The sequence below is a fragment of the Burkholderiales bacterium genome (genome assembly GCA_035560005.1).
Taxonomy (GTDB): Bacteria; Pseudomonadota; Gammaproteobacteria; order Burkholderiales; family Eutrophovitaceae; genus DASRFY01.
The window spans coordinates 1-56841 of record DATMAN010000029.1; the positions used below are offsets into that span (position 1 = coordinate 1).

The 56841-nt window shown below is 66.9% G+C and carries 53 protein-coding genes and 1 tRNA gene (1 of these 54 only partly in view); 9 read left to right on the forward strand and 45 right to left on the reverse strand.

Going from position 1 to position 56841, the window contains the following annotated elements; translation table 11 throughout:
• Positions 1-54 precede the first annotated feature (54 nt).
• From bamA to rnr, 11 genes are all read right to left on the reverse strand, one after another.
• Complete coding sequence (bamA, locus tag VNM24_03335; protein ID HWQ37632.1) at positions 55-2325, reverse strand: outer membrane protein assembly factor BamA; 2271 nt, start codon at positions 2323-2325, stop codon at positions 55-57.
• 6 nt (positions 2326-2331) lie between these two features.
• Positions 2332-3690 carry an RIP metalloprotease RseP gene (gene rseP, locus VNM24_03340; protein ID HWQ37633.1) on the reverse strand — a complete coding sequence of 453 codons (1359 nt, stop codon included), beginning with the start codon at positions 3688-3690 and terminating at the stop codon, positions 2332-2334.
• A gap of 28 nt (positions 3691-3718) precedes the next feature.
• Positions 3719-4909 carry a 1-deoxy-D-xylulose-5-phosphate reductoisomerase gene (gene ispC, locus VNM24_03345; GenBank protein HWQ37634.1) on the reverse strand — a complete coding sequence of 397 codons (1191 nt, stop codon included), beginning with the start codon at positions 4907-4909 and terminating at the stop codon, positions 3719-3721.
• Positions 4906-5727 (reverse strand): phosphatidate cytidylyltransferase, encoded by an 822-nt coding sequence (locus tag VNM24_03350; protein ID HWQ37635.1) that lies wholly within the window; start codon positions 5725-5727, stop codon positions 4906-4908. The genes ispC and VNM24_03350 overlap by 4 nt, the downstream gene beginning before the upstream one ends.
• A 38-nt stretch (positions 5728-5765) precedes the next feature.
• Positions 5766-6554, reverse strand: a complete 789-nt coding sequence (gene uppS, locus VNM24_03355; protein ID HWQ37636.1) for a polyprenyl diphosphate synthase — start codon at positions 6552-6554, stop codon at positions 5766-5768.
• A gap of 89 nt (positions 6555-6643) precedes the next feature.
• Positions 6644-7204: a ribosome recycling factor gene (gene frr / locus VNM24_03360; protein ID HWQ37637.1), complete on the reverse strand. Its 561-nt coding sequence runs from the start codon at positions 7202-7204 to the stop codon at positions 6644-6646.
• Positions 7205-7226: 22 nt separating this feature from the next.
• Complete coding sequence (pyrH, locus tag VNM24_03365) at positions 7227-7940, reverse strand: UMP kinase (protein HWQ37638.1); 714 nt, start codon at positions 7938-7940, stop codon at positions 7227-7229.
• A gap of 26 nt (positions 7941-7966) precedes the next feature.
• On the reverse strand, positions 7967-8851 hold the full coding sequence (tsf, locus tag VNM24_03370) for a translation elongation factor Ts (protein ID HWQ37639.1): 885 nt from the start codon (positions 8849-8851) through the stop codon (positions 7967-7969).
• A gap of 118 nt (positions 8852-8969) precedes the next feature.
• Entirely contained in the window at positions 8970-9716 is a 747-nt protein-coding gene (rpsB, locus tag VNM24_03375; GenBank protein HWQ37640.1) for a 30S ribosomal protein S2, read from the reverse strand.
• Positions 9717-9884: 168 nt separating this feature from the next.
• Positions 9885-10634 (reverse strand): 23S rRNA (guanosine(2251)-2'-O)-methyltransferase RlmB, encoded by a 750-nt coding sequence (rlmB, locus tag VNM24_03380; protein ID HWQ37641.1) that lies wholly within the window; start codon positions 10632-10634, stop codon positions 9885-9887.
• Between the two features lie 6 nt (positions 10635-10640).
• Complete coding sequence (gene rnr / locus VNM24_03385; protein ID HWQ37642.1) at positions 10641-12842, reverse strand: ribonuclease R; 2202 nt, start codon at positions 12840-12842, stop codon at positions 10641-10643.
• A 78-nt stretch (positions 12843-12920) separates the two neighbouring features.
• Between rnr and VNM24_03390 the strand changes: the two genes are divergently transcribed.
• Positions 12921-13007: transfer RNA gene (locus tag VNM24_03390), tRNA-Leu, on the forward strand.
• Positions 13008-13078: 71 nt separating this feature from the next.
• Here VNM24_03390 and VNM24_03395 read toward each other — a convergent pair.
• From VNM24_03395 to VNM24_03540, 30 genes are all read right to left on the reverse strand, one after another.
• Positions 13079-14377, reverse strand: coding sequence for an adenylosuccinate synthase (locus VNM24_03395; protein ID HWQ37643.1), 1299 nt, complete (start codon positions 14375-14377; stop codon positions 13079-13081).
• Between the two features lie 49 nt (positions 14378-14426).
• On the reverse strand, positions 14427-15590 hold the full coding sequence (locus tag VNM24_03400; GenBank protein ID HWQ37644.1) for an ATP phosphoribosyltransferase regulatory subunit: 1164 nt from the start codon (positions 15588-15590) through the stop codon (positions 14427-14429).
• Positions 15591-15640: 50 nt separating this feature from the next.
• Positions 15641-15835 carry a DUF2065 domain-containing protein gene (locus VNM24_03405; GenBank protein ID HWQ37645.1) on the reverse strand — a complete coding sequence of 65 codons (195 nt, stop codon included), beginning with the start codon at positions 15833-15835 and terminating at the stop codon, positions 15641-15643.
• A 49-nt stretch (positions 15836-15884) separates the two neighbouring features.
• Positions 15885-16757: a protease modulator HflC gene (gene hflC, locus VNM24_03410; protein HWQ37646.1), complete on the reverse strand. Its 873-nt coding sequence runs from the start codon at positions 16755-16757 to the stop codon at positions 15885-15887.
• Positions 16754-17926 carry an FtsH protease activity modulator HflK gene (hflK, locus tag VNM24_03415; GenBank protein ID HWQ37647.1) on the reverse strand — a complete coding sequence of 391 codons (1173 nt, stop codon included), beginning with the start codon at positions 17924-17926 and terminating at the stop codon, positions 16754-16756. Before hflK ends, hflC begins: the two co-directional genes overlap by 4 nt.
• Positions 17927-17969: 43 nt before the next feature.
• A complete protein-coding gene (gene hflX, locus VNM24_03420; GenBank protein ID HWQ37648.1) occupies positions 17970-19088 on the reverse strand; it encodes a GTPase HflX in 1119 nt (372 codons plus the stop codon).
• A gap of 92 nt (positions 19089-19180) precedes the next feature.
• The gene (gene hfq, locus VNM24_03425; GenBank protein ID HWQ37649.1) at positions 19181-19420 is read right to left on the reverse strand and encodes an RNA chaperone Hfq; all 240 of its coding nucleotides are present in this window, start codon (positions 19418-19420) and stop codon (positions 19181-19183) included.
• Between the two features lie 89 nt (positions 19421-19509).
• Positions 19510-20835 carry a ribosome biogenesis GTPase Der gene (der, locus tag VNM24_03430; GenBank protein ID HWQ37650.1) on the reverse strand — a complete coding sequence of 442 codons (1326 nt, stop codon included), beginning with the start codon at positions 20833-20835 and terminating at the stop codon, positions 19510-19512.
• Between the two features lie 81 nt (positions 20836-20916).
• A complete protein-coding gene (gene bamB, locus VNM24_03435) occupies positions 20917-22092 on the reverse strand; it encodes an outer membrane protein assembly factor BamB (GenBank protein ID HWQ37651.1) in 1176 nt (391 codons plus the stop codon).
• Positions 22089-22721, reverse strand: coding sequence for a tetratricopeptide repeat protein (locus VNM24_03440; GenBank protein ID HWQ37652.1), 633 nt, complete (start codon positions 22719-22721; stop codon positions 22089-22091). Before VNM24_03440 ends, bamB begins: the two co-directional genes overlap by 4 nt.
• 25 nt (positions 22722-22746) lie before the next feature.
• Positions 22747-24012, reverse strand: coding sequence for a histidine--tRNA ligase (gene hisS, locus VNM24_03445; GenBank protein HWQ37653.1), 1266 nt, complete (start codon positions 24010-24012; stop codon positions 22747-22749).
• Between the two features lie 26 nt (positions 24013-24038).
• Positions 24039-25307 carry a flavodoxin-dependent (E)-4-hydroxy-3-methylbut-2-enyl-diphosphate synthase gene (ispG, locus tag VNM24_03450; GenBank protein HWQ37654.1) on the reverse strand — a complete coding sequence of 423 codons (1269 nt, stop codon included), beginning with the start codon at positions 25305-25307 and terminating at the stop codon, positions 24039-24041.
• Positions 25308-25336: 29 nt separating this feature from the next.
• Positions 25337-26110 (reverse strand): helix-turn-helix domain-containing protein, encoded by a 774-nt coding sequence (locus VNM24_03455; GenBank protein HWQ37655.1) that lies wholly within the window; start codon positions 26108-26110, stop codon positions 25337-25339.
• Entirely contained in the window at positions 26107-26868 is a 762-nt protein-coding gene (pilW, locus tag VNM24_03460) for a type IV pilus biogenesis/stability protein PilW (protein HWQ37656.1), read from the reverse strand. The genes VNM24_03455 and pilW overlap by 4 nt, the downstream gene beginning before the upstream one ends.
• A complete protein-coding gene (gene rlmN, locus VNM24_03465; protein HWQ37657.1) occupies positions 26865-28025 on the reverse strand; it encodes a 23S rRNA (adenine(2503)-C(2))-methyltransferase RlmN in 1161 nt (386 codons plus the stop codon). Before rlmN ends, pilW begins: the two co-directional genes overlap by 4 nt.
• Entirely contained in the window at positions 28025-28450 is a 426-nt protein-coding gene (ndk, locus tag VNM24_03470; GenBank protein ID HWQ37658.1) for a nucleoside-diphosphate kinase, read from the reverse strand. Before ndk ends, rlmN begins: the two co-directional genes overlap by 1 nt.
• A gap of 96 nt (positions 28451-28546) precedes the next feature.
• Positions 28547-29839, reverse strand: a complete 1293-nt coding sequence (locus VNM24_03475; GenBank protein ID HWQ37659.1) for a TRAP transporter large permease subunit — start codon at positions 29837-29839, stop codon at positions 28547-28549.
• Positions 29836-30384 (reverse strand): TRAP transporter small permease, encoded by a 549-nt coding sequence (locus VNM24_03480; protein ID HWQ37660.1) that lies wholly within the window; start codon positions 30382-30384, stop codon positions 29836-29838. The genes VNM24_03475 and VNM24_03480 overlap by 4 nt, the downstream gene beginning before the upstream one ends.
• A 10-nt stretch (positions 30385-30394) precedes the next feature.
• A complete protein-coding gene (locus VNM24_03485) occupies positions 30395-31417 on the reverse strand; it encodes a TRAP transporter substrate-binding protein (GenBank protein HWQ37661.1) in 1023 nt (340 codons plus the stop codon).
• Between the two features lie 23 nt (positions 31418-31440).
• On the reverse strand, positions 31441-32787 hold the full coding sequence (gene tilS, locus VNM24_03490) for a tRNA lysidine(34) synthetase TilS (GenBank protein HWQ37662.1): 1347 nt from the start codon (positions 32785-32787) through the stop codon (positions 31441-31443).
• A gap of 71 nt (positions 32788-32858) precedes the next feature.
• On the reverse strand, positions 32859-33824 hold the full coding sequence (locus VNM24_03495; GenBank protein HWQ37663.1) for an acetyl-CoA carboxylase carboxyltransferase subunit alpha: 966 nt from the start codon (positions 33822-33824) through the stop codon (positions 32859-32861).
• Between the two features lie 24 nt (positions 33825-33848).
• On the reverse strand, positions 33849-34127 hold the full coding sequence (locus VNM24_03500; GenBank protein ID HWQ37664.1) for a cytochrome c: 279 nt from the start codon (positions 34125-34127) through the stop codon (positions 33849-33851).
• 21 nt (positions 34128-34148) lie between these two features.
• Positions 34149-35378 carry a molybdopterin-dependent oxidoreductase gene (locus VNM24_03505; protein HWQ37665.1) on the reverse strand — a complete coding sequence of 410 codons (1230 nt, stop codon included), beginning with the start codon at positions 35376-35378 and terminating at the stop codon, positions 34149-34151.
• Positions 35379-35421: 43 nt separating this feature from the next.
• Entirely contained in the window at positions 35422-37116 is a 1695-nt protein-coding gene (ggt, locus tag VNM24_03510) for a gamma-glutamyltransferase (GenBank protein HWQ37666.1), read from the reverse strand.
• Positions 37117-37180: 64 nt separating this feature from the next.
• Positions 37181-38251 (reverse strand): AI-2E family transporter, encoded by a 1071-nt coding sequence (locus tag VNM24_03515; GenBank protein HWQ37667.1) that lies wholly within the window; start codon positions 38249-38251, stop codon positions 37181-37183.
• A 33-nt stretch (positions 38252-38284) separates the two neighbouring features.
• On the reverse strand, positions 38285-41431 hold the full coding sequence (locus VNM24_03520) for an efflux RND transporter permease subunit (GenBank protein HWQ37668.1): 3147 nt from the start codon (positions 41429-41431) through the stop codon (positions 38285-38287).
• Positions 41428-42540, reverse strand: a complete 1113-nt coding sequence (locus tag VNM24_03525; GenBank protein HWQ37669.1) for an efflux RND transporter periplasmic adaptor subunit — start codon at positions 42538-42540, stop codon at positions 41428-41430. Before VNM24_03525 ends, VNM24_03520 begins: the two co-directional genes overlap by 4 nt.
• Before the next feature lie 45 nt (positions 42541-42585).
• On the reverse strand, positions 42586-43305 hold the full coding sequence (locus VNM24_03530; GenBank protein ID HWQ37670.1) for an HlyD family efflux transporter periplasmic adaptor subunit: 720 nt from the start codon (positions 43303-43305) through the stop codon (positions 42586-42588).
• Positions 43305-44636 (reverse strand): TolC family outer membrane protein, encoded by a 1332-nt coding sequence (locus tag VNM24_03535; GenBank protein ID HWQ37671.1) that lies wholly within the window; start codon positions 44634-44636, stop codon positions 43305-43307. The genes VNM24_03530 and VNM24_03535 overlap by 1 nt, the downstream gene beginning before the upstream one ends.
• Positions 44633-45334: a TetR/AcrR family transcriptional regulator gene (locus VNM24_03540; GenBank protein ID HWQ37672.1), complete on the reverse strand. Its 702-nt coding sequence runs from the start codon at positions 45332-45334 to the stop codon at positions 44633-44635. The genes VNM24_03535 and VNM24_03540 overlap by 4 nt, the downstream gene beginning before the upstream one ends.
• A gap of 139 nt (positions 45335-45473) precedes the next feature.
• On the opposite strand from VNM24_03540, the gene amrB reads away from it, so the two are divergent.
• From amrB to VNM24_03560, 4 genes are read left to right on the forward strand one after another with little or no spacing between them, the layout of a single operon-like run.
• Positions 45474-46277: an AmmeMemoRadiSam system protein B gene (gene amrB, locus VNM24_03545; GenBank protein ID HWQ37673.1), complete on the forward strand. Its 804-nt coding sequence runs from the start codon at positions 45474-45476 to the stop codon at positions 46275-46277.
• Complete coding sequence (gene amrA, locus VNM24_03550) at positions 46258-46815, forward strand: AmmeMemoRadiSam system protein A (GenBank protein ID HWQ37674.1); 558 nt, start codon at positions 46258-46260, stop codon at positions 46813-46815. Before amrB ends, amrA begins: the two co-directional genes overlap by 20 nt.
• Positions 46812-47885, forward strand: coding sequence for an AmmeMemoRadiSam system radical SAM enzyme (gene amrS / locus VNM24_03555; GenBank protein HWQ37675.1), 1074 nt, complete (start codon positions 46812-46814; stop codon positions 47883-47885). The genes amrA and amrS overlap by 4 nt, the downstream gene beginning before the upstream one ends.
• Positions 47886-47887: 2 nt before the next feature.
• Positions 47888-48547: an alpha/beta hydrolase gene (locus VNM24_03560; protein ID HWQ37676.1), complete on the forward strand. Its 660-nt coding sequence runs from the start codon at positions 47888-47890 to the stop codon at positions 48545-48547.
• 35 nt (positions 48548-48582) lie between these two features.
• Here the strand turns inward: VNM24_03560 and VNM24_03565 are convergent, their stop codons facing one another.
• The 4 genes from VNM24_03565 to VNM24_03580 form a co-directional block, all read right to left on the reverse strand.
• Positions 48583-49242, reverse strand: a complete 660-nt coding sequence (locus tag VNM24_03565) for a phosphoribosyltransferase family protein (GenBank protein HWQ37677.1) — start codon at positions 49240-49242, stop codon at positions 48583-48585.
• A gap of 10 nt (positions 49243-49252) precedes the next feature.
• On the reverse strand, positions 49253-50152 hold the full coding sequence (gene folD / locus VNM24_03570; GenBank protein HWQ37678.1) for a bifunctional methylenetetrahydrofolate dehydrogenase/methenyltetrahydrofolate cyclohydrolase FolD: 900 nt from the start codon (positions 50150-50152) through the stop codon (positions 49253-49255).
• A 91-nt stretch (positions 50153-50243) separates the two neighbouring features.
• Positions 50244-52379, reverse strand: coding sequence for a molybdopterin-dependent oxidoreductase (locus VNM24_03575; protein HWQ37679.1), 2136 nt, complete (start codon positions 52377-52379; stop codon positions 50244-50246).
• Positions 52380-52410: 31 nt separating this feature from the next.
• Positions 52411-53220, reverse strand: coding sequence for an IclR family transcriptional regulator (locus VNM24_03580; protein HWQ37680.1), 810 nt, complete (start codon positions 53218-53220; stop codon positions 52411-52413).
• Positions 53221-53321: 101 nt separating this feature from the next.
• On the opposite strand from VNM24_03580, the gene VNM24_03585 reads away from it, so the two are divergent.
• The 4 genes from VNM24_03585 to VNM24_03600 all read left to right on the forward strand — a co-directional run.
• Positions 53322-54272 (forward strand): MBL fold metallo-hydrolase, encoded by a 951-nt coding sequence (locus tag VNM24_03585; GenBank protein HWQ37681.1) that lies wholly within the window; start codon positions 53322-53324, stop codon positions 54270-54272.
• A gap of 44 nt (positions 54273-54316) precedes the next feature.
• Complete coding sequence (locus tag VNM24_03590) at positions 54317-55987, forward strand: FAD-dependent oxidoreductase (protein HWQ37682.1); 1671 nt, start codon at positions 54317-54319, stop codon at positions 55985-55987.
• Positions 55984-56178: a DUF2783 domain-containing protein gene (locus VNM24_03595; GenBank protein ID HWQ37683.1), complete on the forward strand. Its 195-nt coding sequence runs from the start codon at positions 55984-55986 to the stop codon at positions 56176-56178. The genes VNM24_03590 and VNM24_03595 overlap by 4 nt, the downstream gene beginning before the upstream one ends.
• A gap of 124 nt (positions 56179-56302) precedes the next feature.
• Positions 56303-56841, forward strand: partial view of a homogentisate 1,2-dioxygenase gene (locus VNM24_03600; GenBank protein HWQ37684.1) — the start only. The gene runs 598 nt beyond the window's last position; only the first 539 of its 1137 coding nucleotides appear in the window; its start codon is at positions 56303-56305; its stop codon lies beyond the right edge, outside the window.

A 56841-nucleotide genomic window follows, 5' to 3' on the forward strand; every position in this document is an offset into this window, starting at 1 on the left:
ATCTTCTTCACGTGCTGTCTCCTCACCTATTGCAACGGACGATGTCGCTGCGACTCAGAACAGCGTCCCGAGCGTGAACTGCACTCGTTCCTGCTTGTCATCCGGTTTGGGGTTGATCGGCCGCCCGAAGCTTAGCTTCAGCGGTCCGACGGGTGAATACCAGCTGAAGGCAAGACCCGTCGAGTAGCGCAACTCGTTGGTGTCGTACTTCTCCCCGGCGAGGCCGGCATCGACGAACGCGGACAGCCGGACCGATTTGTCCTTCTCCAACCCGGGAAAGGGAAACAGCAATTCGAAATTGCCGATCAGCTGCCGCTTGCCGCCGATCGCATCCCCGTTGCTGTCCTTCGGTCCGATGGTCGCCGTTGCGTAGCCGCGCACCGAATGCACTCCACCTGCGTAGAAATTCTTGAAGAACGGAAGCGGCTTGTCGTCGTAACCTTCGGCGTAACCGATCTGGCCGTTCAGCAAGAGCGTCAGGTTTTGCGTGAGCGGATAATACCACTGATGCTGATAAGTCAGACGGTAGTAGGTCAGGTCTGCGCCGGGCAGACCGACCTCGGCCTGAAGGCGCTGATAGCGGCCGCGCGTGGTGTAGATGATGCTGTCGCGCTGATCGCGCGCCCAGCCGGCCGTGCCGAGGTAGTTGTCGGTTGTCTCCCCGAATGTGTTGACGAAGTCGACGAAGCGCTGAGGCGTGTCCTCCAGGATGCCGATCTTCGTCTGCTCGTAGGCCAGCCCGTAGTTGATGGTGTCGTACTCGGTCACCGGCACTCCGAATCGCAGTCCCAACCCCAGGGTGGAGGTGTTGTAGCTGGAGATTGAAAGGCTGGAAACGTCGGTGTCGCGGCGATAGACGTCGAAGCCGCGGCTCACGCCGTCGTCGGTGAAATAGGGATTGGTGTAGGAAAGCGCGTAGGTCTGGTTGATGCTCCCGGTATTGATCTGCAGGGACAGCGCGTTGCCGGTGCCGAAGATGTTCTGCTGCGAGATGCCCGCGGAAAGCACCACCTTCTCCGCCGTGGAATAGCCCACGCCCAGCGTCAGATTGCCGGTGGCCCGTTCGGTAACCTTGATGTTGACGTCGACCTGGTCCGCGACTCCGGGTACGGCCGGCGTTTCGATCTGGACGTCGGAAAAGAATCCCAGCTTGTCGACCCGCTGGCGCGAGCGGTTCAGCTTCTCCGTGGAATACCACGCGCTTTCCATCTGGCGCAGCTCGCGCCGGATCACTTCGTCCCGGGTATTGGTGTTGCCGGAGATGTTGATCCGCCGGACGTAAATCCGGCGGCCGGGGTCGACGTAGAGCGTGAAGGACGCCTCGCCCTTTTCGCGGTTGATCTCGGGCACCGCGTTGACTTGGGCGAAGGCGTAGCCTTCGTTGCCCAGCCGGTCCCCGATGAGCTTGGTCGTTTCGGTCAGTCTCTCCCGCGAAAAGACTTCCCCCTTCCTGAGCCGGACCAGGCGGCGCAGTTCCTCTTCCGCAACGATCAGCTCGCCCGCCAGCTTCACGTCGGCCACGCGGTACTTGCCGCCCTCGGTGAGATTGATGGTGATGAAGATGTCCTGCTTGTCCGGCGAGATCGACACCTGGGTGGAATCGATCGAGAACTCCAGATATCCCTGGTTGAGGTAGAACGAGCGCAGCGTCTCGAGATCCGCCTGCAGTTTCGGCTTGGAGTACTGATCGTTCTTGCTGTACCACGTGAGCAGCCCGGGCGTGCGCAAGGTCAGTTGCTTGCGCAGCGTGCGGTCGCTGAACACTTCGTTGCCGACGAACCGGATCTGGCGGATCTTGGCGACCCGGCCTTCGGAAATGGTGAAGCTGAGCGCCACACGGTTGCGCTCGAGCGGCGTGACGGTGGTGGTGATCTGCACGCCGTACTTGCCGCGCGCGATATACTGGTTCTTCAGCTCCTGCTCCGCGCGATCCAGCAGCGCGCGGTCGAAGATGCGCGACTCGGCGAGCCCGATCTGCTTGAGCGCCTCCTTCAGCTTGTCCTTGTCGAATTCCTTGGAGCCGATCACGTCGATCTGCGCGATCGCGGGCCGCTCTTCCACGATCACGACCAACACGTCGCCGTCGGCCTCCAGCCGCACGTCCTTGAAGAAGCCGGTGGCGAACAGCGCCTTCACCGCGGCGGAAGCCCGTTCCGGCGTGACCTTGTCGCCGACCTTGATGGGCAGATAGCTGAACACCGTGCCCGCTTCGGTGCGCTGAATGCCCTCGACGCGGATGTCGCGCACTTCGAAAGGTTCGAATCCGAGAGCGGTGGAGCAGTAGAAAAGGGCGATGAGCGCGAGCGGCAGTGGCCTTATTGTCATCTGCGTTCAGCCGCCGAGCAGGCGATTTATGTCGTTATAGAGCGCGAACGCCATCAAGCCGAAGAGCAGAACGATGCCCACCTGCTGGCCGACTTCCAGTGCCCGCTGCGACACCGGGCTGCCTTTGATGATCTCGACCAGATAGTACATGAGGTGCCCCCCGTCGAGGACCGGAACCGGCAGCAGGTTGAGCACGCCGAGGCTGATGCTGATGAGCGCCAGGAAATTAAGGTACGCGAGCCAGCCCAGTTGCGCGGACTGCCCGGCATAGTCCGCGATCGTGATCGGACCGGAGAGGTTCTTCAGCGAGACGTCTCCCACGATCATGCGGCCCAGCATCTTCAGGGTGAAAAGCGACACCTCGCCCATGCGTGCCACCGCCTTCCGCGCAGCCTCGAGCGGTCCGTACCGGACTTCGGTCAGCAGCCACTCGAACTCCTTCTCGTCGATGCGCGGCGCGGCTCCGATGCGGCCGATCGTGGCCTGTCCTTCGACGGCGAGGTCGGGCGTGACGCGGATGTCGAGCGCGCGGCCGTCGCGCTCCACCGTCAGCCGCAGCGGCCGGCCGGGCGCGCCGCGCACCGCGGCCACCACCTCCTCCCACTGCCCGACCGCGCGACCATCGATTTCCAGCACGCGGTCTCCTTCCCGCAGTCCGTCGCGCCGCGCCGCGCCGTCCTGTGTCAGGCGGCCCAGCACCGGCTGGATCGGCGGATTGAAGCGCGTGAGCCCGATCGCCTCCAGCAGATCGGAGTCGATGTCCTCCGCGCCGATGCCCGCCAGATCGAGGCGCGCAAAGCGGATGTGGCCATCTGCGCGATGGACTTCCAGCGGGACCGTCGCCCGCCGTAACGCATGATCCAGAAGCTCCCAGCGCAGGTCCTGCCAGGTTGCGACCGGCCGATCGCCGACCTTGGCGATCAGATCTCCTGGCTGCAGTCGGGCGCTCGCCGCCGGCGTACCGGGCAGAGGCTCGCCGACCACCGGTTTGACACCCGGAACGCCGTGCAGAAACAGCGCCCAGTACAGGAACACCGCGAGAAGAAAGTTGGCCAGCGGGCCGGCGGCGACGATCGCCACGCGCTTGGCCACCGGCTGGACGTTGAACGCCCGATGGCGCTCCTCGGCAGCCACCGGGCCCTCGCGCTCGTCGAGCATCTTCACGTAGCCGCCAAGCGGAAAGGCGGCGATGACCCATTCCGTGCGGTCCGCGCCGAACCTTCTCGACCACAGCGGCGTGCCAAACCCGATGGAGAAGCGCAGGACCCTGACGCCGCAGAGCCGGGCGATCAGGTAGTGGCCCAGCTCGTGAAAGACGATAAGCACCCCGAGGGCGACGAGGAAGGCGGCAATGGTCGAAAGCATTTGCATCGGTCGGCGAGCCGGCGAGACGTCAGTGGATCAAGGCTTCGAGCCGCTGCCCGGCGGCCTCGCGTGCCCTCGAATCGGCCCGGAGGACCGCATCGAGATCGGATAGGGGCTCGTTGGGCAGCGCGCTCAGCACCTCTTGCACCAGACGGGGAATGTGCTGATACGGCAGGCGCCGTTCCAGAAAGTTCTCCACGGCGATCTCGTTGGCGGCGTTCAGATACACCGGCGCCGCGCCGCCGGCGCGCAGCGCCTCGTAGGCCAGACGCAGACAAGGAAAGCGCGCCGTGTCCGGTTGCTCGAAATGCAGCGCCGCGATCGCGCAAAGATCGAGTGGCCGCACGCCGTTGTCGATACGCTCGGGATAGGCCAGCGCATGTGCGATTGGCGTGCGCATGTCCGGATTGCCGAGCTGCGCGATGACCGAGCCGTCGACGTATTCGACCAGGGAGTGCACCACGCTCTCCGGGTGGATGAGCACTTCGATCTGCTCGGGTTGCGCGTCGAACAGATAGTGCGCCTCGATCACTTCCAGTCCCTTGTTCATCAGCGTGGCAGAGTCCACGGAAATCTTCCGCCCCATGATCCACTTCGGGTGCGCGCAGGCCTGCTCGGGCGTGACCGAGGCGAGCTGCGCGACGGGAGTCAGGCGAAACGGGCCTCCCGAAGCCGTGAGCAGCAAGCGCCGCACGCCGTGGGCTTGCGGATCGCCCGAATAGCCGGCAGGCAGCGCCTGGAAGATTGCGTTGTGCTCGCTGTCGATGGGCAGCAGCAGGGCTTTGCTCGTGCGCGCCGCGCCGATCAGCAGCCGCCCCGCCATGACCAGCGCCTCTTTGTTTGCCAGCAGCAGCTTCTTTCCGGCCCGCGCCGCCGCCAGCGTCGGGCGCAGGCCGATCGCGCCGACGATGGCGGCCATCACGGTGTCGATGCGGGGATGCGCCGCAAGCGTCTCGATCGCCTGCGGGCCGTCCATCACCTCGCAAGACAGGCCGGCAGCGCTCACGCGCTCGCGCAATCGGCGCGCCGCGCCGGCGTCGGCCAGGGCCGCAAACGCAGGCTCGAACTGCACGCATTGCGCGAACAGGCGCTCCACGTCGCGATTGGCGGCCAGCGCGAAAACGCGGAAGCGGTCCGGATGGCGCGACACCACGTCGAGCGTGCTCATGCCCACGCTGCCCGTCGACCCTAGAATGGCCAGATTCTGCCGCTCGCTCATGGCCTGGCGTGCAGCAGGTACAGCGCTGCGAAGGGCATCGCGGCGGTCACGCTGTCGATGCGATCGAGCACGCCGCCATGGCCGGGAAGCAGATGGCCGCTGTCTTTTGCGCCGGCCTGGCGCTTGATCCACGACTCGAACAGGTCACCGGCGACCGAAAGCGTGGTAAGCACCATGGCGAAGACGACCAGGGCCGCCTTCTCTCCAAGCGGCGCGCCGGCCAGCGGAAAAATCGCGATCAGCATGACATAGAGGAGGACCGCGGCATAGGCGCCGACCAAGCCTTCGATCGTCTTGCCGGGGCTGATTGCAGGCGCGAGTTTACGGCGTCCGAAGCGCCGGCCGACGAAGTAGGCCGCCGTGTCGGCGAGCCAGATCACGCACAGGGTGAGGAAGAGCACCAGCGGCGTCTTCTGCATGGCGCTGGTGGCGAGCCAGGCCGGAACCAGCACCATCCACCCGGCCAGCAGCAGCAGCGCGCGCTGCCGGATGCGCCAGCCGAAGTACAGCCAGCAGGGAACCGCCGCCGCCCAGAACACGACCGCGAGTCCCAGCACCGCTTGCCAGGCAGTGTGGCTCGCCCCGCGCCACGCGGGAAGCGCGCCGGCGACGAACAGCGCCGTCCCACTGATCGCCACGAGCGCCGCGAACAGCGCCTGGCCGATCCCGGGCAGCGCGCACAGCCGCGCCCATTCCACGGCAGCGAGCACGACCGCAACGCCGATGGCTGCGGTCCAGACCGGGTTGGGCGCGAAGAACATCAGGCCCAGCAGCAGGGGCAGGAGCACTGCGACCGTGATGAGGCGTTCCCTCAACATACGGGCATGGGGCGGGAGGCGCCTTGTGGCCGCCGCCCTCAAGCCAAGCGCGGCTGCGCGGAGCCTTGCGCCGCCTCCTGGGCGCTCGCCAGCTGTTCGCTGGTCCGGCCGAACCGACGCTCGCGCTGGCGGTACGACTCGATCGCCCGCGCCAGCGATTTGGCATCGAAGTCGGGCCAGAGCTCATCGGTGAAGTAAAACTCGGTGTAGGCGAGCTGCCACAAGAGGAAATTGCTCACGCGCTGCTCGCCGCCGGTGCGGATGAACAGGTCCGGTTCTGGGGCATAACTCATCGACAGGAACGGCGCAAGGTCGGCCTCCCGGTAACCACCGGTGCGTTCCGGCAGCTTGCGTACCATGCGGTTGACTGCCTGCAGGATATCCCAGCGCCCGCCATAGTTGGCGGCGATGGTCAGAGTCAAGCCGCTGTTGCCCGCGGTCAAGGCTTCCGCCTGGCGGATCAGACGCACGAGGCGCGGCTCGAAGCTGCCCAAGTCGCCGACGATCCGCAGCCGGATGTTGTTCTCGTGCAGCTTGGCGACCTCCTGCTCCAGGGCCATGACGAACAGGTCCATCAGAAAGGACACTTCTTCCTTCGGCCGGCGCCAGTTTTCGCTGGAGAACGCGAACAGTGTCAGGAACCCGACGCCGCGTTCGACGCAGGCGCGGGTGATGACCCGCACCGCCTCCAGCCCGCGGCGATGACCGGCCGCGCGCGGCAGAAACCGCTGCCTAGCCCAGCGCCCGTTGCCGTCCATGATGATGGCGATGTGACGCGGCACCGGCCCGGCCTGCGGAACGGAAATGGTTGAGGATTCGAAGTTCATGCTGGGTCCCCTGGGTTCATTCGCGGCCGGGCCGCACCGGGCGCCATGGCGATGCGGCAGTTGCGCCGCAACAGTGTGCCTGGCCGACGCTACACCGCCATCAGGTCCTTTTCCTTGGCCGCCAGCGTCTTGTCCACCTCGGCGACATAGCGGTCGGTCAGTTTCTGGATCTCCTCCTGGGCTCGGCGCTCTTCGTCTTCGGAAACCTGCTTGGCCTTCAGCATTTCCTTCAACTGATGAATGGCGTCGCGCCTGACGTTGCGCACCGCCACCCGTGCGTTCTCGGCCTCGTGCCTGACGACCTTGATCAATTCCTTGCGCCGCTCTTCGGTCAAGGGCGGCATCGGCACGCGCACCGCCTCGCCCATTGTGGACGGATTCAGGCCGAGATCGGAATCGCGGATCGCCTTCTCGATGACCGGCAACATCTTCTTCTCCCACGGCTGCACGCTCAGCGTGCGCGCGTCCATGACGCTGACCGCCGCCACCTGGTTCAGCGGCGTGGGCGTGCCGTAATAGTCGACCTGGATGTGATCGAGCAGGCCGGCATGGGCGCGCCCGGTGCGCACCTTGCCCAGATCGGCCTTCAGCGCCTCCAGGCTCTTCTGCATCTTCTGTTCCGCCGATTTCTTCACCTCCGAGAGCGTCATGCTTAGTCCTCCTTCGATACGCTCAGCTATGGACCAGTGTGCCTTCGTCCTCGCCCTGGACGACGCGTTTGAGCGCACCCGCCTTGAAGATGCTGAAGACGCAGACCGGCAGCTTCTGGTCGCGGCACAGCGTGAGCGCGGTTGCGTCCATGACCTTGAGCTTCTTGACGATGGCCTCGTCGAATGTCAGCCGTTTGTAGCGCATGGCGTCGGGATGGGTCTTGGGATCGTCGGTGTAGACTCCGTCCACCTTGGTCGCCTTGATCACGACATCGACGTTCATCTCCATCCCGCGCAACGCCGCCGCGGTGTCGGTGGTGAAGAACGGATTGCCGGTGCCGGCCGCGAAGATGACCACCCGGCCTTCTTCCAGGTAGCGCATCGCCTTGCCGCGGATGTAGGGTTCGGCGACCTGTTCGATGTTGAGCGCCGACTGCACCCGGCTCCTCAAACCGACCCGCCGCATCGCATCCTGTAGCGCCAGGGCGTTCATGACCGTGGCGAGCATGCCGATGTAATCGGCAGTCGCGCGGTCCATCCCGGCCGCCGCGGGCGCCACGCCGCGAAAGATGTTGCCGCCGCCGATCACCACGCCCACTTCGACTCCCAGCTCGACCACCTCCTTGATCTCGCCGACGATGCGATCGATGGTCTCCCTGTTGATTCCGTAGGCATCGCCGCCCATGAGGGCCTCGCCCGAGAGCTTGAGCAGGATGCGCTTGTAGGCGGGCTTCATCGCGCAAGTAAGCCGCAGGCGGCAAGTCAGCGCGCCTGCGCCGCCTGGGCCTGAACCTCGGCGGCGAAATCGGTCTGCTTCTTCTCGATGCCCTCGCCGACGACGAACAGGGAAAAGCCGTGCACCTTTGCCCCCTTTGCGGCGAGCAGTTTGTCGATCGTGATCTTGTCGTCCTTGACGAAGGGCTGGCCCAGCAACGTGACCTCCGCCAGGTACTTCTGAACGCTGCCCTCCACGATCTTGTCGACGATATTGGCCGGCTTGCCCGACTCCCGCGCCCGCGCCGCGGCGATCTCGCGCTCGCGCGCGACGTTTTCGGCGGGAACCTGATCCCGGGATACCGCGATGGGCCTGGAGGCCGCGATATGCATCGCGAGGTCCTTGCCCAGCGCCTCGTCTCCGCCGCTGAAGTCCACCAGCACGCCGATCCGGTTGCCGTGCAGATAATGGGCCAGCCTGCCCTGCGCGCGCTGCAAGGCGACCCGGCGCACGCTGATGTTCTCGCCGAGCTTCATGATGAGCGCACGCCGCGCTTCCTCGACCGTCTCGCCCGAGGCGAGTTTTTGCTGTGCCAGCACCTCGACCGTGCCGGCGTTCGTCGCGGCCGCGGTCCGGGCGACCGCGGCGGCGAACGCGGAGAAGCTCGCGTCCTTGGCCACAAAGTCGGTTTCGCAGTTCACTTCGACCAGCGCCCCGCTGCTGCCGTCGGCCGCGACGAACGCCGCCACCGCGCCTTCGGCCGCGATGCGCCCCGCCACCTTGCTCGCCTTGGCACCGCTGCGGATGCGCAGCAGGTCTTCGGCCTTCTTCAGGTCGCCGCCCGCCTCTTCCAGCGCCTTCTTACACTCCATCATGCCAAGCCCCGTGCGCTCGCGGAGTTCCTTCACCATGCTCGCGCTGATTTCCGCCATAGGTCGTTTCCTGCTCCTTTGTCTATCGGTTCATCTACCGCGTCGGCTGCCTCGCGCCGGTCGGCCCCCCGGTTAAAAAAAAGGGGCCGAGGCCCCTTTTTTCGCTCCGCCCGGTCGCTCAGGCCTGTGCCTGCTCTTCCGAGCTGTCCACCTCCACGAATTCATCACCCGAGATCTCGCGGATCACCTGCGAGCGGCCTTCCAGAATCGCATCCGCGATTCCGCGGGCGTAGAGCCGGACGGCGCGGCTCGCGTCGTCGTTGCCCGGAATCACATAGTCCACGCCCTCGGGCGAGTGATTGGTGTCGACCACGCCCACCACCGGAATGCCGAGCTTGTTGGCCTCGGTCACCGCGATCCGGTGATAGCCCACGTCGACCACGAACATCGCGTCGGGCAGGCTGTTCATTTCCTTGATGCCGCCCAGGCTGCGCTCGAGCTTGGCCAGCTCGCGCTGGAAGGTCAATGCTTCCTTCTTCGACATCTTTTCCAGCGAGCCGTCCTGCACCATCTGGTCCATGTCGCGCAGCCGCTTGATCGACTGCTTCACGGTCTTGAAGTTGGTGAGCATCCCGCCCAGCCAGCGGTAGTCGACATAGGGCGAGCTGCAGCGCTGTGCTTCCTCGCGGATGATGTCGCGCGCCTGGCGTTTGGTCCCCACGAAGAGCACCGTTCCCTTGTTCGAAGCCAGCTGACGGACGAACTTCACCGCCTCCAGGTACTGCGCGAGGGTCTTTTCGAGGTTGATGATGTGAATCTTGTTGCGATGGCCGAAGATGTACGGGGCCATCCTGGGGTTCCAGTAGCGGGTTTGATGCCCGAAATGCACCCCGGCTTCGAGCATCTGACGCATCGTGATGGACATCTGGTCTCCAGTTCGGGTTAGAGCCTCCCCCCGCGCGAGACCCGAATCTTTCCGGGCACCCAAAGCTGTTGCGGAGGTGCGAGTTTGTCGCCGTGGGGCAGCACCCCTTGAGCGAGGCGCGCAGTCTAGCACGCGGAACCCCGTCGGCTCAAGCATTCTGTCGGCTGCTCAAGGGCTTACCGATCTCCCGGCGCGCTGGCGCCGCGCCTCGTAGAGGCAGATGCCGGCCGCGACCGAAACGTTGAGGCTCTCCACCGTACCCATCATCGGAATGGCCGCCAGCTCGTCGCAGCACTCGGCGGTGAGCCGGCGCAGTCCCGCGCCTTCGGCACCGAGCACCAGCGCGCAGGCGCGGGTCAGGTCGCAGGCGGCGAGCGGCGCGTCCGCTTGCTGCGCGGCACCGACCACCCACAGTCCACGCTCCTGCAATTCCCGCAGCGTGCGCGCCAGATTGGTGACCGTGATGTAGGGCACGCTCTGAGCCGCTCCCGAGGCGACCTTCTCCACTGTCGGCGTGAGGCCGACCGTCCGATCCCTCGGGACCACCAGCGCCTGCGCGCCCATCGCGTCCGCCACGCGAAGGCAGGCACCCAGATTGTGCGGGTCTTGCACCCCGTCCAGCACGAGCAGCAGCGCGGGCTCGCGCGCCGAGGCCAGCACCGATTCGAGCGAAGCGCCGCTGTCGATTTGCTCGACGAATGCCACCACGCCCTGATGCGGGGCACCGCCGACCAGTTCGGTCAGCCGGCGCCCCGCAACCTTCCGGACGCCGACGCCGGCCGCGCTTGCCGCCTCCAGCAGCTTGCGCACCCGCGCATCGTGCCGCTGCGCGTCGATCAGGATCTCCTTCACGGTGCCGGCGCGCTGACGCAGCCGCGCGCTAACCGCGTGGAAGCCGAACACGATCGCCTTGCTCACGCGCCTTCAGCGCCTCACCCGTGCCTGATCGAGCACGAAATCGATCCGGCTTTGCTCCAGGTCGACCCGCACGAGCCTCACCCGCACCCGGTCTCCGAGCCTGAAACGGCTGCCGTGACGCTCGCCCTGCAGGAGATGGCGCGCGGGGTCGAAGTGAAAGTAGTCGTCTCCTAGCTCGGAGACATGAACCAGCCCCTCCACGTACACGGCGTCGAGCGCGACGAAAATCCCGAACGGTGCCACTGCGCTCACCGTGCCGTCAAACGACTCGCCCACGCGGTCCTGCATGTAGTAGCACTTCAGCCACGCCTCCACGTCGCGGGTGGCTTCGTCGGCGCGGCGTTCGGTCTCCGAGCAATGCCGACCCAGTTCGCGCCAGTCGCCCGGATCGTAGCGCTCGCCCGCGAGCACCGCCTTGATGGCGCGGTGAATGAGCAAGTCCGGATAGCGCCGGATGGGGGAGGTGAAGTGGGTATAGGACTCGTAGGCCAGGCCGAAGTGGCCTACGTTTTCCGGACTGTAGACCGCCTGTTGCAGCGACCTGAGCATCACGGTTTGCAGCAGTTGCGCGTCCGGACGCGACTTCACCTTCTCCAGCAGCCGGGCATAGTCCTTGGCCCGCGGCGCGTCGCCGCCGGTCAGGTGAAGACCGAACTCGGCGAGAAACTCGCGCAGCGCCGCGAGCTTCTCGGGCGTCGGTCCCTCGTGAATCCGGTACAGGGCCGGATGATCGTGTGCGCGCAGGAAATCCGAGGCGCACACATTGGCCGCAAGCATGCATTCCTCGATGATACGGTGGGCGTCGTTGCGCTCGCTCGCGACAATGCGCTCGATCTTGCCGTGCGCGTCGAAGAACATCTGAGTCTCGATCGTCTCGAAGTCGATCGCGCCCCGGCGGCTTCTCGCGCTGGAGAACGCCTGGAACAGGTCATGCAGATCGCGCAGCATCGGCAGCAGGCTGTCCAGCCGCCCCGCCGCCCCGCTATCCGGGTCGGCAAGCGCCTGGGCCACCTCCGTGTAGGTGAGCCGGGCGCGTGAATGCATCACCGCCGGATAGAAGCGGAAGTGCGCGATTTCACCGCGCGCGCCCACGTCGAGTTCGCAGACCAGGCACAACCGGTCCACCCCCGGCTTGAGCGAGCACAGTTCGTTGGACAGCACCTCGGGCAGCATGGGGATCACGCGCCGCGGGAAATAGACGGAGTTGCCACGCTCCCGGGCTTCGCGGTCGATCGGATCGCCGTGCTTGACATAGTGGCTCACGTCGGCGATCGCCACCCAGAGCTTGAAACCCCTGCCGCGCCGCTCGCAGTACACCGCGTCGTCGAAATCCTTTGCTGTTTCTCCGTCGATCGTCACCAGCGAAAGGTGCCGCAAGTCCTGCCTGCCCTCGAGTTCCCGGCTGGTGACTGCAGCGGGAAACCTCTCGCACAGCTTCTGCACTTCGCCGGAAAACACATAAGGCAGGCGGTGCTTGCGCAGCGCGATCTCGATCTCCATGCCCGGGGCGTCGAAGTTGCCGAGCACTTCGGTGATCCGTCCGATCGGCTGAGCATGGCGCGTGGGCTGTTCGACGATCTCCGCCACCACGACCTGGCCTTCGCCAGCCCCACGGGTAGCCTCGGCCGGAATCAGGATGTCCTGGCTGATGCGCTTGTCCTCCGGCACCACGAAGCCGATGCCGTGCTCGCGCAGGTAGCGCCCGACCACCAGCTTGTTCGCACGCTCCAGCACTTCCACGACGACGGCCTCGGCCTTGCCGCGCGCGCTGACCCCGGAGGGGCGCGCGAGCACGCGGTCGCCGTGCAGCACGCGCGACATCTCGCCCGGATTGAGGAACAGATCCGGCCCGCCTGCGTCCGGAACCAGGAAGCCGTAGCCATCCGGATGTCCCTGAACGGTACCGGCAACCAGATCGAGCTTGCCCACGACGCAGATCGCGTTCTTGCGGTTGCGGATGATTTGCCCGTCGCGCTCCATCGCGGCCAGCCGCCGCGCGAACAGCTCTTCCTCTTCGGGCCGGATGCCGAGCATGCGCACGAGCTTCTGCTGGCTCACGGGCACGCCTTGCTCCTCGAGCAGCTGCAGGATGAATTCGCGGCTGGGCAGAGGGTGCTCGTAGCGGCTCGCCTCGCGCTCCAGATGCGGGTCGCGCGCGCGCAGCGCGGAAGCCGAATCGGAACTGCGCCGTTTTCTGGTGGTCTTCATGTGCAGGGAGGTGCCAGTGTCGCGGCGCGCGTTTCGTTGACAACCCCATAGCGGGCCGCTAAATTGTGCGCCCTCCGTGCCGAGATGGCGGAATTGGTAGACGCACCAGGTTCAGGTCCTGGCGGTGGCAACACTGTGGAGGTTCGAGTCCTCTTCTCGGCACCAGTCACCTTCGCTCTCCTCGTCACCCCACGCTTCGCGCCTGCGCACCAAAGCCGTTGCCCGGCGACAGCGCTTCAGCGCGCTCCGAAGGGATGGCGCAGCACAATGGTTTCCTCGCGCTCAGGGCCGGTGGAGATCATGTCCACCGGTACGCCGCAGATCTGCTCGATGCGCTCGAGATAGGCGCGCGCGTTGCGCGGAAGATCTCGGTAGCACTTGATGCCGACCGTGCACTGCTTCCAACCCGGCACTTCCTCGTACACCGGCTCGCATTGCGCCAGCGTCTCCGCGCCGGCGGGCAGGATGTCGATCTGCTCCGCGCCGATCCGGTAGCCTACCCCGATGCGAAGCCGCTCCACGCCGTCGAGCACGTCGAGCTTGGTGACGCAGAAGCCGGAAACGCCGTTGATCTGAATCGAGCGTTTCAGCGCCGCCGCGTCGAACCATCCGCAGCGCCGCGGCCGTCCGGTGGTCGCACCGAATTCATTGCCACGGCGCGCGAGGTGACGCCCGATGTCGTCATCGAGTTCGGTCGGAAACGGTCCTCCGCCCACTCGGGTGGTGTAGGCCTTGGTGATGCCCAGCACGTAATGCAGTGTCTGCGGCCCCACGCCGCTGCCTGCGGCGGCAGCGCCGGCCACGCAGTTGCTCGATGTCACGTAGGGATAGGTTCCATGGTCGACGTCGAGCAGCGTCCCCTGCGCCCCTTCGAACAGAAGGTTGTCGCCGCGACCGGAAGCCTCGAACAGCATGCGCGGCACGTCGCCGACCATGGGCCGCAACCGCTCCGCCAGTGCCAGCGTAGAATCCAGCGTCTCCTGGAAATCCACCGTCTGCGCGCCGAAAAAGTTCTTGAGCACGAAATTGTGGTAGTCCAGCACCTCGCCCAGCTTCGCGGCGAAGCGCTCACGATGGAAAAGATCCTGCATCCGAATCGCCCTCCGCGCGACCTTGTCCTCGTAGGCCGGGCCGATGCCGCGACCGGTGGTGCCGATCTTGCCCTCGCCCTTGGCGTTCTCGCGCGCACGGTCCAGCGCGACGTGGTAGGAAAGGATCAGCGGACAGGCTTCGCTGATCGTCAGCCGGCCCTGCACCGCCACCCCTGCCCGCTCCAGCGTGTCGAGTTCATCGAGCAGCGCGTGGGGCGAGACCACCACCCCGTTGCCGATGTAGCAACGCACGTCCGGGTGCAGGATGCCTGAAGGAATCAGATGCAGGACCGTCTTGCGGCCGCCGATCACCAGGGTGTGGCCGGCGTTGTGCCCGCCCTGAAAACGCACCACGCCCTGGGCATGCTCGGTGAGCCAGTCGACCACCTTGCCTTTGCCTTCGTCGCCCCACTGCGTGCCGACCACCACTACGTTTCTTGCCATCGATCGAGTTTCCGTCCGCTGTGTTCCGAACGTTCCCGGAAGGATTTCATCAGCCACCGCACCGTACTACCGTCCATCGTCCCTCTTTTTGCGCGAGTTCGGCGTCGCACTCCAGCTCCTCGCGAGCCTCGGCGTGCCCGGGGAGGTCGATGACGACCGTCGTGCCCGACTGGCGCAGCCGCAAGATCTCGGCCTGCAGCGCGGCGTCCTGCGGCGCATAAGGCGCGAGCACACGGCTGGCCGCACCGTCCACGCGGGAAAGGGCCGCCAGGTCGCGCAGGTCGATGCTGAAACCTGTGGCGGGGCGCGCCCGGCCGAACGCCCTGCCCACTTCGTCGTAGCGGCCGCCGCGGGCGATCGCTTCGGTCCTGCCGCGCGCGTAAGCGGCGAAGACCACCCCGCTGTGATAGTGATAACCGCGCAGCTCGGCCAGATCGAAGCACAGCTCGCCCGCTTCCCCTGAAACCCGCGAGGCGATCTGCTCGAGCAGATCCAGGCAAGGCGCGACGTCCGGATAGTCCGTCAGACGCTTCCTGGCTTGCGCCAGCACTTCCGCGCCGCCATACAGTTCGGGCAACAACGACAAGGCCTCGCGCGTGCGCTGATCGAGGCCGGCCGTGAGCTCGCGCAGCGCGGGCCGGTCCTTGGCCTGCAAAACCTGGAACAGTTCAGCTTCGCGATCCGCGGGTACTGCGCCACGGCGCACGATGGTGCGGAACACCGCGACGTGCCCAAGGTCGAGATGCACGCCCGACACCCCTGCCGCGGCCAGCGCCCGCAGCATCAAGGTCTGAATCTCGATATCGCTTTCCACGCCGGCATGACCGTACAGTTCGGCCCCGATCTGCAGCGGCTCGCGGCTGTGCAGCAAGCCCGAGGGCAGCGCATGAAGCACGCTGCCGGCGTAGCACAGGCGGGTGACCCCGCGGCGATTGAGCAGGTGCGCGTCGATGCGCGCCACCTGGGGCGTGATGTCCGCCCGCAATCCGAGCAGCCGCCCGGAAAGCTGGTCGACGAGTTTGAACGTCCGCAGATCCAGGTCGTGTCCGGTACCTGTCAGCAACGAATCGAGATACTCGATCAGGGGCGGCATGACCAGCTCGTAGCCGTGCACGGCGAACAGGTCGAGCAGACGGCGGCGCAGCGCCTCCACCCTGCGCGCCTCCGCCGGCAGGACGTCATCGATGTATTCGGGCAGCAGCCACTTCTGCATGACAGGCTCGCACCGCCGAAAGGCGGTGCCGGAAACTCAGTTAAGGCGGGTTATCTCGACAGCAACAGCAGGAGGAGGCCGGCAATCATCGAACTCAAGCCGATGAAGCGAACCTGACCATCGGTCATCTCCGTCAGCCGGCGAAACGTCTCGCGCCAGCCGCGGGGGGACAGAAAGGGCAGAATTCCCTCCAGCACGAGCATCAGCCCCACCGCGGTCAACAGGCTTCCCCAGTAGCCTTCCATCCTTCCCCTTTCGCTCGAACGGGGAGCGAGCCAAAGTCTTGCTCCCTTCTTATCTTGCCCGCGGATTGCGCAGGTACTTGAAGAAGTCGGACTCCGGTTCGAGGATGAGCAGATCGCTCTTGTTGCGGAAGCTCTGGCGGTAGGCTTCGAGGCTCCGGTAGAAGGCATAGAACTCCGGATCGGCCTCGAAGGCCCGCGCGTAGATCGCCGCGGCCCTGGCGTCGCCCTCCCCCTTGATGCGCTGCGCGTTCCGGTAGGCTTCGGCGACGATGATCTCTCTTTGCTTGTCGGCGTCGGCCCGAATCTTCTCGGCCTCGGCGAAACCGGTGGAGCGCAGCTCGTTGGCCACCCGCTTGCGCTCGGCTTCCATCCTGCGGTAGACGGACTCGCTGACTTCCTGCGTGAGATCGACCCGCTTGAGCCGAACGTCCAGTACCTGGACTCCGATCTTCGCCGCGTCGTTGTCCAGCTTCTCGCGCACCACGTCCATGATCTTGTCGCGCTCGCCGGAAACCACCTCGTGCACCGTGCGCTTGCCGAATTCGGCGCGCAGGCTGTCGTTCACCGTCTGCTGCAACCGGATGCGAGCCAGCGCCTCGTCGCCGCGAACGCTGATGTAGTACTGGCGCACGTCCTTGATCCGCCACTTGACAAAGGAGTCGACCAAGACGTTCTTCTTCTCGGACGTCAGGAAACGCTCCGGTTCTTCTGCGTCGAAGGTCAGGATGCGCACGTCGAAGTAACGCACGTTGTCGATCAGCGGGATCTTGGCGTACAGGCCGGGCTGCGTCCGGGTGGCCACGATCTCTCCGAGCCGGAACACCATCGCGTGCTGGCGCTGGTCCACGGTGTACAGGCTCAGGCTCGCCAGCACCAGTACGACCACGATGCCCACCAGCACGGAAGTGGCGGTCGGTTTCATCGCGACTCCCGATCGCGGCTGCGAAAGGCGTCGCGCGTGCGTCCGGGCGCCTCGCCCGTCGGCGCTGGCGGGGCAGTCAGCGGCTCCGGTGCGGAGGCACGCCCCGCGCCTTCCACTGCGGAGGCCGCGGCCTGCAGCAGCTTGTCGAGGGGAAGAAACAGCAGATTGCTGTTGGCACGCTGATCGATCACGATCTTGGTCGCGCTGGAGAGCACGTCCTGCATGGCGTCGAGATACAGGCGGTCACGGGTCACGCGCGGCGCCTTGCGATACTCGGCCACCACCTGACGGAAGCGCGCCGCGTCGCCCTCCGCGGCGGAGATCACGCGCTGCCGGTAGCCTTCGGCCTCCTGGACCAGGCGTGCGGCCGTGCCGCGTGCCTTGGGCACGACGTCGTTGAAGTAGGCCTGGCCTTCGTTGATCTGCCGCTCGCGGTCCTGATTGGCGCGCACCGCGTCGTCGAAGGCGGCTTGAACCTGCTCCGGCGGCTGCGCGTTCTGCATCGTCACCTTGCTGATGGCGATGCCCGTCTGGTAGCGGTCCAGGATTTGCTGCATCAGGCTCTGCGCGTTGGCCGCGATCTGCTCTCGACCTTCGTAGAGCACGTAGTCCATCTTGTTGCGGCCCACGATTTCCCGGATCGCCGACTCCGCGACCTGCATCACCGCCTGATCCGGTTCGCGGTTGTAGAAGAGATAGCTCTCCGGGTCGGCGCGCACGTACTGCACCGCGAACTGCAGATCGATAATGTTCTCGTCGTCGGTGAGCATCAGCGATTCGTTGAGCACCTTGCTGCGTACGTTGTTGCGATAGCCCACTTCCACCGTGCGCACCTCGGAAACGTTGACGACCTCCACCGACTCCATCGGCCACGGCAGGTGCCAGCGCGGGCCGGGCTGGGTCGTCTCCGAATACTTTCCGAAACGCAGCACCACTCCGCGCTGACTCGCGTCGACGATGTAGAAGCCGCTGGCCACCCACACCAGAAATGCGAGCGCCACGACCAGCCAGACGCCGCCGCCGGCGCGCCCGGGGCCCTCGGGGCGGCCCCCTCCTGCGCGCCTGCCGAAGATCGAGCCCATGCGCTGATTGAATCTGCGCCACAGCTCGTCAAGGTCGGGCGGACCGTCATTGCCGCGTCGACCCCACTGCGGATCGTTCAGTGCCATTTATTCTCGAGAAGAGTTTCTCGTTGCTCTGGGGGCCGGCAGCTCACGCGATGGCGAGCGCGAGTTCCCTGCGGCTGATGTCCTGGATTTCGCCGAGCAGCGCCTGCAACTGTTCGATGCCCTCGCCGGTGAGCGCGCTCAGACGGATCGCGCAGATCTTACCATAGGCATCGCGCTGCACTCCCGGCGACCATCCGGCGGCGTCGATCTTGTTGTAGACCAGCCACTGCGGGACGGCATCTGCGCGAATTTCGGCGAGTACTTTATTGACTTCCGCGACCTGCGCATCGCGTATCGCACTCGAGCTGTCCACCACGTGGAGCAGCAGATCCGCCTGCGCGGTCTCTTCCAGCGTCGCCCGGAAGGCGGCGACCAGTGTATGAGGCAAGTCGCGGATGAAGCCTACGGTATCCGAGATCACCACGTCGCGGCCGCTGGCCTGCGCGAGGCGTCGCGTGGTCGTGTCCAGAGTGGCGAAGAGCTGATCGGCCGCATATACGCCGCCACGGGTCAGCCGGTTGAACAGGGTGGATTTGCCGGCATTGGTGTAGCCCACGATCGACACCGAGAAGACCTTGCTGCGGCTGCGCGCGCGCCTTTGCGTCGCGCGCTGGCGCTGAACGGCTCCGAGCTTGTCGCGCAGCACCTTCACGCGCCGGGCGAGCAGCCGTCGGTCGGTTTCGAGCTGGGTTTCACCCGGTCCGCGCAACCCGATACCGCCCTTCTGTCGTTCCAGGTGGGTCCAGCCTCCCACCAGCCTGGTTGCCAGATGCTCCAGTTGCGCCAGTTCGACCTGCAACTTGCCTTCGTGACTTTTGGCGCGCTGCGCGAAGATGTCCAGGATCAGAGTGGTGCGGTCCACCACCCGGCAGCCAAGGCGCCTTTCGAGGTTGCGCTGCTGGGCGGGCGAAAGATCGTGGTTGAAGACCACCAACCCGGCAGCGACCTCACCGATCGTGCGGGCGATCTCCTCCACCTTGCCACTGCCTGCGAACGTCGCCGCATCGGGTCGTTGACGCCGGCCCCTGATCAGCGCCGCACAATCAACGCCTGCGCTTTGCGCGAGCCGACGAATCTCCTCGGTGCTTTCCGTGTAGTCCGGTTCGTTGAGATCGAGGCTTACGAGTACGGCGCGGTCACCGCCGCGCGGGCGTTCGAACATCTACGCGCAAACGTGGGCAGGAAAGAGAGGGAAAAGTCGGCGATCGGGCATGTCCGCGGGATCCGCGCCTGCAGTTCGGCAGCGGCGCGCAGTCAGTCTTCCGTGCCGTGATCCAGGTTCAAGCTGACCGGCCGGGCGGGTACCACGGTCGAGATCGCGTGCTTGTACACCATCTGGGTCACGGTGTTCTTCAGCAGCACCACATACTGATCGAAGGATTCGATTTGCCCTTGAAGCTTGATGCCGTTGACGAGATAGATCGATACCGGCACGTGCTCCTTGCGAAGCGTATTCAAGAACGGGTCTTGTAACAATTGCCCTTTGGCGCTCATGGCTGCTCCTTCTTCTACTTATTGCCGCGACTACTGTACTGGATTTCGCAGCCCAACACCATCCCGCGCACGGGCCCCGGGTCGCGCCGCTAACCTCGTTGGGCAAAAGGGTTTCTGCCTTGCTTGAAGACGATCCTCACCGGCGTGCCCCTGAGCAGAAAGGCGCTCGAGAACGCGCGCTCCAGGTAGCGCCGATAGCCGTCGCTCACCCGGTTGAGCGCATTGCCGTGAATGACGATGAGCGGCGGATTGGTTCCGCCCTGGTGCGCATAGCGCAACTTGGGCCGCACCGGACCGGCGCGCGGAGGCGCCTGTTTCTGCGTGGCTTCCTGCAGCACCCGCGTAAGCTTCGGGGTCGGCAGCTTCGCCATGGCCGCACCATAGGCCGCGTCCACGCTGCGCAGGAGCGGCGCGAGCCCGGTCGCCGCTCGCGCGCAAATGAAGTGCAGATCGGCGAAATCGAGGAACGCCAGCTTGCGGTCGTAGTCCCGTTTCACGCGCGCGCGCCGCTCGGCGTCCGCAGCATCCCATTTGTTGACGGCCACGACCAGCGCCCGCCCCGCTTCGAGAACGAAGCCAGCCAGATGCGCGTCCTGCTCGGCGATCTCCTGGGTAGCATCCAGAACGAGCACGACCACGTTGGCGTCCTCGATCGCCTGCAGCGTCTTCACCACAGAGAACTTCTCGACCGCATCCTCGATCCTGCCCCTGCGTCGCACGCCCGCCGTGTCGATCAGGGTATAGCGCTTGCCGCCGCGCTCGAAATCGACGTAGATGCTGTCGCGCGTCGTACCGGGCTGGTCGAAAGCGATCAGGCGCTCCTCGCCGAGCAGCGCGTTGACGAGCGTGGACTTGCCCACGTTCGGCCGTCCCACCACCGCGATCTTCGGATGTTGCCCCCGGACTTGTTCTTCGGCAGCTTCCGGCAGCCCCTGCACGATGCAATCGAGCAGGGCCCCCATGCCTTCTGCGTGCGCTGCGGAGATCGCGATGGGCTCGCCGAGCGCCAGTTCGTGGAAATCGGCGCAGGCCTGCGAGGCGTCCATTCCCTCGGCCTTGTTCACCGCGACCACGATCCGCTTGCCGCTCCGGCGCAGTTCTCGGGCGACGGCGCGGTCCTGCGAAGTGAGTCCCTGGCGCGCATCGACCAGAAACACCACTGCGTCGGACTCATCGATCGCCTGTCGCGTCTGGCGCGCCATCTCCCTGAACAGCGCGTCATCGCTGGCCGGTTCGAGCCCGCCGGTGTCCACCACCAGGAAAGCTTTGCCCTCATGGCGCGCATGCCCGTAGTGCCGGTCGCGCGTCAGCCCCGGCACGTCGGCCACCAGCGCGGCGCGGGAGCGGGTGAGCCGGTTGAACAGCGTGGACTTGCCCACGTTGGGCCGGCCGACCAGAACGACGGTAGGTTTCACGAGCCAGGAATCACGAATGCCAGGGCAAGAAGGAGTTACAGGACCGAAGAACGAACGGGCCGGGCGGCCGCAAGGCCGCTCTCATCTCTGATCCTTTCTCCTTGCGCCTTCGTCCTTGCTTTTCACGCTGATCGCGAACAGCCCGCCAGCGGCCGTTTGTACCAGGACCTTGCCCTCGATCGCGACCGGCTGGGCGACAATCGCGGTGCCGTCCGTGGCGATGCGCGCGGCGAACGAGCCGTCCTCCCGCGAAAGGAAATGCACGTAACCCTTGTAGTCGCCAACCACGACGTAGGAATCGAAGGGGAGCGGTGAGGAGACCTTGCGCGCGTGCAGCTTGTCCTGTTTCCACACGCTCGTCCCGCTGGTTTTGTCCAGCGCCACCACCGCGCCGTCCTCTTCGGTGTAATAGAGCACGGTCCCCGCGGCACCGAGCGTGCCGGCGCTGGAAGCGGGGCGCACCCACAGCTGCCTGCCGCGCTCCGTGTCGTAGCACCCCACGCGCCCCTGATAGGTCACCGCGCAGATGCGGTCCGATTCCACGAGCGGCGCGCCGGCGATATCGGCGATGCGCTCCAGTTCGTTGTCCCCGCGCGGCGTGGCCACGGCGGTCTCCCAGAGCACGGCGCCGGTCTGCGCACTGAGCACCAGCAGCTTGCCGCCGGGAAATCCCGCGACCACGGCGTTTTCGCCGACCAGCACGATTCCCGGTGCGGCGCGCAGGGTCAGCGGGGGTGCGGCAGCCTGGTATTCCCAGAGGCGCGCTCCATCGCGCGCATTCAACCCGAATACCTTGCTGTCGCCGCTGCGCACGATCACCACATTGGAGTTGCCGGCCGGCGCGCTCAGCACCTCGCTCGACACCTTCGAGCGCCAGAGCAGCTTGCCGTCCGGGTCATAGGCCAGCACCACGCCTTTTGCCGAGCCGACCAGGATCTGGCCAGCGCCCAGTCCCACGCCGCCCGACAGACGCGCACCGGTGTTCACGCGCCAGACCTGCCGCCCGGTCTCGACCTCGAACCTGGCCAGCTCCCCCGTGGCCCCGGCAGCGTAGACCGCACCGTCGAGCACCGCAGGGCGAAACAGATGGCGCTGCGCCTTTCCCACAGCCGCGCGCCAGACCACCTTCGTTCTCGCCTTTGGCGTGAACTCCACGAGTTCGGCGGGCTTCGGCCCGCTCGACGCACAGGCGAGCAGGACCACAGCGGTGAGCGCTGCGGCCAACGCGGCGCGCGCGCCGGGGCCTGAGCGCCTCACAGGCCGGGGCCGAGCGCGTCCAGCTTCACTTGCACCAGATTGCGCCACGGGCTGTCGCCTTCCATTTTTTCCAGGGCCTGCCGGTACTGGGCCCGTGCCTCGGCCGTCTTGCCTTGCGCGCGCAGCACGTCGCCGCGCAAATCAGCGTAGAGCGCAACGAAGGGCGCGCTCACCTTGGCGTCGAGCAGCTTCAGCGCATCCTCGTACTTTTTTTCGTCGAGCCGGATGCCCGCGAGCCGCAGACGCGCCAGCGCCGCCGTGTTGCCGTCCCGGGCGCGGTCGATCGCCCACTGCAGTTGCGCAGCCGCGGCCTGCCGCTCGCCGTGCTCGTAGTTGACTTTCGCCAGGATGAGTGCCGCCATCGGACCGTAGGCCGTGCGCGCATACTCCTCGAGCAGTTGCGCCCCGACCTTGCGGATCTCGCTCAGGTCGTTCCTGCGCTGCGCCTCCTCCAGCCTGGAGAAGAGCACCGAGGCCGCTTGCGCCTGGCTGCGGTTGTAGTACTGCCAGCCGTGGATGCCGGCCACCGAGACCGCGAAAGCAAGCGCGGCTGCAATGATCAACCGGCCGTATTCCCTCCAGAAGCGCTTCAGCGCGTCAATCTGTTCCTGTTCTTCCAGATCGTACATGTCGTGTCTCGAATCCTCGGCGTTGCTAACCCGCAGCGCGCAGCAGCGCCGCGACTTCCTCGACTTTCACCTGCACCTGCGCGCCGAGCACGCGCAGCGGCTTGACCGATACCATCTCGCGGGCGGCCTCCTCGTCGCCGATGATCGCCGCAAAGCGCGCGCCGCTCGCGTCGGCGCGTTTCATCTGCGACTTCAAGCTGCCGCCCCCGCAGTGAAAAATCACTTTGAGCCCGGCATCGCGCAGGCGTTCCGCGACCAGCCAGCCGAAGCGGCCGGCTGCCTCGCCCGCGTGGACCAGGTAGATGTCCGCCAGGCGGGCCGGCGCGCAGAATCCGCTCTCGGCGAGCAGCGCGAGCAGGCGCTCCACCCCCAGCGCGAAGCCGCAAGCCGGCGCCGGCTTGCCGCCGATCTGCTCGAACAGCCCGTCGTAACGCCCGCCGGCGCACACCGTTCCCTGCGCGCCCAGCCGGTCAGTGACCCACTCGTAGACCGCATCGTTGTAGTAGTCCAGACCGCGCACCAGGCGCGAATCGATCTCGAAGTCCACGCCGGCCTCGCGCAGCAGGCGCTGCAGGGACTCGAAGGATTTCAGCGATTCCTCGTCGAGATCGTCCAACAGGCGCGGCGCCCCAGCGACGACCGGCTGCATCGCCGGATTCTTGCTGTCGAGCACGCGCAGCGGATTGTGCTCCAGGCGCCGCCTGGAGTCTTCGTCCAGCTCGTCGAAACGGCTCCTGAGATACTTCACCAGGCGGGCGCGGTAGCGGTGGCGGGAAGCGCTGCTTCCCAGGGTATTGATCCTGAGCCGGACGTCGCTCAGGCCCAGACGCTTCCACAGGCGTTCGCCCATCACCATGTGCTCGGCGTCGACGTCCGGTCCGGAGAAGCCGAGTGCTTCGACGCCGAACTGATGGAACTGGCGGTAGCGGCCTTTCTGCGGGCGCTCATGGCGAAACATCGGGCCGCTGTAGTACAGGCGCTGCGGGCCCGCGTAGAGCAGATTGTGCTGGATCGCCGCGCGCACACAGGAAGCGGTTCCCTCGGGACGCAGTGTCAGGCTCTCGCCATTCAGCTGGTCGATGAAAGTGTACATTTCCTTCTCGACGATGTCGGTGGTCTCGCCGATCGAGCGCACGAACAGCTCGGTCTTCTCCAGGATCGGCATCCGGATGTTGCGGTAGCCATAGGCCGCGAGCCAGTCGCGCAGCGTGTCCTCGAAAAACTCCCAGGTGGCGGATTCGGCCGGCAGGATGTCGTTCATCCCGCGCACGGCCTGAATGGGCTGAGTCATGAAGGCTGCCGCACGCGCTCTTCCGGCTACTGCAAGGCCGTGGGGCGGTCGCCGCCGGGCGGCGTGCCGGTCGCTGCCTCCGACCGCACCCCGTAGCGCGTTCTGACGTACGCTTCGACGATCTGCTGAAACTGCTCGGCGATGTTCTCGCCTTTGAGGGTGACGGTCTTGACGCCGTCCACGTACACCGGCGCGACCGGCGTCTCGCCCGATCCAGGCAGGCTGATGCCGACGTTGGCGTGCTTGCTCTCGCCGGGACCGTTCACGACGCAGCCCATGACCGCCACGCGCATGTCCTCCACGCCCGGATAGCGTGCTCGCCATGCCGGCATCTGATCGCGCAGAAAACTCTGGATGCGATCGGCCAGCTCCTGGAAAAATGTGCTCGAGGTGCGCCCGCAGCCGGGACAGGCGGTCACCATCGGCGTAAAGGATCGCAACCCCAGGCTCTGGAGGATCTCCTGCGCGACCACCACTTCCCTGGTGCGGTCGCCGCCGGGTTCCGGCGTCAGAGACACCCGGATCGTGTCCCCGATGCCTTCCTGCAGCAGGATCGCCAGGGCCGCAGTCGAGGCGACGATGCCCTTGGAACCCATGCCGGCTTCGGTCAGGCCAAGATGCAAAGGAAAGTCGCTGCGCGCCGCAAGGCGGCGATACACGGTGATCAGATCCTGCACGCCGCTCACCTTGCACGACAGCACGATGCGCTCGCGCGGCAGCCCGAGGTCGATAGCGCGCTTGGCGCTGTCCAGCGCGGAAACGATCAGCGCCTCGCGCAAGACCTCGCCAGAATCGAGGGGATCGGAGCGTGCGGCGTTCGCATCCATCATGCTGGCGAGCAGCTCCTGGTCGAGGCTTCCCCAGTTCACGCCGATGCGCACCGGCTTGCCGTAGCGGCAGGCTGCCTCGATCATCGTGGCGAACTGCTGGTCGCGGCGCGACCCCTTGCCGACATTGCCCGGGTTGATCCGGTACTTGTCGAGCACGGCAGCGCAATCCGGGTACTGCGTGAGCAGCCGATGCCCGTTGAAGTGGAAATCGCCCACCAGAGGCACGCTCAAGCCCAGCTGATCGAGCCGGTTGCGGATCGCCGGCACGGCGGCGGCCGCCTCTGCGCTGTTGACGGTGATCCGGACCAGCTCGGAGCCGGCTCGCGCCAGCGCGACTACCTGCCGTGCGGTCGCCTCGACATCGGCCGTGTCGGTGTTGGTCATCGACTGCACCACGATCGGCGCACCGCCGCCGATCGCCACCGGGCCGACCCGTACTTGAAGCGTCTGACGGCGCGCGGCCATGCGCTGTCCGCCGGCTCCCGCGGATGGGTTCATTCGAGCGTCAGGCGCGCCACGTCCACGCGGGTGTGTGGCGCCAGATCGATCTCGCGATCGTTGTAGGTCAGGCGCACTCCGGCGGCATTGCCCACCACGATGGTGAGCGGCGCTTCTCCGCTGGCGCGCCGCTGGCTGCCGGCCGGATTGAGCTGCCCGAAGATCGTGTTGCCCGAGCGGTCCTTGATCTCGACCCAGGATTCCTCCTCGAACACCATGCGCACGACGCCGATCTTTACCGGCTCGGCCGTGACTGCTGGCGCCGGCGCGGAGAGGATCGCCTGGCCCGGCGGAGCACTCTCGCCGGCCGGCGCCGCGAGCGGCTCGCCCGACTCGCGGCCCTTGGACTCGGGCGGTGCGGTTGACAGCGACCTGCGCTCGTTCAGGCCGAGCACACCGAGCACCACGCCCAATACCAGCAAGACGGCGATGACTCCCAAAGTGCTTTTGCGCGCCGGGCGCGGCCGGATCACCGGCGTCTCCCCCGCATGGACCTCGGCCGGTGCCACGACCGCCAGCCGCTCGTCCACCGCGCGCAGCAACGGGTCGGGGTCCAGTCCGAGCAGCTTCGCGTAGTTGCGCACGAAGCCGTGCACGAAAACCTGACCTCCGAACTGGCCGAAGTCGTCGCGTTCCAGCGCTTCCACCTGGCGCACGGAGAGCTTGATCTGGCGGGAAACGTCGCCCAAGCTCAGATTCTGGCGCCGCCGCTCCTCGTGCAGCACCGCGCCCGGGCCTTGCGGGTTTGTGGACTCGGCTGCCTCGCTCACTCGAACTTGCCCTCGTTGAACAGGCGGGTCTGCAAAGCGTCGGGGAAGCGCCGGTTCAGTTGCGCCCCGTAAGCCGCCAGCGCGTTCTGGTCACCGAGCCTGTGCTCGATGCGCGCCGCAAGCCAGAGGCTGTCGGGACCGGGATTGACCACCCGCAGGTGTCGCATGATGAGCTCGCGCGCCTCGCGCGCGTTGCCTCTGCCCAAGTTGATGTCGGCGAGCACGAAGAGCGCCTGCGGCTGATCCGGGGCGAGCGCGCGCGCCTTGCGCATGAACTCCTCCGCACGCGCCAGGTCCCCTTGACTGCGCGCGCACAAGCCGGCGTTGACGTACGCCACTTCCGGAGTCTGGTAGAGCGGGTTGGACAGCGCCTTCTCGAAGTAACGCATCGCTTCCCGATCGCGCCCGCGGCGGCACAGCAGCATCCCGTAGTTGTTGTTCAGCGCCGAGTCGTTGGGATCGAGCCTGAGCGCCTTCTGGAACTGGGCCTGAGCCTCCCTTTCCTTGCCCAGCGCCAGATAGACCAGTCCGAGCTGGTTGAGCGCCGGCACGAACTCCGGATCCGCGGAAAGCGCCTTTTCGATCTCCTCGAGCGACACCGCGTATTGACCCGTTTGATAATAGGCCGCCGCCAGCTCGGTATGAATCTGCGCCCGCTGAAGGGTCTCGCGCTGCGTAGCCTGGCGGTCAGAGGCTCGCGGACCCTGCGCGCAGGCTGCGACCAGCAAGCAGGCGGCCAGCGCCGGCGCCCACCTCATGTCGACGCCTCCGCCGCGCGCCGCGCGTTGCGCCGCGTGCGATCCTGAACGCGTCCGGCCAGCTGACCACAGGCGCCGTCGATGTCTTCGCCGCGCGTCCTGCGCACGGTGGCGATCAGGCCCGCGGCGAGCAGCACTTCCTGGAACGCGCGCACGCGTTCGGCCGGCGAACGGGCAAATCCCGAATCCGGAAACGGATTGAATGGAATCAGGTTGAACTTGCAGGGCACCTCGGCCGCGATCGAAACCAGCTCCCGCGCGGCTGCGAGGGAGTCGTTGACACCGTCGAGCATCACATACTCGAACGTCACGAAATCACGCGGAGCGCCCGCGCGCCGCCACTTCGGTTCCGCCGCAGCCGGCTGCGACGCCGCAGCCTCTACGTAACGACGGCACGCCGCCAGCAGCTCCCGCAACGGATATTTTCTGTTGATGGGCACCAGGACATCGCGCAGCGCATCGTTGGGCGCATGCAGCGACACCGCCAGCGCCACCGGACACTGCTCGCGCAACCGCTCGATCGCGGGCACCAGCCCCGCCGTGGAGAGGGTCACCCGGCGCCGTGAAAAGCCATAGGCGTGATCGTCGAGCATGATCCGCAACGCGCGCACGACGTTGTCGAAATTGGCCAGAGGCTCGCCCATTCCCATCAGTACCACGTTGCTGACCGGACGCTCCCCCGGGGCGAGCGACCCCAGTCGCGCGTCGTGCGGCGCCTCGGCCAGTGCCCTGGTCGCCCACCACAGCTGGCCCACGATCTCGGCGGTGCTCAGGTTGCGGTTGAATCCCTGCCTGCCGGTCGAGCAGAACGCGCACGCGAGCGCGCAGCCCACCTGGGACGACACGCACAGCGTCCCGCGGTTTTCCTCGGGAATGAACACCGTCTCGATCGCATTGCCGCCGCCCACCGACAGCAGCCACTTGCGCGTGCCGTCCGCGGCGTTCGACTCGGCGAGCAGTTCGGGAAGGGCCACGCTCGCCCGCGCCTTCAGGGTGGCGCGCAGTGACTTCGACAGATCGGTCATGCGGTCGAAGTCGCACTCGCGCACCTGATGCAGCCAGCGCAGCAGCTGCCGCGCGCGGAACGGTTTCTCGCCGATCTCGGTGAAGAAATCGGCCAGCGCCGTCGCGTCGAGACCGAGCAGATTGACGGACATCAGCGGGGATAGATGTGCATCGAGGGAAAGAAGTAGGCGATCTCGAAGGCCGCCGACTCCGGCGAATCCGAGCCGTGAACGGCGTTGGCATCGATCGACTCGGCGAAATCCGCCCGGATCGTGCCCCTGGCGGCCTTCTTCGGGTCGGTGGCGCCCATCAACTCGCGATTGACCTGGATCGCATTCTCGCCCTGCAGCACCTGGATCATGACCGGACCCGAGGTCATGAACTGCACCAGATCGCGAAAGAACGGACGGTCCTTGTGAACCGCGTAGAAACCGGCCGCTTCGGCTTCCGAGAGCCGCGCCATGGTCGCCGCGACGATCTTCAGGCCCGCCTTTTCGAATCGGCTGTAGATCTGTCCGATCACGTTCTTGGCTACGGCGTCCGGTTTGATGATGGAAAGGGTGCGCTCGACTGCCATCAATAAAGCTCCGGTTTTAATGTGGGTTTTTTGTGAAATTTCATAAGGATAGCACTTTGCCTCGGGAAAAGGAACGGCGCCGCGCAAGAATCGTCCCTAAGACCCGTAGAGCAAGTTGGGCAACCACAGCGAAATGGCGGGTACGTAGGTGATCAGCAACAGGTAGAGCAACATGACCCCGAGCCAGGGCAGGCAGGCGATGGACACCTCGGTCAGGCCCATGCGCGCCAGATGGCTGGCCACAAAGAGGTTCAACCCCACCGGTGGGTGCAGCATGCCGATCTCCATGTTGACGGTCATGATCACGCCGAGGTGAATCGGATCGATGCCCAGCGATTTTGCGATCGGTACCAGCAACGGCGCCAGGATCAGTATGATCGAGCTGGGTTCCATGAACTGTCCGGCCAGCAGGAGCGTCACGTTGATCGCCAGCAGGAACATCCAGGGCGAGAGCTCCTGCGCCACGACCCACTCCGACAGCGCCTGCGGAATCTGTTCCGAGGTCAACAGAAACGAAAAGAGCACGGCGTTGGTGATGATGTAGAGCAGCATCGCGCTGGTATTCGCTGCCGAAAGCAGTACCTTGGGCACTTCGCGCAGGCGCAGGCCGCGGTCGATCCAGACCGCGACCACGAAGGCGTAGACCGCGCTCACCGCGGCCGCTTCGGTGGGCGTGAACACCCCGCCGTAGATCCCGCCCATGACGATCACAACCAGCAGCAGGCCCCAGAACGCACCCTTGAAGGACACCCATACTTCCCTCGCGCCGGCGCGCGGCAGCGTCGGGAACCCGCGGCGCCGGGCGGTCAGATACGTCACTGCCATGAGCAGCGCCGCGAGCAGCGCGCCGGGGACGATGCCGGCGACGAACAGCTTGCCCGCGCTCTCCGAGGTGCTGACCGCATAGATGATCATCACGATGGAGGGCGGAATGAGGATGCCGAGCGATCCGGAAGTGGCGATCACGCCCACCGCGAAGCGCTTCGGATAGCCGTACTTCAGCATCGCCGGCAGCATCACCGACCCGATCGCGGCCACCGTCGCCGGGCTCGACCCGGATATGGTGGCAAAGAAGGCGCAGGCCAGCACGGCCGCCATCGCCAGCCCGCCCGGCATCCAGCCCACCAGCGCCTGGGCAAAGCGGATGATGCGTGCCGCCGCGCCGCCCTCGGTCAGAAACGCGCCGGAGAGGATGAAGAAGGGTACCGCCATGATCGCGAAACTCTCCAGCCCGGTGAACAGGCGCTGCGAAATCACGTCCACCGTTTCCAGCGAAAAGGAGGAAAACAGCACCAGGAAGGTCAGCACGGTCATGCCGAGCGCGATCGAAATCGGCGTGCCGGTGAGAAGCAGCACGATCAGGATGGCGATGATGGTCACCGCGGTCATGCGCGAGATTCCCCGACGGCCTCGGGCGCATGGCGGGGCAATTCCCCGGTGCGCAGGTAACGGGTCATCACCTGCACGAAGCGGTAGCACATCAGGGCCGAACCCAGCGGGATGCAGAGGTAGACGATCCACATCGGCCATTCGAGGTCGGGCGACACCTGCCCGGTGTCGCGAATGAACAGCACCCAGCGCACGCCCACCACGGCGATGACCGCGGTGAAAAACGCGCCGAGCCCGAGCGCGACAGTGACCAGCGCGCGCCGCGCGCTCGGCCCGACGTTTTCCACCAGCACATCGACGCCGATGTGGATGCCGGTGCGCACGCCGTACGCCGCGCCGAACTTCGCCATCCAGATGAACAGGTAGATGCACAGCTCCTGCGCCCAGGAGAAGTGAATCTGGCGCGCGTAAGCCCAGAGCGCCTCCACGCGCAGCGCTTCGCGATGCAGGATCGAGGCGAAAATGACCAGAGTGGCCGCCGCCATCAGCCCGGCGATCAGCCACTCTTCGAGGTGATCGAGAAAGCGGTTCAGCCGGGAAATCAACAGCGGCGGCCTACTTCTTCTTGTTCTTGCCGGCGCGCGCCGCCAGCGATTCGGCCGCTATCGCGTACACGGCCCTCAGATTGTCGGCCCCGACCACCGCTTCGAACCTGCGGTGCACCGGCATGAGCGCCTGGCGCCAGCGCGAGCGCTCGTCTTCGGGCAGAACGTAGATCTCGGTCTTGCCGGAAGCGCGCACCGCCGCCAGCGCCGCCTCGTTTTCCTTCTCCGCGATCTCGCGCTCGTAGCGTGTGGCTTCCGCGAGCGCCTTTTCGAGCTGGGCGCGCAGCGCAGCGGGCAGCCCGTCCCAGAACTTCTTGTTGGTCACCACCGCATAGACCAGGTAGCCGTGGTCCGAGATCGTCAGGTGCTTCTGCACCTCGTGCATCTTCTGCGTATAGAGGTTGGACAGGGGGTTCTCGGTCCCGTCGACTACGCCTTGCTGAAGCGCGGTGTAGACCTCGGAGAACGCCATGACCTGAGGCAAGGCGCCCAGCTCGCGGACCATCGCTTCGAGCACCTTCGAGGACTGGATGCGCAGGCGCAGTCCTCGGAAGTCGCGCAGCGTGCGCAGCGGCCGGTTGGCCGAGAACTGCTTGAAGCCGTTGTCCCAGTACGCGAGCCCCTTGATGCCGCGCGGCTCGAGCTGCGCGAAGAGCCTGCGTCCGATCTCGCCATCGGTCACCCGATCGACCGTCGCCCGATCCGGGAACAGGTAAGGCAGGTCGAAAAGCTCGAACTCGCGCACTCCGAGCGGCCCGAACTTCGATACCGACGGCGCCAGCATCTGCACCGCGCCCCGCTGCAGCGCCTCCAGCTCTTCGCGGTCCTTGAACAGCTGGCTGTTGGGATAGACCTCGACCTTGACCGCGCCCCCGGTGTACTTCTCGGCCAGCTCACGGAAGCGCTCCGCGGCCTTGCCCTTCGGGGTATCGGGCGCAACCACGTGGCTGAACTTGATGACGACCGGCGCGGCGTGCGCCAATGGCGCCAGCGCGGCCCAGGCGATGGCGATGACAAGTCCGATTATTCTCATGCGCTCCTCCGGCCGCGAGTCTATCAGCCGTCCGCCATCGTTTCCCACTCGATGCGCACGCCGGGCTCGCCGGCCCCCGGCCGATGATCGGCTGCCACGCCGAGCCCGGGCACCCAGGCGAGCACTTCGCCGCAGAACACCAGCGGCAGCCGGCCCCGCTCCCACGCCGGCACGCCGGCTTCCTGCAGAAGTTTCTTCAGTGCCCGGCGCACACGACCCGGGTCGGGAAGAAACGTCTCGCCTCCGCGCCGCAGCCGTACCGTGACCGTCTGTCGTTCGCAACGCGCCTGCGCGATGCCCTCGCCCGTCGTGCGCACGAAGCGCAGTCGGCCGAGCCCGTCCGGCAGATCCATCGCGTCCTCGCCGCGCCACGTGTGCGACCAGTCCTTGCCGGCCGCGCGCCGGGCCACCAGCCTCACGCGACCTCGATGCCGGCGCACATCCACGGCGCCGAAGGCCACGCACACCCGCGCATCTGCAGCCGCGTCCAGACACTGGCGCAGCGCCTCCTCCAGCCGCGCGCGCGGCGGCGGGGGCAGCCCGCGATTGGCGAAGAGCACGCGCAGGACGTTCAGTGCGCGCTCGATCGGAAGCCCCCTCAGCGCCTCGACGCGCACGCCGCCTGCGTCCCCGGCCGACCGAAGATCGATCTCGCCCAACGCATCGGCGATCGCCGCCGCGTCCGCGAGATTGCGAGCGGCCCGCGCAAGGGTTTCGCGCCACGCCGGAAAGCGTTCGCCGACGAGTGGCAGCAGCCGATGCCGGAGAAAATTGCGATCGAGCACGGTATCGCGGTTCGACTCGTCTTCCACCCAGGACAGACCCCGCAGCCGTGCGTGTGCGAGGATCCGTTCGCGGGTGATGCCGAGCAGCGGCCGCAGCAGGATTGGCGGCCGCGGCGAACCCGGTTCCGCCGGGAGCGCTCGCGTGACCGACATCGCGCTCAAGCCTTTCGGGCCGGCACCGCGCAGCAGTTGCAGCAGCAAGGTCTCCGCCTGATCGTCCAGATGATGGCCCAGCGCCAGGTAATCGGCGCGTACCCGCGCGAAGACCGCATAGCGCGCGCGCCGCGCCGCCGCTTCCGGGCCCGCTCCCCCGTTGCGAGGCACCGCCACGCTCACCGTGCAGAACGCCACCGACCGCTGCTCGCACAAGGCGCGGCTGAACGCCTCCCAGCGGGCCGCGTGCGGACTCAAACCGTGATTGACGTGAAGCGCGGAGAGCGTCAGGCGCAGCTCCGGGGCCAGGCGATGCAGCACGTCGAGCAGCACCACCGAGTCGACTCCGCCGGAGAGCGCTACGCACACGGAGCGATCTCGAAGACCCAGGGATTGGAGGACCTGCCCGACGCTCTCGGCAATGCTGGCCATGATTCTTCAACCCGCTGCAGGCAAGACACCCCCGCGTCAGGCGGGGTATCGGGCACGGCGCAGGCGCCGGCTCAGGCGGACCCTTCCTTGAACTTCCCGTAGGCCATCAGTCGCGCGAAACGCTCTTCGAGCAGCTGATTGATCGGTTTGTCCTGAAGCTCGGAGAGCACGTCCTGAATCACCTTGCGAACGGTCTGCATCACGGTGACTGGGTCGCGGTGCGCCCCGCCGAGTGGTTCCGGGATGATGCGGTCGATCAGCCCGAGCGTCTTCAGCCGGTGCGCCGTGATGCCGAGGGTCTCGGCGGCCTCCGGCGCCTTGTCGGCGCTCTTCCAGAGGATCGACGCGCAGCCCTCGGGCGAGATGACCGAATAGATCGCGTACTGCAGCATCAGGGTCGCGTCGCCCACCGCAATGGCGAGCGCCCCGCCCGAACCACCCTCGCCGATCACCGTGACCACGATCGGCACCCGCAACTCGGACATCGCGTAGAGGTTGCGGCCGATCGCTTCGGACTGGCCGCGCTCTTCCGCGCCCACGCCCGGGTAGGCGCCGGGCGTGTCGACAAAAGTCAGTACCGGCAGGCCGAACCTTTCTGCGAGCTTCATCAGACGCAGCGCCTTGCGATAGCCTTCGGGCTTGGGCATGCCGAAGTTGCGGTGCAGCTTCTCCTTGGTGTCGCGCCCTTTCTGGTGGCCGATCACCACCACCGACTGGTTGCCGAAGCGGGCGAGGCCGCCGACGATCGACGGGTCTTCGGCAAAAGCGCGGTCGCCGTGCAATTCCTCGAAGTCGGTAAACAGACCCTGCACGTAATCGAGCGTGTAGGGCCGCTGCGGATGGCGCGCGACCTGGGAGATCTGCCACGCCGAAAGCTTGGCGTAGATCTCCTTGGTCAGCGCAGCGCTCTTCTTCTGCAGCCGCGCGATTTCCTCAGAAATGTCGACCGCGGAGTCGTCCTGCACGAAACGCAGCTCCTCGATCTTGGCCTCGAGCTCCGCGATCGGCTGTTCGAAGTCCAGAAACGTGGTCTTCATGGGCGGTTATTCTATCGCCCGCGACTACCTGCCGTAGTTGCTCACCAGATAGTCCACGATCGGCGGCACGTCTTCCTCGCGGATCGGCGCGCCCATCGCCTTGATCATCTTGTTCACCGAAGCCTCCCAGCCCTTGCGATCCAGGAACGGTGAATTCATCTGGATGTAGTCGAGGCTGTGGCACATGATGCAGTTCGCCTCGACCAGCTCGCGGCCCGGCGCATCCTTGAGCCGCAACGCCTGCTCGTCCGCCCAGGCGCTGTGCGCGCCGCACAACGTCAGCATGAAAATCCAGTAGCGCATCGCCATAGCTCCCCGCTGCGATCAGGTGACGACCAGTTCGACGGTCTGCACCACGTTGTTGTGGTAGCCGGCGGGATTGAAGATCAACTCGAAGGTCTGGGTGGTGCCGGCGCGATTCGAGGCTCTCGCCATCACGATCTGGCGCCCCGGGCGTTGCGGGCGCATCCGGTAGGACCACTGACGCCAGGAAAAGCGCCCATGTTCGGCTGCCAGTGCCGCCCGCTGCCAGCTCTCGCCCGCATCCGCCGACACTTCGACCGTGGCGATGCCATGACCACCATCCCATGCGACCCCTCTGATCTCGATCTCCCGGCCGGCCGTGACCACACTGCCCGACGCGGGCGCGGTAATCAGCGAATTGACCACCATCTCCGTAATCGGCGTTGTGGTCTCCGTCTCCTGGGTGATGAAGCGGTCGACCACCGGAAACCGGCCCTTCGGGATGCGATAGGCCGGGTTCATCCAGAAGCCGGCGAAAGGCGCGCTCAGGGCTCGGATGGCAGTCAGATGCTTGATCCAGTAGGTCGCGGTCCAGCCGGCGACCACCAGCCGCGCAGGAAATCCGTTCCAGTGCGGCAGCGGCTCGCCGTTCATCTCGTAGGCCACCAAGGTATGCTCGTCCAGCGCCTTCCACAGCGGCAGGCTCTTCACGAAATCGGGCGTTGCCGGATGCACCGCGAAGTCCGCGCCATCGAAGGCGATCTCGACGGCTTCCTTCTTCAGGCCGGCCCGCGCCAGCAGGTCCTTCAGGCGGACACCCGCCCACCGCGCGTTCCCGATCGCGCCGTGTCCCCACTCCACCCCTGGAACGTGCGGTGTGGACAGGCCGCGCCGGTTTCCGGAGCACATGCACACCGCCGCGACTTCCACACGCTCGAACTCGCTCTTTAACTGCGCCAGCGTCACCTGGTACGGGCGAGCAATCGCCTCACCGGCGATCGTGAGGTGCCATGTCGAGGCCTCGATCCGCGGGATGCCGGCGAGGTGATAACGCACGAAAAACGCTTCGTTCGGCGTGAAGAGCTGCTCGAAGTAGCTCACCGGCGTCTCGAAGTTCGGCGGACGCCACGTCTTCTTGATCAGCGGCACCTTGCCCGGCAGGGACGCGAGCGTGCTCGATTCCAGCGTGCCGCGAGGCAGCACCGCCGGCCCGAGGTCCGCGCCCCGGGCCAGGCGCTGCGTCACGCCGCCGATCGCGCCGGCGAAGAGCCAGCCGCCGGCGCCCGTCAGGAAATCCCGCCTATTGCCCATCGCGCCTCCCGTCCGATGATTCTCACCGCGCCCGGATGCACGGTCAGAACAGCACGCCGGCCTTGCCGCGCGGATCGCCTTCGGCCAGCGCTTCGCCGCTTCTCTTGTCGAAGTAGACCGCCTGCATGTTGCCCCACTTGCGCCGTCCCGCCTCGACCGCGTGTCCCTTGGCTCTGAGCGCCGCCACCCACTCAGCCGGGAAGCCGCCCGGTTCGAACTCGACGCGGTCGGGCAAGTACTGGTGATGGTAACGCGGCAGGGCGAGCATACGCGCCAGATCGAAGGCCGGGTTCAGCGCATAGTCCAGAATCCCCAGCGTGACCATGCTGATGATGCGCGAGCCGCCGGGCGTCCCGAACACCAGCACCCCGCGCGCGTCCTCGACGAAGGTCGGCGACATCGACGACAGCGGACGCTTGCCCGGCGCGATGGCGTTGGCTTCGTTTCCCACCAGCTTGTACAGGTTCGGCGCGACCGGGCTGAGCGTGAAGTCGTCCATGTGATTGTTGAGCAGCACACCGGTGTCGCCGGCCACGAAGCCGGAACCGAACGGCGCGTTGATCGAGAGCGTGGCGGCCACGCGGTTGCCATGGCGGTCCATGATCGAGAAATGCGTGGTGTGGTTGCCCTCTTCGGCGGGCTCGACGATTGGGGGCAGCGCGCTGCTCGGCGTGGCGCGCTCCGGATCGATGCTCGCGCCGCGCTGCCGGGCATAGTCGCGCGAGGCGAGCCGCGCCACCGGCACCCGGACGAAGTCGGGATCGCCCATGAAGCGGGCGCGATCGTTGTAGCCGCGGCGCCAGGCCTCGACCACGAAGTGCGCGCGCTGCACCTCGCTCAGCGTCTCCAGTGGCAGCGATTCGAGGATCTGCAGCGTTTGCGCCAGCACCAGACCGCCCGACGAGGGCAGCGGCGCGGTGATCACGCGCATCCCGCGGAAACTCAACCTGAGCGGTTCACGCTCCACCACGCGATACCCGGCCAGGTCCTGCAGCGTCCACAGCCCCCCCGCGGACCGCACCGCCGCGACCATGCGCTCGGCTACCTCGCCCTTGTAGAACCCGTCCCGGCCCTCGCGCGCGAGGCGCTCCAGCGTCGCCGCGAGCTGCGGCTGTTTCAGCACGAACCCGACCGTGGGGGCTTTGCCGCCATCGAGGAAGTGCGCTGCATCGGGCCGGCCTTTGAGCAGCGCCTCGCGGTAACCCGCTGCCCAGGCGTAGCGCGCGTCCACCGCAAAACCTTCCCGCGCCAACCGCACCGCGGCGGCGAGCGTTGCCTGAAGCGGCAGGCTGGCGTAGCGACCGGCCAGCCAGTCGATGGCCGCCGGTATGCCCGGAATCGCGGCGGCCGTGGCTCCGTCCAGCGATCGTCGCTGCCGCGCAGATCCGTCTTCGTTGACGTAGAACTCGCGCGTGGCCCGGGCCGGCGCGGTTTCGCGCGCGTCGATGAAAGTCTCGAACCCGTCGTCTGCGCGATGCAGCAAATAGAAGCCGCCGCCGCCCAGACCGGAGGCGAACGGCTCGACCACGGCCAGCGCCGCCGTCAGCGCGATCGCGGCGTCGAATGCCGTCCCGCCTCGGTCCAGGACTTCGCAGCCGGCTCTGGTGGCCAGCGGATGCGCGGAAGCGATCGCGCACGATTCCGCGGCCTTTGCCGCCTGCGAGACAACGGCCAGCAGCCACAAGCAGGCGAGCAGCAGCGTGCGCCGCAGCAGGGCCGGCCATCGGAAAGAAAGCATCAGCGAAGTTTAACGGGCGCTCGCCGGGCGCAACAAACGATGGCTCGTCGCAACCGATCGCGGCTCACGGCCGATCCGGCTTGCCTTCAGCGAGCGAGGTTTCGCGCGTGCCCCCGGTCCACTCGATCAGCAGGCGGTAGCCGACCGCGAGCAGCGTCGGCCCGAGAAAGACGCCGATGAATCCGAACGCAATCGCACCGCCCAGCACGCCGAGAAAGACCATGACGAACGGCAGGTGGCTCCCGCGACTGATCAACATCGGCTTGAGCACGTTGTCCACGCCGCTGACCACAACCAGTCCCCAGACCAGCACGAAGACCGCCCAGGCGGGCGAGCCCTGCACGTAGAGCCAGATCCCTGCCGGCATCCAGACGAGCGGCGGCCCCACCGGAACGATCGACAGGAAGAACGTCGCCAGCCCGAGCAGCGCCGCCGCCGGCACGCCGGCGATCCCGAATCCGATCCCCGCGAGCAGACCCTGCGCGAGCGCCGTGCCCAGGATCCCGTACACGACGCTGGAGACCGTCGCACCCGCGACCTCGATGAGGCGCCGGGCGCGCGCGCCGGCCAGGCGCTCCATCACCGCCATGAGGCGTGCGAGCGCCGCCTCGCCGTTGCGCAGCAGAAAGAAGGTCAGGAACACGCTCAGCCCCAGATGCAACAGCCCTGCACCCATGGCCTGTCCTGCGGCGAGCAGCGCCGAGCGTGCCAGCGGCGTCAGTTCGCGCAGGCCGGCGGCGCCGCCTTCGGTCAGACCGCGCCAATAGTCGGCCAGGGGTGTACCGATCAGCGGCAGGCGCGCCAGCCACTCGGGCGGTCCGGAGAGTGCGCTCTCGAAGAAGCGGTGTGCCACCTGCACCAGTCGGTCGGCGTTTTGCGCGATCGCGTTGGCTGCGATTGCGAACGGCCCCACCACGACGAGCACCATCGCCGCGGTCACCAACAGCGCAGCGAGGTTGCGGCGCCCGCCCAGCCGGTCGCGCAGGCGGGTGTACACCGGCCAGCTCGAAAACGCCAGCACCGCCGCCCACAGCAGGTCGGTCAGAAACGGGCGCAGGACCAGGAAGCAGCCCGCGATCAGAACGAACAGGATGCCGAACCCGAGAATCTGATCGGTGCGCGTGGTCCGGTTCATGAAGCCGCCTGCACGCGTGGGGCCGCCATGGCGTCAGCTCGCGCCAGGGCCGCTGCGCCGGACCCGGAACCATGCGGCGTACAGCGCGGGCAGGAACAGCAGGGTCAGCAAGGTCGCGGAGATCAAGCCGCCCATGATCGCCACCGCCATCGGGCCCCAGAACTCGCTGCGCGACAGCGGAATCATCGCCAGCACGGCGGCGGCCGCGGTCAGGACGATGGGGCGGAAGCGCCGCACCGTGGCTTCCACGACGGCCTCCCAGCGCGAGCGCCCGTCCCTGATGTCGCGCTCGATCTGGTCCACGAGAATCACGGAGTTGCGCATGATCATGCCGAACAGGGCGATCACGCCGAGGTTGGCGACGAAGCCGAACGGGACATTCCAGGTGAGCAGGATGAACGCCACGCCGATCAGGCCGAGCGGAGCGGTCAGCAACACCATGACGGTGCGCTGCAGGCTCTGCAGCTGGATCATGAGCAGGGTCAGCACCACCAGGATCATCACCGGCATGACGGCGATGATCGACTGCTCGCCCTTGGCGCTTTCCTCGATCGCCCCGCCGGTTTCGATCCGATAGTGCTGCGGCAGCTTCGCCTTGATCGGTTCGAGCATCGGTTCGATCTGCTTCGACACGACCGGGGCCTGGATGTCGCCGCGCAGGTCGGCGCGCACCGTCACGGTCGGCTGGCGGTTGCGGCGCCAGATGATGCCTTCCTCGAAGCCGTATTCGATGCGCGCGATCTGCGACAGCGGGACCCATTTGCCGCTGGCGGTCGGCACGTTGATGTCCGCCAGCCGGCCCGGATCGACGCGCTCCGCCGCCTCGGCCCGGGCCAGCACCTCGATCAGGTCGTCGCGCTCGCGGTACTGCGTGATGCCGAAACCGGTCAGGATCGAGTTGAGCACGGTGGAAAGCCCCTGCGAGCTCACACCGATCAGGCGCGCCTTGTTCTGGTCGATCTCGAGCCGCACGGTCTTGGTTTGCTCGTTCCAGTCCAAGTGCACGTTGTCGGTATGCGGATTGGCGCGCATGACGCCGGCGATCTCGTTGGCGATACGCCGCAGCGTCGCGACGTCGCTGCCGCTCACGCGGAATTGCACCGGGTAGCCGACCGGCGGACCGTTCTCCAGCCGGTTGACGCGCCCGCGCAGCAGCGTGAACTCGGTTTCGAGAATGCGCTCGAGCCGCACGGCCACGCGTTCGCGGGCCCGGCTGTCGCGGGTCAACAAAACGACCTGCGCGAAGTTGGGGTGGTTCAGCTGCTGATCGATCGGCAGGTAGAAGCGCGGGCTGCCGCCGCCCACGTAGGCGACGTAGCTGAGCACGTCCGGGTCGCGCTCGAGCGCTTTCTCCATGCGCCGCACCTCGCGCTCCGTAGCCTGGAAGGAGGCGCCCTGCGGCAGCCACAGATCGAGCATCAGCTCGGGGCGGTTGGACGAGGGAAAGAACTGCTGCTGGACGAACTTGAAGCCGAACAACGCCACCAGGAAAACCGCGAGCGTGATCGCGATGACGGTCTTGCGCCAGGTGACGCAGAGCTCCACCAGCCGGCGAAAAGCGCGGTAGAACGGCCGCTGGTAGACCTGCGTGTCATGCGCGCGCGCTTGTGGCGCAGGAATCCGGCGCGGGCTCAGGCGGTGCAGCGGCGCCTGCACGAAACGCTGGAACCAGGTCGGCCTGCTCCGGGCACGCGCGAAGTCGGGCAGCAGCTTGTAGCCCAGGTAGGGCGTGAACAGCACGGCCACCACCCAGGACACCAGCAACGCGATCGTGACCACCGCGAAGATCGAGAAGGTGTATTCGCCGGCGGAGGATTTCGCAAAACCCACCGGCAGGAAGCCGGCGGCGGTGATCAGCGTGCCGGTCAGCATGGGAAACGCGGTCGACGTGTAGGCGAAGCTGGCGGCCTTGGCACGCTCCCACCCCTGCTCCATCTTGGTGGCCATCATCTCCACCGCGATGATCGCGTCGTCGACCAGCAGTCCGAGCGCGATGATCAGTGCGCCGAGCGAGATGCGCTGGAAGTCGATGCCGTAGAGCATCATCACCAGAAAGGTCACCGCCAGCACCAGCGGAATGGACAGCGCCACCACCAGGCCGGTGCGCGCGCCCAGGCTGAGGAAGCTCACGCCCAGGACGATGACGATCGCCTCGGTCAACGTCTTCATGAACTCGCGAACCGAGCGGCTGACCACCGCGGGCTGATTGGCGTACTGATGCACTTCGATGCCTACCGGCAGCCCGCGCCGGATGCGTTCGAAGGCCGCGTCGAGGTCGCGCCCGAGCTGCAGGATGTCACCGCCCTTGGCCATCGACACCGCGAGCGCGATTGCTTCCTGGCCCATGTAGCGCACCTTCAGCTCCGGCGGGTCGGCGTAGCCGCGGTACACCCGCGCGATGTCGCCCAGGCGGAACAGGCGCCCGTTGGCGGTGATGCCGATCTCGCGGATGCTTTCCACCGAATCGAAGCTTCCGGACACTCGCAAGTAGATGCGGTCGGCGAGCGTGTCGATGCTGCCGGCCGGCGTCATCGCGTTCTGCTGCTGCAACACCTGGAAGATGGCCAGCGGGTCGATGCCGAGATTGGCCAGCTTGCGGTGCGAAAGCTCGACGTAGATTTTCTCGTCCTGCGCGCCGATCAGGTCGGCCTTGGCCACGCCGGGAACCCGCAGGATCTCCTTGCGCACCTCTTCCACGTAGTCCTTCAGCTCCGCGTAGCCGTAGCCGTCGGCGGTGAAGGCGTAGATGTTGCCGTACACGTCGCCGAACTCGTCGTTGAAGAACGGGCCGAGCACGCCCTGGGGAAGCGTGTGGCGGATGTCGCCGATCTTCTTGCGCACCTGGTACCAGACGTCAGCCACTTGTCGCGGCGGCGTGGAATCCTTCAGGATCACGAAGAGGGTGGATTCCCCGGAGCGCGAATAGCTGCGCACCACGTCCAGGTAGGGGGTCTCCTGCAGCTTCTTCTCGATGCGCTCGGTGACCTGCGCTTCCATGTCGCGCGGGCTGGCGCCCGGCCACAGCGTGCGCACCACCATCACCTTGAAGGTGAAGTCCGGATCTTCGGCCTGGCCCAGGCGGAAGTAGGCATAGATGCCGGAGCCGGCCAGCGCGAGCATGAAGAAGAACACCAGCGACTGGTGCTCCAGAGCCCATTCCGACAGATTGAAGCGGCTCACACGTCGCCTTCGTCGAGCACTCGCACGCTCTCGCCCTCGAACAGCTTGTGCACGCCCGCGCGCACCACCAGCTCGCCGTCCTTCAGGCCGGAGAGGATCGAGACCCTGTCCTCGTGGTAGCCGCCGATCTCGACCGCAACCGCTCGGACCCGCTTCGAAACCGGATCGATGACCCAGACCGCGACGCGTTCACCCTGCTTGAACACGGCGCTGGCAGGCAACTCGACCGCGGCGCTCCGGCCCACGCCGCGCAGGAACACGTTGGCCGTCATGCCCAGCTTCATCGTCGCGTCGGCGTCGAGCACCGTGATGCGCGCGGCATAGGTGCGCGTCACCGCATCCGCCGACGGACTGATTTCGCGCACGCGCCCGCGGTAGGTCCGGCCCGGAACAGCCCACAGCGTGATGTCGATCTGCGCCGCGCTGCTCAGGTCGGCGAGCCGGTTCTCGGGAACGTTGATCTCGATTTCCTTTTCCGAGGTTTGTGCCAGGCGTGCCACCACCTGGCCGGCAGCCACGACTTGCCCGACCTCGGCTTCGATCGCGGTGATGACGCCCGCCTGATCGGCGCGCAGCTCGGTGTAGGCTGCTTGGTTGCGCGTGACGCTGAGTTGGGCCCGCGCCTGCTCCAGGCGCGCGCTGGCCACCTCGTAGGCCGTGCGCCGGCGGTCGAACTCCGCCTGACTGATGAACTTCTTTTCGAGCAGTTCGGCGTAGCGCGCCAGATCGGCTTTGGCCTGCTCGTAATCGGCGCGGGCGGCGGCGAACTGGGAACGCGCCGCCTCGGCGTTTAGCCGCTGGTCGGCCGGGTCGAGGCGGGCGAGAAGCGCGCCCTTTTCCACGGTGTCGCCCACGTCGACCAGGCGCGCGACGAGCTTGCCGGAAACGCGAAAGCCGAGTGCCGACTCGTAGCGCGGGCGCACGTCGCCCGAATAGGCCGTCTCGGCGCTGCGCGCGCCCATCACGACGCGTACCGCGTTGACCGCGCGCGGCTGCGGCGGCGCTGGGCTCTCCTGCGAGCAACCGGGCAGTGTCGTCGCTGTCAGCGCCAGGCAAAACCAGATCAGCCGCGGGCGCGCCGAAGCGACCCGCGGCGGCGGCTGTTTCATCGCGTCCTCCCGCCGCCGGGCCGCCGCATCGTGGGGGCGACCGGCCTACAACACCACTTCCACCGGCTGTCCGGGATGCAGCCTCAGTGCCGCCTCCGGCGCCGGGCGCGCCTCGACCAGGAAATGCAGGCGTTGCGCGCCTTGCCCTTCGGTGGCCGGCTCCGCGAGCGGCGACACGTAGGCGATTTCGGCGCTGACCTCCCCGCACCCCGGGCAGCGCAGGCGCACGCCCTGCCCATGGTGCAGCGCCGCTGCAACGTGTGAAGGCACCAAGAAGCGCACCTTGATGTCCTGCGGGGCAAGGATGGCGATCACCGCAAGGCCCGCCTCCACCCATTCGCCCACCGTGTACGCGGTCTCGACCACCACGCCGTCGCGCGGCGCTTTCGCCGTCTTGAGCTCCAGACGCCACTGCGCCTGCGCGAGCGCCGCCTTGGCCGCGTTGAGTTCCGCCTCGGCGCCGCGCATCGGCGCTTCCTGCGCGCCGCGCCGCGCGGCCCGCAGCTGCGCTTGCGCCGCCTTCACCCTGGCCTGCGCTTCGCGCAGTGCGCGCGCCTCCTCTTCGACCTGAAGCGAGAACAGCGTCTGTCCAGAGCGCACGCGCTCGCCGCGTCTGACGTTGAGCCGGGCAAGGTTGCCCGAGAGCGGTGCGGCGACGTGCACGTACTGCGCCTGGGCGTAGCCGGGGAAAGTCCGCACTTCCTGCTGCGAACAGGCGGCCAGAGCCAACGCCGCGGCGACAAAGGCGGCGCGCGGGCGTTGCATTACTGGACGTCCTCCCGCAACAGCTGGTTCACGCCGGCGATGTCGGCCTCGGCCAGTTTGCCGACCGCGGCTTTCAGGCGCAGCTGATTGAGGATCGTGTTGTAGAGCGCTTGCGAGAGGTCGCGGCGCGCCCGGGCCAGCTGCTGCTCGGCGTTGAGCACGTCGACCGCGGTGCGCACACCGACCTCCTGGCCGAGCTTGGTCGATTCCAGCTGCAGCTGGGTCGAGGATACCGCCTGTTCCAAGGCGCTCACCTGGGCCAGTCCGGAGGTCACCCCGAGAAACGCCTCGCGGGTTCTTTGTGCCACCGCGCGCCGCGTGCTTTCCAGCTCCTGGCGCGCCCGCTCCTGGTTGGCCGCGGCCTCGCGCACGCGCGAATCGATGCCGCCGCCCTGGTACAGCGGCACGTTCAGCTGCAGGCCGATCACGGCCGCGGTCACGTCGGCACCGGCGCCGGTCGTCGACTGCCCGGAGTACCGGTGGTTGAGCGAGCCGACCGCGTCCAACGTCGGCAAGTGCCCGGCACGCGCGCGCTCGACCTCGCGCTGCGCCAGCTCCAGGCTCTGTTGGGCGAGCCGTACGTCGATGCTCGACTCATAGGCCAGGTCCACCCACGCCTTCATGTCGTTGGGTTCGGGCGCACTCAGACTGATCGGCAACTTCAGGCCCGCCAGCGGCCCTTCGATCGGGCGCCCCACGAGGACTTCGAGCGCCCGGTTGGCCACTTCCAGCTCGTTGAGCGCCGCGATCTCCTGCGCGACCACCAGGTCGTAGTTGGCCTGCGCCTCGCGCTGATCGGTGATGGTGGCCGTGCCCACGATGAAGTTGCGCTTGGCTTGCTCCAGCTGCTGGGCGACCGCGGTCTTCTGTGCCCGGATGGTGTTGAGGTTGGCGCGCGCCAGCAGGACGTTGAAATAGGCCTGCGCGACCCGGACCATCAGGTCCTGCGACGCCAAATCGAGTTGCGCCTCGGACTGCCTGACCTGGATCTTCGCCTGGTCGTAGATCACCCGGTTGTCGCGGCGATAGAGGGGCTGAGTCACCGTGACGCCGTAGTTGTAGGTATTGAAGCTTTCGGTGCCGGAAGTGAACAGGCTGCTTTTGTACTCGGTATCCAGCCGGTTCCAGTTGTAGCCGGCGTCGAAATCCACCCGCGGCAGCAGAAGCGCTCGCCCTTGCGGCAGCCTCTCCTGCCCGGCGATAAATTGCGCCTTGGCGGCGGCGTATTGCGCGTCCTGCAGCTGCGCATCGCGGTAAAGGCTCAGCAGATCCGCACAGTACACGGGCGACGCGGACAATGCGCCCGCCACCAGCCACCAGAGTCGATTCATCGGGACCTCCCCCTTCTGTTATCCATGTTGATGACCCGCGGCGCGCTGGCCGCCCTGCGCTCCCGGCCACGCGGCGTGAGCCCGTTGATCGTCATGTCCAGGTGCAGCTCCAGGTAGCGCTCAGGATCGATGTGCTTGCTGTCGCAGATGTCGAAGGAATGCCGCCACAACAGCAGATAAACCATCGGCGCCAGCAACAGGCGGGTGGCGTAATTGGCATCGACCTCGCGGAATTCCCCGCTGCGGATGCCCTGCTCGAGCACGCCCTGCACCAGGCGAAAGCTGCGCGTGATCACCTCGTCGTAGTAAAACTTTCCGATTTCGGGAAAGTTCCGGCACTCCGAGAACATCAGCTTGGGAATGCCTCCGAGCTTCGTGTCGCCCACCGACGCCCACCAGCCGAACATGATCTGCCGCAGCAGATCGCTGGCGCGTCCCTTGTGTTCCTCCAGCTGGCGCTCGCCGCGTTCGATCAGCGGCACGATACCGGAGCGGATCACCGCCTTGAACAGCTCCTCCTTGCTGGAGAAGTACAGATACAGCGTCCCCTTGCTGACACCGGCTCGCGCTGCCACGTCATCCAACCGGGTCGCGGCGTAGCCTCTTTCGACGAACAGGTCCAGCGCCGCCGCCAGCAGCTCGGCGGGGCGCGCCTCCTTGCGGCGGGTCCAGCGCCGATCGGGTCTTGGCAGGTGCATGACGGACGAAAATGACCGAGCGGTCAGCAATATACCGTGCCGCGCGAGTGCGTCAAGAAGTTTGACTCACGGGCTCTATAATCGTCGTATGCCGCAGGACGTGACGGTCCCCCCGGTCCATCCGCAGGCGGAATGCACCATGGCTTCCACGAGGCCGCCGGCCGTAGCCGGGCTGTTCTATCCCTCCGAGGCGCGCGATCTGCAACGGGAAGTCGCGCGCCTGCTCGCAGCGGCGTCGACGCCTGCGCGAGCGCCGCTGCCCAAGGCCTTGCTCGTCCCGCATGCGGGTTACGTCTACTCGGGCCCGGTGGCCGCGAGCGGGTATGCGCGCATCGCGCCGCTGCATGGCCGCATCGAGCGGGTCGTCCTGCTCGGCCCGGCGCATCGGGTGGCGGTGCGCGGCCTGGCACTGCCCTCGGTCGACGCGTTCGCCACGCCGCTCGGCGCGGTCCGCCTCGATCGCCCGAGCATGCAGGCGCTCGCCGGCTGGCCGCAGGTTTGCGTGAGCGACCGCGCGCACGCCGAGGAGCACTCGCTGGAAGTACATCTGCCGTTTCTGCAGGCGCTTCTCGAGGATTTTTCCCTGGTCCCGTTCGCGGTCGGCGACGCCACCGAATGGGAAGTCGCCGCCGTGCTGGAGCGGCTTTGGGGCGGCGACGAGACCCTGGTGGTCGTCAGTTCGGACCTTTCGCACTATCTCCCCTATACTGGCGCCCGCGCCATGGACGAGGCCACCGCCCGGCGCATTCTGCGCCTCGAACCCGGCCTCGACCACGATCAGGCGTGCGGCGCGGCACCCATCAACGGCCTGCTCGTCACCGCCCAGTCCCGTCGCCTGGGATGCGAGCTGATCGACCTGCGCAACTCGGGCGATACCGCCGGCGACTGCTCGCGGGTTGTGGGTTACGGGGCCTTCGGTTTCTATGAATCCGGCCGGCGCTGACAAGGGCACGGTCTTGCTGTGCATTGCTCGAGCCTCGATCGGCAGCCGCTTCGGGCTGCACTTGCCGAGCGACGAACAGCCCGCGTTCCTGCACGAACCGGCGGCCTCTTTCGTCACGCTGAAGCTCGAGGGCCGGCTGCGCGGATGCATCGGCAGTCTGCAGGCCAGCCGCCCGCTGGGCGAGGACGTGAAGCTCAATGCTCAGGCGGCGGCCTTCAGCGATCCGCGCTTCCAGCCGCTGTCGGCGGTGGAATTTCGCGACACGCGCATCGAAGTCTCGGTCCTCTCGCCCCTGCTCCCGATCGCCTTCGGCAGCGAGGATGAGGCGCTGGCGGCGCTGCGTCCGAACGAGGATGGGGTGGTGCTCGCCTGGCGCGAGCAGCGCAGCACCTTTCTGCCCCAGGTATGGGAAAGCGTGCAAGAGCCGCGCGCCTTCCTGGCCGAACTCAAACGCAAGGCCGGGCTTCCAATGCAGTACTGGTCTGAGGAAATCCGGCTGTATCGATACCGGGTGGAAAAATGGAGCGAAGCGCAGTGAGCGCGCATCCCGCACGCTGGTGGCACCGGCTGGAGGACGGGCGGGTCCAATGCGACCTGTGCCCGCGCGAATGCAGGCTGCACCCGGGGCAGCGCGGCGCCTGCTTCGTGCGCATGCGCGAAGGCGACGCCATGGTGCTCACCACCTACGGCCGTTCCTCGGGATTCTGCCTCGATCCCATCGAAAAGAAGCCGCTCAACCACTTCTATCCTGGCTCCAGCGTGCTCTCCTTCGGTACGGCAGGCTGCAACCTGGCGTGCAAGTTCTGCCAGAACTGGGACATTTCGAAGTCCCAGGACATGGACCGGCTCGCCGACCAAGCCGGACCGGAGCAGATCGCCGACGCGGCGCTGAAGCTCGGCGCCAGGAGCGTGGCGTTCACCTACAACGATCCGGTGATCTTCGCCGAGTACGCGATGGACGTGGCCGACGCCTGTCACGAACGCGGAATCAAGACCGTCGCGGTCACCGCGGGCTACATGCACGAGGCGCCGCGCCGCGAGTTCTACGCCAAGATGGATGCCGCGAACGTGGATTTGAAGGCCTTTACCGAAGAGTTCTACTTCAGGCTCACGGGCGCCCATCTGCGTCCGGTGCTCGACACGCTGAAGTACCTGCGCCATGAGACCGGCGTCTGGTTCGAGATCACCACACTCCTCATCCCCACCAAGAACGACGCCGACGAAGAGATCTACCGGATGAGCCGGTGGATCGGGAGCGAACTGGGTCCCGACGTGCCCTTGCACTTCACGGCCTTCCATCCCGACTGGAAGCTGACGGACCTGCCGCCCACGCCCCCGGAGACGCTCAGGCGCGCGCGGCGCATCGCGCTCGGCGAAGGACTGAAATACGTCTACACGGGCAACGTCCACGATCCGGAGGGCGGCACGACCTTCTGTCCCGGGTGTGGCCAGGCGCTGATCATGCGCGACTGGTACCGGATCCTCAGCTACCGCCTCGGCGCCGAAGGGTCCTGCACGGGCTGTGGCGCCGCCGTCCCCGGTCGCTTCGAGGCCTTCCACGGGCAGTTCGGGCGCCGGCGCATTCCGCTCGCCATCGGCGCCGCGTAGCCTTGCCCAGTCTCCTTCAACGACAGGCCGCTATCGAGACCGACGTCGGCCGGCTCGACGGCACGCTCGTCCTGCCCGAGTCTCCCAGGGGAATCGTGCTCTTCGCCCACGGCACCGGCAGCGGGCGGCTGTCTCCGCGCAACAACTTCGTGGCTGCGGTGCTGCATGAGCGCAGCATCGCGACCCTGCTGTTCGATCTGCTCACCCCGGCAGAAGACACTGAATACCGCACGCGCTTCGACATCGGCCTGCTCACCAGCAGGTTGCTGCTGGCCGCCGGATGGATGCGCGCGCAGCCGGAAAGCGCCGGACTGGCATTGGGCTACTTCGGCGCCAGCACCGGGGCAGCCGCCGCGCTGCGTGCCGCGGCCACCCCGGAGCATCCGCCCAAAGCGGTGGTCTGCCGCGGGGGACGGCCGGATCTGGCCGGGCCCGAGGTACTGGCCCGTGTGGGCGCTGCGACTTTGCTGCTGGTGGGTGGACGGGACACCGCGGTCCTCGCCCTGAACCGCGAGGCGCTTTCGCGCCTGAGCTGCGAAAAGCAGCTGCGCGTCATCCCGGGCGCGGGACACCTGTTCGAGGAACCGGGAACGCTGGAGCAGGTCGCCCAGTTCGCTGCCGACTGGTTCGAGAAGCACTTTACCCGGCCCGCCTCATCCTAGCCCTGCGCCCGACGCCGGCGGGCGGCCTGTGCGCGTCACCCGGGCGCGCTGCGCACCCCGGTGCCGGGCGAGGAAGGCAAGCTCAGCGCCGCGATGACTGCGTCGTCGTCGACCTGAGGAAAACTGCGGTAGAACTGTCCGACCGCGTGGAAATGTGCGGGCGCCTCGAGGCACACGATCTCGTCCGCAAGAGGCTTGAGGCGCTCCAATGTCTCGGTCGGCGAAACCGGGACCGCGCACACGAGTCTGCCGGGATTGCGCATGCGCAGGGCATGGAGCGCGGCGATCATCGTGGAGCCCGTGGCCAGACCGTCATCCACCACGATCACGATACGGCCGGCCGGATCGAGCGCCCCGCGCCCTTGGCTGTAAGCCGCGCGGCGCTCGCGCATCACCGCGAGCTGCCTCGCGCGTTCGCCTTCGATGTAATCGGACGTCGCGCCCGCCCTTTCAGCATGCGGGGCGACGAAGGACCAGCCCGACTCGTCTACCGCGCCCACCGCGTACTCCGGATTTCCCGGTGCGCCCAGTTTGCGCACCAGCACGACGTCGACGTCTCCGCCGAGGCGATCGGCGACGATCCGCGCCATCGGCACGGCGCCGCGCGGGATGCCGAGCACGAGGGGATTGCGGCCGCGGTAGTGTTCGAGCGCCGTCGCCAGCCGCGTCGCGGCCTCGGCGCGGTCGGCGAACATCTTGCCGCTCTCAGTGCAGGACCGAGGCGCCGACAGCCTGCGCGCGCCCGGCTTCCTGTGCGGCCGCGAGGCGCTCCGCCGCCTGGAGGGTGTTGCCGAGCAGCATGGTGATGGTCATCGGCCCGACGCCCCCCGGTACCGGCGTGAGAAATCCCGCGACTTCCTTGACGCCGTCGAAATCCACGTCGCCCACGAGCTTGCCGTCCGGCAGGCGATTGATGCCGACATCGATCACGCAGGCGCCGGGCTTGACCATGTCGGCGGTGATCATCCTCGGCTTTCCGGTCGCGACCACCAGGATGTCGGCGAGGCGGGTGTAGAGGCGCAGATCGCGCGTCTTGGAGGTGCAGATCGATACCGTCGCGTTGCGCGCGAGCAGCATCAGCGCCATCGGCTTTCCGACGATGTTGCTGCGCCCGACCACCACGGCATTGGCGCCCTCCAGCGGGATCTCATAGTGGTCCAGCAACGCCATCACCCCGTAGGGCGTGCAGGGCGGAAAGACCGAACCTCCGGTGACCAAGCCGCCCATATTGTAAAGGTGGAATCCGTCCGCGTCCTTGTCGGGCGAGATCGCTTCCAGCACCTTGTTGTTATCGATGTGCGGCGGCAACGGCAACTGGACCAGGATGCCGTGGATGCGCGGATCGCGGTTCAGCTCACGGATTCTGGCGAGCAAGGCCTCTTCGGGAACGTCCGCGGAATACTTGTGCACCTCGGAATGCATGCCGATGTCCGCGCAGGCCTTGGCCTTGTTGCGCACATAGACCTCGGAAGCGGGGTTGTCGCCCACCAGGATTACCGCGAGTCCGGGCGTGATGCCTTTTTGCTTCAGGGCATCGACCCGCGTGCGGAGCTGCGCGCGGATCGCTCGCGACACCGCCACGCCGTCAATGATCGTCGCGCTCATGATCGGGAAATGTCATCGTCTCGATGCCCGGCGCAGCGGCTGCCGCCGAGAAGGGGCGCGGCTTCTCGCTGCAAGCCGTGCGGCGTTGTGGTCAGTGCCGCGCTTGGGCGCCCTGATCCGGCCGGGAAACCTTCTCCAGTTGCGCCAACGTGGAATAGAAAACCGGTCCGCGGCCCATGTCGGCCTCGTCCTGGCTCACCAGCGCGTTGACATTCACGCCGTTGGGCATCCTCGATCCCTGCAGCTGCTTCTGCGTGCCCACGACCCCGGGCAACAGGCCCTCCACCACCACGGCATGGCCAAACACTTCTCCCCGATCGTTGTACAGGCGGCAATAGTCCCCGTTGCGGATGCCGCGCGCGGCTGCGTCCTGCGGGCTCACCTCGAAGGTGGGGCGAGACATCATCTCTTGCAGGCGCGGCACGTGCTGGAAGCTCGCGCCGATAAAATAGTGGGTTGCGGCGCTGATGACTTGCAGGGGGTACCTGGCCGCTGGCGGCGCGCTCTCCAGCCCTTCCGTCTCCGGCAGATGGGCCGGCAAGGGATCGAGCCCCAGAGCGGCCATGCGTTCGGAGTAGATCTCGATCTTGCCCGAAGGCGTGGGCCAGCGGCCGGAATTGATGCCCGGTCGCCGCGGCGAGTCGACCGCCGCGCGCGCCCAGCCCTTCTCTTTGAGCATTTCCCAGCTCACCCCCTCGAACAGGGGGTTGTAGGCGGGGTCGATCAGCTCCTTGATCATGTCCTCGTCGGACTGGGCGAAGCATGGCTCGTCGTAACCCATCTTGCGCGCCAGGCGGCGGAACATCTCGTTGTTGTCCAGGCTCTCGCCGATCTTGTCGATCGCCGGCAGCGAAAGCCCGAAGTAGAAGTGACCATACGCGCCGATGACGTCGGTGCGTTCCAGCGTGGTATCGGCCGGCAGCAGGATGTCCGCGTAGTCCGCGGTGTCGCTGAAGAACGTGTCGTGCACGACGGTAAACAGGTCCTCCCGGGACAGGCCGCGGCGCGCGGCCCTGGTATCCGGCACGCAGTTGGCGGGGTCGGAGTTCCACACGAACAGCGCCCGTACCGGCGGCTCGGCCTCGTTCAGCGCCTTGCCGAGCTGAATCATGTTGAAAGTGCGCGGCGTGCGTCCGGCCAGGAGATCCGGGCGCTGCAGCTTGCGCAAATCGACGTTGCGCATCTCGCCGCCGGTAGACATGCACACCCCACCCTTGCCGCAGAGCGCTCCGGTGATCACCGGGAGCAGCTCGATCGCGCGCACCATCGAGCCGCCGTTGGAATGGCGCTGGATTCCCCAATTCAGGCGGATGAACGATCGCTTCGTCGAACCGTAGAGCAGCGCGAGCCGTTCGATATCTTCGGCCTTGATTCCGGTGATCCGAGCCACGCGCTCCACCGGATATTGCGGCAGCCGCTCGTCGATGAGCTTCTCCCAGCCTACGGTGTGCCCTTTGAGGAACTCGACGTCGTGCAGGCCGCGATCGACGATGATCTTCATCATCCCCAGCGCAAGCGCCGCGTCGGTGCCGGGCCTGGGCTGAAGGTGCCAGTCGGCGAAGGCCGTGGTGCGCGTCACCCGCGGGTCGATGGCGATGATCTTCGCGCCGTTGGCCCGCGCCTCGTTGACGAACGGCATCGCATGCACGCCGGTGGAAACCAGGTTCGTGCCCCACAACAGCACCACCTCCATCTGCGGCAGGTCCTCGATATTGGCCTGACCGACGCGTCCGTTGGTGAACGTCTCGGCCGCCACTCCGGCCGCCGTGCAGATCGTGCGCTCCAGCCGGCACGCCCCCATCTTGTTGAAGAAGCGCTCCCCCATTCCCAGGAAACCCAGGATCGCGATCGACCCGGAGTAGGAGAAAGGCAGGACCGCCTCGGGCCCGTGCTCCCGGATGATCGCCTTCAGGCGGGCGGCGACTTCGTCGAGGGCCTCGTCCCAGGTGATGCGCTGCCATTTCGCACCGGGGCCTTTGGGCCCGACGCGTCGGCGTGGATGGAGCACGCGTCGTTCGTTGTAGACGAGGTCCAGATAGTGGTTGACCTTGTTGCACAGGTAGCCGCGGGTGATCGGATGGCCGGGGTCGCCCTCGACCCGGATCGCGCGGCGGCTGCGCATGTCCACGGTCACCAGCATGGCACAGGAGTCGGGGCAATCATGCGGACAGGTCGCGCGGACCACCCTCTGCGAAAGCGCGGCCGGGTTCTTCGGTGCGGGTTCCATCGCCTGAGCCTGTGTGCGGTGAAGGCGAATTCTACTCCGCCGGCGCCGAGATCGCGCCCAGGCGCCGCGACAGTCCGCTCGCGGCCTCGCGCAGCGCACGCGCCACGCCGCCGCTCCAGCGGGTGTCGAAGTGACCGGCGTGGCCCAGCGCGGTGAGCGCCAGCACGAGCCGACCCGCGTGATCGAACACGGGCGCCGACAATGCCGCGACACCTGGAATCAGATCCCCTTCCACCCGCGCCATGCGGCGTCGCCGCACCTCGCGCAGCAGCGCCTGCACCTGGCGCCGCGTGCGCGGGCCGGTGGCGTTCGGATTGCGCGCCGCGGCCGCCAGCTCCCGGTCGATCAGAACGCGGGTCTGCGCTTGCGGCAGGAAGGCGGCGAACACTCTGCCGGTGGCCGAGGTCAGCAGCGGCAGTACCCCCCCGCTGCGCAGGTTGACCGTCACCGGGCGGCGCGCTTCTTCCCAGCGCACCACCGTGGCGCCGTAGCTGCCCCAGACCGCGAGCGCGGTCGTCTCCTCGACCCGATCGCGCAGGTGGGCAAGCACCGGGGTGGCTGCGCGTATCGCATCCAGGCGCGCCAGGCTGGCGAGCCCCAGGCGCAGCGCGAAGGCACCCAGATCGTATCGCCCGGTTTCAGGCAGCTGCTCGACCAGCCCGATGCGAACAAAGCTCACCAGGTAGCGGTGCGCCTTGGCCGGCGCCATCCCGGCCGCTGCCGCCAGGTCGCGCAGCATCAGCGGGCCGCCGCGCTCGACCAGCGCGTCGATCAGCCGCGCGCCGACCTCGATCGACTGAATCCCGCGTCGCGTGCGGCGCGCGCCGTGTCGGGTTGACATGATCGCGAGGGGTTCATTACGCTTCGTGAAAGCGATTCACCGAATCGTAATCATTCCCGGGCGTGGGCGGCAAGGGCGGCGCCCGCCGATCGAGGCGCGTCATGGAAAAAGCATTCGCATCCCAGGCGGATCTCGCCGAGAAGAGAGTCTCATTCGTCGAGCTCGGGCCGGGCGCCTACGCCTACACAGCGGAAGGCGATCCCAACACGGGGATCATCGTCGGCGACGACGCGGTGATGGTAATCGACACGCAGGCCACCCCGGTGATGGCGCGCGATGTCATTCGCCGCATCGGGCAGGTCACCGACAAGCCCGTGAAGTACGTCGTGCTGTCGCACTACCACGCGGTGCGCGTGCTCGGCGCGTCCGCTTACGGGGCACAGTGCGTGATTGCGAGCCGCGGCACCTATGATCTGATCGTCGAGCGCGGCGAAGCCGACATGAAATCGGAGATCCAGCGTTTTCCCAGGCTGTTCCGCGCCGTCGAGTCCATTCCCGGGCTCACCTGGCCCGATCTGGTCTTCGAGCGCGAGCTGACGGTCCATCTGGGCAGCCGCGAGGTGCGCCTGCTGCACCTGGGGCCGGGGCACACCAAGGGCGACACCGTCGCCTGGCTGCCCAAGGAACGGATCCTGTTCAGCGGCGACTTGGTGGAGCATGGCGCGACGCCCTATGCTGGGGACGCCTATCTCAAAGCCTGGCCAAAGACGCTCGATGCGCTGCGCGCGCTCAAGCCCGAGAAGCTGGTTCCCGGCCGCGGTGACCCATTGATGGATCCGCAACAGGTGCAAGCCGGAGTGGAGGGAACGCGGGATTTCATCACTCAGCTCTACCAGTCGGTTGCCGAAGGCGCGCAGGCAGGCCGGCCGCTCAAGGCCGTCTACCGGGAGACCTGCGAGCGCCTGCGACCCCGGTTCGGGCACTGGGTGATCTTCGATCACTGTATGCCGTTCGACGTGAGCCGCGCCTATGACGAGGCCACGCACTATCCGCACCCGCGCATCTGGACCGCCGAGCGGGATCTGGAGATGTGGAAGGCGCTGGAGGGTTGAAGCGCTCGCCAAGACCTGACGCAAGGGCGCGCAGTGTCGATTCCATGAGGGCTGACCTCTTCGAGTACCGCAAGGCCCCGGAGCTCAGGGGGCAAAAACGCCGCTACGCGGTCATCGTGGTGGGCGCCGGGCCGGTGGGGCTGACCGCCGCACTCGACCTCGCGCAGCGCGGCATCGACTTCATGCTGGTCGACGAAGATCAACGGCTGTCCGAAGGCTCGCGCGCGATCTGCTTCGCCAAGCGCACGCTGGAGATCCTGGACCGGCTGGGCTGTGGCGAGCGCGCCGTCGCCAAAGGCGTCGTGTGGAACACGGGGAAGGTATTTCTGCGCGAGCGCCTGCTCTACACCTTCGACCTGCTGCCCGAAGGCGGCCACAAGCGCCCGGCCTTCATCAACCTGCAGCAGTACTACCTCGAGCAGTTCATGATCGAGCGCCTGCGCGACCTGGGTGCTGACCTGCGCTGGCGCAACAAGGTCGTGGCCCTGAGTGCACGGGCCGACGGCGCGGCCGTTACCGTGGACACGCCCGACGGTCGCTACCGGGCCGATTGCGACTATCTCGTGGTGGCCGACGGCGCGCGCAGTCCGGTGCGTCACATGCTGGGACTGGAAACCCGAGGCCAGGTGTTTCGCGACCGTTTCTTGATCACCGACGTCAGGATGGCAGCGGATTTCCCGACCGAACGCTGGTTCTGGTTCGATCCGCCCTTCCATCCGGGCCAGTCGGTGCTGCTGCACCGCCAGGCCGATGACGTCTGGCGAATCGACTTCCAGCTCGGCTGGAACGCCGATCCTGAGGCGGAGAAGCAGCCCGAGCGCGTCATCCCCCGCATCCAGGCCATGCTCGGGCCGCAGCGCCGTTTCACCCTCGAATGGGTCAGCGTCTACACGTTCCAATGCCGTCGCATGGAGCGCTTCCGGCACGGGCGCGTGATCTTCGCCGGAGACGCCGCCCATCAGGTGTCGCCGTTCGGTGCGCGCGGCGCCAACAGCGGGATGCAGGATGCCGACAACCTGGTGTGGAAGCTCGACCTGGTTCTGCGCCGGCGGGCGCCGGAGGCCCTGCTCGACAGCTACGACCAGGAGCGCACCGCGGCGGCTGACGAAAACATCCGTCATTCCACGCGCAGCACCGACTTCATCACGCCCAAGAGCGCGGTGAGCCGGGTGTTCCGGGACGCCACGCTGGAACTGGCTCGCGATCACGAGTTCGCGCGCAGACTCGTCAACTCCGGACGGCTGTCGACCCCGACCACGTATCGCGATTCGCCGCTCGGCACCCCGGACCGCGACGAGTTCACATCGGCCTGCGGCCCCGGCGCTCCGGCGATCGATGCGCCGCTCAGCGCCGAGGGCAAACCCGGGTGGCTGATCGACCGACTGGGCGGAGAGTTCCTCGGTCTTTACTTCGCCGGCGCTCGGCCCGTCGCACCCGCCATTGCGGAGGGCCTGCGCTCGATCGAGCGATTGCCCGTCGCGGTCAAGCCGCTCGTCGTTTGCACCGTCGATGCGCCGCAGCCGCCGTTTGCCCACTGCCGGGACATCCACGGGCTGATCGCGAAGCGCCTGGATGCGCGGCCGGGAACGTTCTATCTGTTCCGGCCCGATCAGCACGTCGCCGGGCGCTGGCGCCACTTCGAGGCGGCCGCGGTGCGCGGGGCGCTCGCCCGCGCCACGGCCGCTCACTGGGCATCGGAAGGCGTGGCCGGATGAAGCTCAACACCGCTCCGAACATGCCGGTCCCGGACGATTTCTACGAGGCGCTGATCGAGGCGCATCGCGGGCTGAGCGACGAGCAGAGCGCGGCGTTGAACGCCCGCCTGATACTGCTGCTCGCCAACCACATCGGTGACCTCGAAGCGCTGCGCGAGGCGCTGCACCTCGCCAGGGAAACGCGGGACTGACCACGCAGAGGTGCTGGCACGGAGAAGCCGGGGTCAATGCGAAGCATCGGCTACACACCAGCTCGCTGCGGATTCGAAGCACTCAATGCCTCGGCGGACGCGGGGTGAAGATCAGGAGGCTGCTATGAGCAAGCGATGGATCAGCTTTCCCAGAGGCGAAGGCACGCACTCGCGCCAGGCCCATGCCGACTTGCCTGCGGGCACCTACGAGCGCGAGATGAGCAAGGAAGGTTTCTTCGGCCCCAGCGCGCACTTTCATCACCGCCATCCACCCACCGGCTGGATCGGCTTCGAAGGCGCGCTGCGGCCGCGGGCTTTCGACCTGAACCGGCTCGTATCCGCGAGCGACAGCCCGTGGAACGCCGCGCGCCTGCTGCGCAATGGCGACGTGAAACTGCGGTTCTGGCGCTGCGACCGTGCGATGGACCATCTGGCGCGCAACGCCGACGGCGACGAACTGCTTTTCGTGCACGAGGGGGCGGGCGACCTGTATTGCGACTGGGGACACATGACCTACCGCGACGGCGACTACCTCATGCTGCCGCGCGGCGCCCTGTGGCGCATCGAGCCGGCGGGGCCCACGACGCTGCTGCTCATCGAATCCACCGAGGGTTCATACCAGTTGCCGGAAAAGGGCCTGGTCGGCGCGCATGCGATCTTCGA

Bases quoted from the DNA above. Each gene is read 5' to 3' on its own strand.
- bamA (HWQ37632.1), bottom strand. From the start codon at position 2,325: ATGACAATAAGGCCACTGCCGCTCGCGCTCATCGCCCTTTTCTACTGC.
- rseP (HWQ37633.1), bottom strand. From the start codon at position 3,690: ATGCTTTCGACCATTGCCGCCTTCCTCGTCGCCCTCGGGGTGCTTATC.
- ispC (HWQ37634.1), bottom strand. From the start codon at position 4,909: ATGAGCGAGCGGCAGAATCTGGCCATTCTAGGGTCGACGGGCAGCGTG.
- VNM24_03350 (HWQ37635.1), bottom strand. From the start codon at position 5,727: ATGTTGAGGGAACGCCTCATCACGGTCGCAGTGCTCCTGCCCCTGCTG.
- uppS (HWQ37636.1), bottom strand. From the start codon at position 6,554: ATGAACTTCGAATCCTCAACCATTTCCGTTCCGCAGGCCGGGCCGGTG.
- frr (HWQ37637.1), bottom strand. From the start codon at position 7,204: ATGACGCTCTCGGAGGTGAAGAAATCGGCGGAACAGAAGATGCAGAAG.
- pyrH (HWQ37638.1), bottom strand. From the start codon at position 7,940: ATGAAGCCCGCCTACAAGCGCATCCTGCTCAAGCTCTCGGGCGAGGCC.
- tsf (HWQ37639.1), bottom strand. From the start codon at position 8,851: ATGGCGGAAATCAGCGCGAGCATGGTGAAGGAACTCCGCGAGCGCACG.
- rpsB (HWQ37640.1), bottom strand. From the start codon at position 9,716: ATGTCCATCACGATGCGTCAGATGCTCGAAGCCGGGGTGCATTTCGGG.
- rnr (HWQ37642.1), bottom strand. From the start codon at position 12,842: ATGAAGACCACCAGAAAACGGCGCAGTTCCGATTCGGCTTCCGCGCTG.
- VNM24_03395 (HWQ37643.1), bottom strand. From the start codon at position 14,377: ATGGCAAGAAACGTAGTGGTGGTCGGCACGCAGTGGGGCGACGAAGGC.
- VNM24_03400 (HWQ37644.1), bottom strand. From the start codon at position 15,590: ATGCAGAAGTGGCTGCTGCCCGAATACATCGATGACGTCCTGCCGGCG.
- VNM24_03405 (HWQ37645.1), bottom strand. From the start codon at position 15,835: ATGGAAGGCTACTGGGGAAGCCTGTTGACCGCGGTGGGGCTGATGCTC.
- hflC (HWQ37646.1), bottom strand. From the start codon at position 16,757: ATGAAACCGACCGCCACTTCCGTGCTGGTGGGCATCGTGGTCGTACTG.
- hflK (HWQ37647.1), bottom strand. From the start codon at position 17,926: ATGGCACTGAACGATCCGCAGTGGGGTCGACGCGGCAATGACGGTCCG.
- hflX (HWQ37648.1), bottom strand. From the start codon at position 19,088: ATGTTCGAACGCCCGCGCGGCGGTGACCGCGCCGTACTCGTAAGCCTC.
- hfq (HWQ37649.1), bottom strand. From the start codon at position 19,420: ATGAGCGCCAAAGGGCAATTGTTACAAGACCCGTTCTTGAATACGCTT.
- VNM24_03440 (HWQ37652.1), bottom strand. From the start codon at position 22,721: ATGTACGATCTGGAAGAACAGGAACAGATTGACGCGCTGAAGCGCTTC.
- hisS (HWQ37653.1), bottom strand. From the start codon at position 24,012: ATGACTCAGCCCATTCAGGCCGTGCGCGGGATGAACGACATCCTGCCG.
- ispG (HWQ37654.1), bottom strand. From the start codon at position 25,307: ATGGCCGCGCGCCGTCAGACGCTTCAAGTACGGGTCGGCCCGGTGGCG.
- pilW (HWQ37656.1), bottom strand. From the start codon at position 26,868: ATGAGGTGGGCGCCGGCGCTGGCCGCCTGCTTGCTGGTCGCAGCCTGC.
- rlmN (HWQ37657.1), bottom strand. From the start codon at position 28,025: ATGTCCGTCAATCTGCTCGGTCTCGACGCGACGGCGCTGGCCGATTTC.
- ndk (HWQ37658.1), bottom strand. From the start codon at position 28,450: ATGGCAGTCGAGCGCACCCTTTCCATCATCAAACCGGACGCCGTAGCC.
- VNM24_03475 (HWQ37659.1), bottom strand. From the start codon at position 29,839: ATGACCGCGGTGACCATCATCGCCATCCTGATCGTGCTGCTTCTCACC.
- VNM24_03485 (HWQ37661.1), bottom strand. From the start codon at position 31,417: ATGAGAATAATCGGACTTGTCATCGCCATCGCCTGGGCCGCGCTGGCG.
- tilS (HWQ37662.1), bottom strand. From the start codon at position 32,787: ATGGCCAGCATTGCCGAGAGCGTCGGGCAGGTCCTCCAATCCCTGGGT.
- VNM24_03495 (HWQ37663.1), bottom strand. From the start codon at position 33,824: ATGAAGACCACGTTTCTGGACTTCGAACAGCCGATCGCGGAGCTCGAG.
- VNM24_03500 (HWQ37664.1), bottom strand. From the start codon at position 34,127: ATGCGCTACTGGATTTTCATGCTGACGTTGTGCGGCGCGCACAGCGCC.
- VNM24_03505 (HWQ37665.1), bottom strand. From the start codon at position 35,378: ATGGGCAATAGGCGGGATTTCCTGACGGGCGCCGGCGGCTGGCTCTTC.
- ggt (HWQ37666.1), bottom strand. From the start codon at position 37,116: ATGCTTTCTTTCCGATGGCCGGCCCTGCTGCGGCGCACGCTGCTGCTC.
- VNM24_03515 (HWQ37667.1), bottom strand. From the start codon at position 38,251: ATGAACCGGACCACGCGCACCGATCAGATTCTCGGGTTCGGCATCCTG.
- VNM24_03525 (HWQ37669.1), bottom strand. From the start codon at position 42,540: ATGAAACAGCCGCCGCCGCGGGTCGCTTCGGCGCGCCCGCGGCTGATC.
- VNM24_03530 (HWQ37670.1), bottom strand. From the start codon at position 43,305: ATGCAACGCCCGCGCGCCGCCTTTGTCGCCGCGGCGTTGGCTCTGGCC.
- VNM24_03535 (HWQ37671.1), bottom strand. From the start codon at position 44,636: ATGAATCGACTCTGGTGGCTGGTGGCGGGCGCATTGTCCGCGTCGCCC.
- VNM24_03540 (HWQ37672.1), bottom strand. From the start codon at position 45,334: ATGCACCTGCCAAGACCCGATCGGCGCTGGACCCGCCGCAAGGAGGCG.
- amrB (HWQ37673.1), top strand. From the start codon at position 45,474: ATGGCTTCCACGAGGCCGCCGGCCGTAGCCGGGCTGTTCTATCCCTCC.
- amrA (HWQ37674.1), top strand. From the start codon at position 46,258: ATGAATCCGGCCGGCGCTGACAAGGGCACGGTCTTGCTGTGCATTGCT.
- VNM24_03565 (HWQ37677.1), bottom strand. From the start codon at position 49,242: ATGTTCGCCGACCGCGCCGAGGCCGCGACGCGGCTGGCGACGGCGCTC.
- folD (HWQ37678.1), bottom strand. From the start codon at position 50,152: ATGAGCGCGACGATCATTGACGGCGTGGCGGTGTCGCGAGCGATCCGC.
- VNM24_03575 (HWQ37679.1), bottom strand. From the start codon at position 52,379: ATGGAACCCGCACCGAAGAACCCGGCCGCGCTTTCGCAGAGGGTGGTC.
- VNM24_03580 (HWQ37680.1), bottom strand. From the start codon at position 53,220: ATGTCAACCCGACACGGCGCGCGCCGCACGCGACGCGGGATTCAGTCG.
- VNM24_03585 (HWQ37681.1), top strand. From the start codon at position 53,322: ATGGAAAAAGCATTCGCATCCCAGGCGGATCTCGCCGAGAAGAGAGTC.
- VNM24_03590 (HWQ37682.1), top strand. From the start codon at position 54,317: ATGAGGGCTGACCTCTTCGAGTACCGCAAGGCCCCGGAGCTCAGGGGG.
- VNM24_03595 (HWQ37683.1), top strand. From the start codon at position 55,984: ATGAAGCTCAACACCGCTCCGAACATGCCGGTCCCGGACGATTTCTAC.